Source organism: Companilactobacillus jidongensis, from assembly GCF_003946575.1.
Taxonomy (GTDB): Bacteria; Bacillota; Bacilli; order Lactobacillales; family Lactobacillaceae; genus Companilactobacillus; species Companilactobacillus jidongensis.
The window spans coordinates 1-57,671 of record NZ_RHOP01000009.1; the positions used below are offsets into that span (position 1 = coordinate 1).

A 57,671-nucleotide genomic window follows, 5' to 3' on the forward strand; every position below is an offset into this window, starting at 1 on the left:
TTCATTGATTTAGATGATTAACTATACCAATTTATAAGAATAGGTCGATACTGTTGCACTTGATTTGACAATTTGGGACTTATAAAATCCCATTAAATTTTCAAAAATACCTTGCAGATACATCCTTGAGAATTCCAATGGCGTATAACGATCATTATTGGTATAAATCGAGCCACTGGCCTGCAACAACATAACTTTATAATCGTCAGTCATCAAACCAACTGATCCAGTGGCAGTATATTTGAATGTTTCATGAGCTACTAGAACATTATCAATATAGTCCTTCATTTTTGACGTTACATTAAAATTATGAAGTGGTGAAACAATAACAATACGATGATGTTCTTTAAATTGATGGATTAAATTCTGATTGATTTGAAAGATTCGATTCTCTTCTTCACTCAAAGTTATATGTGCTGCCTGTTTTTCCCAAATGCCTAAGAGCTGTTCAGTCGTCAATTGTGGTATTTCCATATTATACAAATTAATCAAATCAACAGTTTGGTCTGGAAATTCTGTTTTAAACTTTTGTAAAAAAGCCTGTTGAAGCTTCATGGAATAATGTGCATCATTTCTAAAATCTGGTTGAGCGTTTATAATCAATGTTTTCATAATTAATGTCTTCTTTCCTAATCGATAAATATATTCTACAATCTAAAGGTGACAACACATGACACCTTTTGTTAAATTGGAGACAAATATTATGAATAAAGCCGAACGACTCAATCAAGAATTGATTTTTCTCAGTGATAAAAACTTTTTTCAGATTAATGACCTAGTGACTGAATTCCAAATATCCAAACGTACGGCTCTACGAGATATCAGTGAACTAGAAAATATGGGACTATCATTCTACACAGAAAACGGACGAAACGGTGGATATCATCTGATAAAAAAAGAATTACTTGTACCCATTATTTTCAACCTAGAAGAAGTTAGTGCCATATTCTTCGCCATTCAAGCACTAACCCTGTTATCAGCCACACCGTTTGAAAAATCCTACCAGCATATATACGATAAGTTATTTGCCACATTGCCCAAACCTCAACAAGAATATGTTGCCAAATTACAAGACAGTGTAAATTACTATCGTGTTCCTTCTATTACAACTCCAAACTTTTTGAATACAATTCTACAATCTATCGTCGATGAAAAAATCATCAGTATCACACAACAAGACATTCACCAGGAATTACAAGTTTTCAATCTACTCTACCGTAATGGAATTTGGTTTTGTGATGCTTTAGATATTAATACAAAAAAATGGGCGACATATCGTTGTGACAATTTTGAATCCTGTCAAATAAACAGTCTACCCAGGAAAATTTACACACATCTGGAGATGAAACAATTTAAACAAAATTATGAGAACAATTATCATAATATACAGTTTCAATGTGAACTAACTCCTTTGGGAAAGGAATTATTTCAAAAGAACAATTACCCCAATATGCATCTCAAAGAGGAACATGGCAAGTTCTTGATGTATGGAGGATATAACCAAGAAGAGTTTAATTATATGATCGAATATCTCATTACTCTTGGCAAAAACGTTAAAATTGATTATCCAAAAGAATTGCAAGAATCCTATTTAAACGAATTGAAAAGTATTATTGAAAGCTACTAACAATTACTTAGTTAGTAGCACTTCTTGATCTAAGAAGTGCATAATTAAAATATAATTTTAGGGAGATAAATTCATGCATCGGGAAATCAATATAGGTAATTCAAAAAATGGTATTCGTGTGGCTTATGAGCCATATTCAAAAAAATATCTATTTTTCAATAACGGGAAAATACCATATCTTGGAATAACTGCTATATCTATTAGTTCTTTGATCCTTCTGATTTTAGGAGTGTACATACCTTCCTCAAAGCTTTGGTACACTCCGTATCCATATTACGAACCAGGATTTTTATTTCTGAATTTTAATTATAGTTATCATAATCATTTTTCAATAATTGGACTATTCTCTCTTCTGAATTTTGCAGCGATCATACAATCTTTGATTTGGCATTATGCATTCAAGTTGAGTAGAAATAAATATCAAATAGATAAAAGTAAAATAAATGAAGTAGAAGAACTAGATTCTGCAAATTACGACTCTATCGTTAATTACCGATTAAAAACAATTAATGACCTTCAGAAATTTATAAGATTAGATGTCATTTTATTAATAATCATATATCTAGTCGGTCTGTTGATGTTTTATTTCACTTATACTGACAATGGAATATATACTTGGGATATGTTGTTTTTTGAACCATACTTTACAATATTTTTATTTGCGATAACATTTTCACTTTAGATAGAATCAATGCCTAGATTAAAATCATTGAAGACGTGGGCTCTCATACACAGTAATAAAAAAGGGAAAATCATTAGCCCATATAAATAATAAAGCAGTTACTGGATTTCATTCCAATAACTGCTTTTTTGGCATTATTATTTAAAAAATAGTTGGAACCAGTCCACCATCAACTCGTAGGGCTTCCCCTGAGAATGATGATGAATCCGGACTCGCTACAAATGCTGTGAAACGGCCAATTTCTTCTGGACGAATTAGACGTTGAATCTGTGAACGAGAACGATGATTTTTCATAAAATCCTTTTCCCACATGTCTTTGGGCAAATCACTATCTTGATACATATCATCAAGCATCTTCTGAACGCCCTCAGTCAGAGTTGATCCTGGCATGATAGTATTGACCGTTACATGACTAGCAACCGTCAACTTGGACAAACTCTTTGCCAACGATAGATTCATCGACTTAGTCATACTATATTGAGGCATTTCTCCAGATGGCATTATGGCCTCTTCACTTGCGATAAAGATGATACGACCGAAGTCTTGTTCAAGCATCTTTGGTAAATAAAACTTAGACAAAGCATTACCGGCTAGAACGTTGACATGAAAGAATCTCTCCCAAGTTTCATCGTCAATATCGTAATAATCCATGGGTTGAAAAATCCCCATATTATTGACCAAGATATCGACCTTTGGTACTTGATCAAATAAGTTTTGTCGATCAGTTTCGTTTGCCAAATCTGCTGCAACTCCAGATGGGTCTGTCTCAGGAAAATCATGCTTAATTTCTGTTACAACCGCATCAACCTCTGGTTGTTTTCTTCCATTAATAATGACATTAGTACCTTCGCGAGCCATTTCAATTTCAATCGCTTTACCAATACCCTTGGTTGAGCCGGTAACTAAGGCTACTTTATCTTTTAAGTGAAGATCCATGATAATTCCTCCTATTTAGAAATCAAATTCATCTGGATTGGGGCCAACACGCAAATCTTCGTTCATAGCATTAATTTGATCCATGTCCGATTGATCCAAAATAAAATCAAAGACGTCGGCATTACTTTACATACGTGCAGGGTGAACTGACTTAACAACGAGTAAAACATCCCTTTGAATATCCCCTTGAGCAACTGATTTACCGTGCTTCTTAGCAATAGTTTCCAATGTTGCATCCTTTAAAATTTTACCTTGCATTAATGGTGACCAGGCTTGAATCTTTATATCGTGTTTAGCCGCATAATCACGAACTTCAGCTTGAATCAACTTTGGATGTGATTCCACTTGATTCAAAACTGGTGTGACTGTGGCAAACTTAGCTAGTTCTTCTAAATGATGAACTTGGAAATTGCTGACACCAATCGCCTTAATTTTACCTTCTTTGTACAATTGTTCCAATGCCAAATATGAATCCTTGAAGGAATCATTACCCGGCCAGTGAATTAAATATAGATCAAGATAATCAAGACCCAGTTTTTGAAGACTGTCATTAGCAGCAGCAATAGTTTCATCATAAGTCAGATGATTATTCCAAATTTTTGAAGTTACAAATAAATCCTCACGTTGCAAATCATTTTCCTTTAGACCACGACTAATACCTTCGCCAGTACCCTTTTCGTTGTCGTAAACTTGGGCTGTGTCGATCAAACGATATCCTTGTTTGATACCATTGGCTACAATATCGGCAGTTTCCTCGTTAGGAATTTGGAATACACCCAAACCTAATCCGGGAATAGCTGTGCCATTGTTTAATTTGATACGATCATTTAATGAAGTAATCATAATACTCTCCTTGTTGTTGAATTCGTATTAATAATATAAACCGAATCGCACTACTTGGATAGTATGTACTTTTTTGTAATATAGGCACTTTGAAGTACCCGTGATACAAAAATATTCCTCTAAGTTATTTAACCTTAGAGGGATATTCGTAAAGATCTTATCTAATTAAACTTGTTTCGTAAGATAAATTTCAAACTCATTTACATTAACACCTAATATTTAGTTTTATCTATTTCAACTGATGAATTGACTCATATAAAAACTTTTGTAATGGAATATAACACGGCATGACCACTCAAATAAGTTCTGTCACCCTCATATCGACAGTATAAAATACCTGTACGTTCTGAGTCTTGGTACGCTACTATATCCTTCTTATCAAGTCTTTTGGCCCAATATGGAACAATATGACAGTGCCCACTTCCACAAACTGGGTCTTCTTGAATATCAAGTTTTGGAGCAAAGGAACGTGATACACAATCATATTTGTTTCCCCTGGCCGTCACATTCATCAATAATCCATCTAACTTGACCATACTATCAAAATTCAATTTCAAATTTGAAACAGTTGCTGGACTATCAACTACACACAACAGATCTCTACCCAAATAAGCTTCTTTAATCTGAGTACCAATACTATCCTCCATCTCCTCAGTTACTGGAACCTTCTTCAATTCGTAAGATGGAAAATTCATTTCATAAAGATCATTCTTCTTAGTAACAGCCAATTCGCCACTCATAGTTTCAAAAGTAATTTGATTCAATTCAATCTCATAATAATTCAAAAGAATAAATCCAGTTGCTAAAGTGGCATGTCCACACAAATCGATTTCTCCTCCAGGAGTGAACCATCTTAATTTATATTTTTTTCCGTTCTTAACAGTAAAAGCTGTCTCCGACAAATTATTTTCGATAGCAATCTTTTGCATTAATTCATCAGATGGCCATTTGTCCATAACAAATACTGCCGCAGGATTTCCTTTGAAAATTTCATCCGTAAATGCATCAACTATGTAACCCTTCATATTTTTCTACCCCGTTTTAACAATATTACAAATTAATTGATAATAAATTTTGGTATTTCTTCTTGATCGAGTAATATAACATTATCCGCAACAATATTTGCCATTGCATTACGCGCCTCAACTGTTGCATTTCCAATATGTGGTGTCAATATGACATTTTTGAGTTTGCTAAACTCATGATCAAATTCAGGTTCATTTTCATAAACATCAAGAGCTGCACCAGCAATTTCATTAGTTCTAAGTGCACCTAACAATGCATTTTCGTCAACAATGGGACCACGACCAACATTAATTAAAGAAGCCGTTCTTTTCATCTTTTTAAATACATTTTCACTAAATTGATGATGTGTTTGAGGAGTTAATGGTGCGTTAATACTGATATAATCACTGGTTTCAATCAATTCATCAAATGACTTATAAGTGACCTTTAAGGAACGTTCCTCAGGGTCAGTTAATTGATGGGGAGCAAAGTATGACACATTCATACCTAAAGCATTTGCCTTTCTTGCTAGTTCACTACCAATATTCCCCAAACCAACGATTCCCAGTTCTTTACCAGCAATTTCATTACCAAGAAAGTATAGTGGTGACCATCCTGGAAAACCAGATTGTCTCATTTGTTGATCACCTTCGACAATTCTATGACTCAAAGCTAATATCAAACCAATAGTTAATTCGCATACTGAATTCGTAGAAACCTTAGGAGTATTAGTTACTAGGATTCCCATAGACTTTGCATACTTAGTATCAATATTATTAAATCCAGCACCGAAGTTAGCAATCAATTTTAATTTTGGTGCAGCATCAATAATATCCTTGTCCACAATTGTAGAAAGTGTCGTTATCAAAAAATCTACGTTGGGAACATTCTCTAAAAGATCTTCATGTGAAATCAATTCATCTTCATCATAACTATTAATTTCTAAGTTATTTCTCTTTAATTTCTTAATTGCTACCTCTGGTAATTTGGCTGTTAAAAATACTTTTTTCATAAAATTTCCCTCCTGAACTTTGATATACTCAGTATAAGTTCAGGTAAGCATATGCACAATAATGCACTTTTTGGTTACCCTTAAAGGGAGGATACATCTTGACCGATTCAGTTAGAAATATAGTAATACAAAAACTTGCGGACGGTGACTACAGTTGCCCGAAAGAATTCACCCTAGCTATGTTTAGTGGTAAATGGAAAATAAATATTATCTATCACTTAGGACATGAAGGAACCTATTATTTTCACGAAATACAAACGTTATTACCCAATGCCTCACACAAGGAACTTGCAAAAAAATTAAAAGAATTGATTTCCGACGGTTTAATAAATAAGAATGTAGAAAATGATGGGCCTCATATAAAAGTAGCATATTCACTGACGGACTTAGGGAAATCATTACTGCCAATAATTAATGAAATGTATGATTGGGGAAAAAATCGTCTTCAAGAAATTCATATGGAAAATGTCAAATTTGGACTTGGCGAAATAAAGAAATGAGTTTATTCTTTGGTATTTTGATTATACTTTTGGCCGTTGTACCTGCACAAATATTATTTCAAAAGTTCTCGCGGTATATATCAAAAGATACTTCGATGTTTGATTTCTTCAGCTAAAGATAAAAAGAAATCCCATGACTTCATAATCGTTATCAAAAAAGAATAAGGCAAATACGCCCATTAATCCAGAATCGGATTAATGGGCGTATTTTTTTATGCGAAAAAATCATATTTCATCATATACTTATGCTTGTTTTGTAGGATAAATTGTAAACTCATTGACGTTAACGTCTTCAGGTTGATCAATTGCAAAGTTAACAACATTGGCAGCTGCCTCTGGGCTAATTCCAACCTGTTTATAGAATTCATCCATTCCCTTTTTGGTATTCTTATCTGTAATTGTATGCAGTAACTCAGTATTTATGGCAGCTGGATAAAGACTAACCGTTCTAATATTAGTACCTTCTTCTGCACTTTCCATACGAATAACTTCCATGAGATTACGAACGGCAAACTTAGTTGCCCCATAAACTCCAGCACCAGTGAAACTCTTGATTCCGGCAACCGATGAAGTTGTAATAATTTGTCCATGTTTTGGGGCCGTGAAGATTGGCATTACTGCTGCCACACCGTGCAAAACACCCTTCAAGTTAATATCAATCATTGAATCCCATTCATCAGTGTGTAATGCACTAATTGGTGACGAAGGCATAATTCCTGCATTGTTAAAAATAACATCCAATCCACCAAATTTTGTCTGTGCAAGTTTTACTAATTCATCGACATCAATCTGTTTTGTAACATCAGTCACTCTAGCCGAAAGTAATCCTGCACCAATATAATCAAAACCATTTTTAGTATTTGCTTGCCTGTCATCTTTATAAGCAAATTGTAATAACAGCATTGAAATTATTCCAATTGGTAAATTAATGAAAAATACCCAATGCCAAGATAATGCATCTACTAACCAGCCTCCAATTAATGGACCCACAACAGTGGACAAGGTATAGAATGCCGTTACCCATCCAAGTGCTCTTGCACGTTGTGCAGGATTGGGATATATATCTGCATAAATTATAAATGGAATTGAAACCATTCCACCAGCACCTATTCCCATCAACGCACGAGCAATTATTAATATAACCATGTTGGTTGATAAACCGCCTAGCATCGAGCTTAAAATGAACAACGCCACTGAAAATTGAAAAACACGTTTGTTTCCAAAAATCTCACCAACACGTCCCCAAAGAACTGTTGTAACAGCAGTTCCCAATAAGAACGCTGAACTAATACATCCTACCAGGCGAATACCATTCAAATCACTCATTATCGCTGGAAGTACTGTATTAACGATTGTGGAATCCAATCCACCCATAAAATTTGCAATTAATAATGCCACTGTAGCAATGGCCAAGTTTCTTTTAGACATTCCTTATCCTCTTAATACATATTTGCTTTTGAACGAACTATTAGCCATCCGTCATTAATTTTCACCAAATCTATTTGTGCCTCGATCGCCCAAGTATTACGAAAACCATAGATTCTAGCTTCTAGTAAATTACGCATAACTACATGAGCCTTTTCATCGATTAATGTAACCTCTAGTAATTCTTCTTTGGCACCAAAATATTCCATACGACCGTTTTTTATTTGTTCCAACCAATCGTCCTTTGATTGATGCTTACCATTGATATGAACAAAATCTGCATCAGGACTGATTATCGTACTTAACGATTTAATGTCCTTTGATAGCATGCCTTGCATCTGTTGCCGACAAACAAATTTAACTTGTTCTATTTCATTATTTTTAACTTGCATAAATTACCTCCTGGCCATAACTCCCTGACCACGAGATTCATTATGCAATGATTAGTATGCTGCAACAATGGGCAATGTTTTCAGAAAGGTGACATATGCCACGCTTATTAAAAAAGAGTGTAAAAAAAGACCATCAAGTCCAAAAAACTTGATGGTCTATCTTAATTTTATTACTTTGACAACTTCAAAAAGTTATTAACACTGCTAATTAACGTAACTGCAGATTGAACAACTTCCTCAATTGGAGCTTCTTTACCAGATGCTACCCACTGCTTATACACTTCCAAGCCAGTATTTTGAATAAACGTCATTAAAATATGTTGTTGCAAAGACGATAACTTATTAAACTCCGGTGAATTACTCCAAGTATGCTCCATAACTTGATCAATCATCTGTTGACGAATACCAACATAGGTTCCGCTACAAGTGATTTTCTCGTACGCTTCACTCTGACTTGCAGAATATTCAATAAAACTACGAACACTTTTTGCCAAATCCCGTGGATATATAAAGTTACCGACAACTGCCAGATAATCCTGTGAATAACGTGCTTGCATTTCCGCTAACAAATCATCTAAAGTCGGATAGTAACGATAAAAAGTCTTTTTATTAATTTGTGCTCGTTCCGCTAATTCTTTGACGGTTATTTTTTCGTAATTTTTTTCACAAATCAATCCTTCAAAGGCAGAATAAATACCATTAATTGTCTTCTGAACTCTTAGATCCTCATTACCAGTTATTTTCATAATAACTCCCTCTAGTTGAAGCTTTTCAGTTTAGCATATTATCTCATAAACATTAATTCTATTTGTTCGAATATTCAAGTTAATCATTAACAGATACGACAATAGTACTAGATTCAGAAAATTGTTTAACTAAAAAAGCTGCCATGGTAAATCAATTTTCCATGACAGCTTTTTCAGTGAATTCATTCTTATTCAATAAATTAAAGATTTTTTGTAAAGAAACTTTCAAACTTCTCAAATGGAATCTTATCCATCTGATCATACAAATCAACATGGTCCGCATTTGGTATAATCACTAATTCCTTGTGATCCTTAATTCGATTAAATGACTCTTCGGCCATATAACGTGAATGGGCTTTTTCTCCCGTCACAATCAAAACAGGACGTGGTGAAATTTCATCAATATGATCTTGTAGATGAAAATTAAAATAACCCCAAGGTGTTGTTGAAGTCCAACCACCTGTTGAATTAATAGAACGAGGATGGAATGCACGCACCTTATAGTAATTAAAAAAAGCGTTTGTGATTGGATCAGCATTTTTGGGTAGCTCATTAGGTAAAATAGCGACTTCAGTCATTGGCTCATTGTTATCATCAAACATCAATTCATGCGGTCCTACTGAATGAGTACCAGTCTCAGCATCATTCCAACGCTGCTCAGCTAAATAATCACGTTCAATATTACGTTGTTCAGTCGTCTTAGGAACAAACATTCCTTTCCACATAGAATCTGACATATCATACATAACTGATGTAGCCACAGCTTTAATTCTTGTATCAATTGATGCAGCAGTTAATGCATGTGAACCTAATCCACAAATGCCTAAAGCACCGATTCTATTACGGTCAACAAATTTTTGAATACCAATAAAATCAACGGCAGCGGAAAAATCTTCAACAAAAATGTCTGGTGAGGCAACATTTCTTACATCACCGGAACTTTCACCCGTGGTTGATTGATCAAAGGCCAAAGTTACGAATCCTCTCTCAGCCAATGCTTGAGCATACAGACCACTTGACTGCTCTTTGACAGCTCCAAAGGGTCCGGAAATCACAATAGCCGGATATGTCTTGTTATCGTCAAAATGCAATGGTAAATATAAATGCCCAGCTAAGGTAAAACCATAGCGATTTTTAAAACGAACATTTTGAACATCAATTTCTGGATCTATTTTAAAAATACGAGTATCGTTAGCTAATTTTGTCATAATTTTTTCCCTCCGTGGAGTTCGTCAGTATTTGAAACACATTTGGTGGAATAATTCTAATCTACCTAAGAGATATGTAATTGTTCCAAGGTACTCTATCTTTTTACATTATTTACTATACAATCTATTAAATGTAATGTTAAATACTAATCAAGTATGGTTTGGAATAACTTTTATGCATGACAGGGAGAGAAATAATGGACTTACAACTGCTTCAAAATTTTTTAATCGTTGCACAAGAAGAAAATATTACACATGCTGCTGAATTTCTCCACATTTCACAGCCTGCTCTTTCACGTCAAATCAAAACTATTGAAAATGAATTTGGCAAACAATTATTAATCAGAGAAAACAAACGAGTAACGTTAACCAAAGACGGAGTTTTACTTAGAAAAAGAGCTATTGAAATTAACAAACTTATTTCAAAAACCACTACGGAAATGGCCGAAAATAGCGATGAATTGACTGGGGATATTTTAATTGGTGTAAGTGAAACTGATGCGATTCGTTATATCAGCAGCGAGGCCAAAAAGATAAACAATCAACATCCCAAAATTACTTTAAAAATGAAAAATGGCAATAACAATTCAATTATTAACATGGTAAATAATGGTTTAGTTGATTTTGGCTTATATTTCGGACCTATTGATACAAACATTTATGATCATTTAACATTACAACAAATTAATCGTTTTGGAGTTCTAATGTCTAAAGATAACCCCTTAGCAAATAAATCATCGTTAACTCCTACTGACTTAAGACAACAACCACTGATACTTTATCAAGAGGCTCTAGATGACGGTTCACTAGCAGAATGGTTCCATCAAAGTAACGATGATTTGAATATAGTTGGAACATTTGATATGTATTTGAGTGCTAAAAAAATGGTTGAAGGTGATCTAGGAATGGCTCTAGTCTTAGATAATTTAGTTGACTATACAAGCAGCGACTATATTTGCCAATCTTTATCACCAGAGATTAAAATAGATGTCAATTTAATTTGGAAAAAGTACCAAATTTTTTCTGAACCTGCGCAATTATTTCTTGATTCTATAAGAAAGACACTAAAATTTGAGTAGCTGTTTGATTAGCCAATAATCGAGAGATTAATTTACGCGGGGATATTATTAGAAAAAATAGTCGTAAGAAATTTAAAATATTTCTTACGACTATTTTTTACACAACAATTAACTTTAATTTCTTTGTCCTAGAACATTTTATTTTAGATATTTATCCTTATCATCCAAAATCTTACGAACTTCATCGGTTGACTTAGCATCCATCATTGCATTTCTCAAGTCAGTTGCACCTAATTCTGGTCGGGCATATATCTTAAAGAATCGCTTGAGCGATGGAAAACGTGGAATATCATAGTGTGTTGAAAAATCATCAAATAAATTCAATTGCATTTGCAGCAAACTCAATAGTTCATTTAGAGAATGAGATTTTGGTTTTTTTTCAAACGTAAATGGATTGGCAAATACACCACGTCCAATCATAATACCATCCAGTCCGGGGTATTCCTGATACAGTTTCATACCAGCTTGATAATCGGCAATATCTCCATTGACTTGAATCAAAGTTTTAGGAGCAATCTTATCCCGCATTTTGAGTATGTCATCAATGACTTCCAGATGAGCTGGAACCTTACTCATTTCCATCTTACTTCGTAAATGAATTGTCAAAAGGTCAACATCTTGCTGCAACAAAAAAGGTATCCAATCTTTGAACTCATCAGCCTTACTGTATCCAAGACGAGTCTTAGCACTGACAGCTAGTCCTGAAGTCTTCGCAGCAGCAATAACATCTTGAGCCCATTGATGGTTACGGATCAAATCACTGCCACCATGATTCTTGATAACTGTACTATCCGGGCATCCCATATTGATATCAACGGCTTCAAATCTCTGTTTTTTCAATGCTTCTGCGGCTGTTCCGAAATCAGCTGCTTCATTACCCCAAAGTTGAACCACAGGACGAGTCTTTTCTCTCGAATCCATATAAAGCCGACCATGGATCGGAAACTTAGTATCAGGATCAGTTATAGCTTTAGCATAGACAAATTCACTAAAAAATGTGTCTGGTGCACATGCCTGAGTAATGACTTGGCGAAAGACTGTATTACTTACAGCCTCCATCGGTGCCATAGTGAAAAAAGGACGATGTTCTGATTTGGCTTGAGTTGAAATTTTTGACCAAAATGTTGATTCTGTCAAACTAGATTACCTCTTTAATTGTTGAAAGTTTCATATCATTAATATATTACTAGTTTATTTGAGAAGAATCTAATATTTAACTCTAATTTATCTATCCGATCTTACAACCCCAATAGAGAACAGCATCGCAATAATTGATAATACGGTAATCCACACCATCGACATATTATATGAAATGGTCGGATTGGTATATTGAGCTGTCAAGGCAACAACTACTGATAATCCAACTGACCCACCGATTTGATGGACTGCGTTCACAACGCCAGATGCTGAACCACTTAATTCAGGAGTTGTATGTGCGACACCAGCAACTGTCAATGTTCCCAGTGCCATACCTTGTCCAATACCTATAATCACCATTGGTAAGGCTATTGCCAGCCAATAACCTGTCTGAATTTTAATTATGGCGGCCAACAATGAACCAACAAACATCAAAACAATCCCACTAGATAGAATTGTTGAATTCTTCATTTTTACATTTCTTGTGACAAAACCGGCTGCTATAAACTGTGGAACTGTTTCAGGCAAAAATCCAAAGGCGGCTTGCACTGGCGTATATCCATAAACTCTTTGCATTGCCAAAGGTGTTAAGAAGAAATACGCCATTCCCACACCAATGAAAAAGAACCTTGTAAGATAAGCAAAGCTTCTCTCTGAATCTTTGAACAATACCAATGGCATGATTGGAGCATTAGTTCTATGCTCTTGAACTATAAATAATACTAACGAAACGATTGCTACAATCAATGCTGTCAATCTATAAGAGCTACCGTCAATACTATATACCAAGGCTGATACACCGAGTATTGAAAAGACAGTACCCAAGAAATCCAGCCTTTGATTATATGTCGTAGATGTTTTTAAATATTTGACCGACAACAATAGCATGATCAAACCAATTGGAACATTAATGAAGAAACCAACTCTCCATGATGAATATGTTGTAATCAAACCACCGATAACCAATCCAAAACTAGCTCCTAGTCCGCCAGTTGCTCCATAATAGGCAATTGCCTTAGTACGCATATTCTCTTGGTAACTATCCATCAGTAATGCCAACGTACTTGGAGCAAGAATTGATGAGCCGATACCTTGAATGGCACGCATAGCAATAATCATCGTGTCATTAACTGAAATCCCTACTAACAAAGAACTGATACTAAAAATTATCAATCCAATCTGAAAAAACTTTTTACGTCCAATAATATCTCCAGCTTTACCAGAGAACAATAAGAATCCTCCGAAGGTTAATGCATATGCATTAGTGATCCAAGCTAACGATTGAGTATTCAGTGATAAATCTTCTGCAATCTTAGCTGTACTAGTAAAGATAATCGAGTTATCCAGAACAATCATGAAATAACTCAACAATACAATTGGAAGAACCATTCCAAATTTTTGTTTTTGCATTTTATATTTCTCCATTCTATTTATGACCAGTGGTCACTTAATCAACGTTTGATACTATATTACCGTTCGTGTTTAAAGTCAATGACCATCGGTCAACTTTTTACTATAAATATGACCGCAAGTCATTGACTACCATAAATAAATGATTTATAGTACTTCTCGTGGTGATGAAAATGACAAAAAGAGAAATTGCTACTGCAGTAACTAGAGAAAATCTTATTGAAACTGCGGAAAGCTTATTACAACAAAAGGGATACGAAAAAATGTCCGTATCCGATATAACGAGAGCCAGCGGCGTTGCCAAAGGCACGTTCTATAATTACTTTAATAAAAAAGAAGATATTATCTTCGAATTGAATAAGCGTCATTTAACAGATCTGTCAGATAAAATCACGTATCTTTCACAAGAAGACCCAGTTGAAAGCATTCGCAATTATCTGAGTGAATTCTTACAGACCGTCGTTGATTCAACTGTCAATATGGCGCGACAATGGGTTCGATTTGTTGCCGCATCTTCCAATCAAGAGAAGTGGCAGTATGACAATGAATTATTAAAACGACTAATTCAAGAGTTGATCGACAATGGTAAATTAAAATCTAATACTCCGTTAGATGAATTATCATTATTATTAACTACTGAAATTTACGGAGTGATTTTCAGTTGGTGTATCTCTCCTGAAAATGTTGAACCAGTTGTGACGATTAATAAATTTTGTGACATGCAACTAAAATTATTATTGAAGCCTTACCTATAAGATTTTAATATTTAAAATGAATATGACTTTTAGTCACTTTTTTTTAAAAAAGTATTGCCTTAAAGTCAACATCAAGGTTTATGATAACCTCATAAATTAAAACAAAAGGAAGTAACAACAATGACAAATGTATTAATTATTGGAGCCACAGGTTCCGTTGGACAAACAACACGTAATTATTTTTTGGATAATACCAATGATAATTTAACGCTGATGTCACGTCACTCACAGCGATTAAATGCTAATGATAATCGTGAAAAAGCAATTCAAGGAGATGTGACTGACCAATCAATTCTAGGTGAAGTACTTAAAGGACAAGACGTCGTCTTCGCTGCATTAAGTGGTAATCTTGCGAAAATGGCAGATAGCATTGTTAAGGCAATGGACAATTCAGACGTTAAACGTCTCCTATTCATTACTTCGATGGGAATTTATGATGAGATTCCTGCATCAGTCGGTTCTGATGGAAATCTTTCATCCAATCCAATGTTGCAAACATATCGTAATGCCGCAGACATTATTGAAGCATCTGATCTAAATTACACCGTAATTCGTCCAGGTTGGTTCGACAATGGCAATGATACAAATTATGAAGTTACGCATAAAGGTGAACCATTCGGTGGACATGATGTTTCATTAAAGAGTATCGCCGACTTAGTAGTTAAACTATCACACGATCCAAAACTTGGTTCACATGACAGTTTAGGCATCAACAGAAAATAATATATATAGAAGGTAATTAATATGAAATTATTAATTTTAGCAGCAAACGGACAAATTGCTCGTATTGTTGAAGATAGAATTTTAACTGAAAATGAATTCCGAAATGTTGACTTAACGTTAGGACTACGTAATAGTGCTCGCTTATCTAACTTGGCTGATAACTCTCGAGTTAAGGTAATTGAAACAGATCTTGAAAATGCCGAGTCAGTCAACAAAGCAGTTGTCGGACAAGATATGGTCTTCGTTGCGGTAGTTGACCACGATGACGATAACAAAATGACTAAAAATGTTATTAATGCTATGAAAGAAAATAACGTTGATCGCGTTATCTTCACAAATATTCTTGGTATCTACAATGAAGTCCCTGGTGAATTCGGCCGTTGGAACCAAGCACAAGTATCAAGCGGTGAACAGGCTGCCATCGAATCTGACAAGTTATTGTCAGAATCAGGTTTGAAATACACAACACTTCGTCTGCCTTGGTTAAATGATCGTGATGAAGTTAAGTATGTCGTGACAACTAGGGATGAACAATATAATGGCGTTTCTGGTTCACGTCAAAGTGTCGCCGATGTTGTCTTACACATCGTAAAAGATACAAATTACGGTGCCAATGACAGTTTGGGTATGGCTGATCCTGATACGCAAGGTTTGGACCGTCCAGTATATTAAAAATTAAAAATCCAATCGACAAATATTCGATTGGATTTTTAATTATTAATAGAATTTCATTCTCAACTAAGCTAAACTCTTTAGTTAGAAACGCAAAAGAGGTTTTATCTTATGAGTAAGTTCTCAATTTTAATAACACTATTCGCCGCTCTAGCGACCCCACTAATAATGGCGCGCTTCAGAATAACCAGAATTCCAGGAACTGTTGCTGAAATAATTATGGGAATTATTATTGGCAAAACTGGATTCAATCTAATCCAACCAAACTCTACTTTGACTTACTTAGCTAATTTAGGTGTCATCATGTTGATTTTTTTAGGTGGGATGGAAATCGATTTTTCCTTATTTGAGAAAAAACCTAAAGGAGCTGAAAAATCTCCTTTAGGTTTGGCATTCGGTAGCTTTATGTCGGTGCTGATAATGTCAATAATCCTAAGTGTGGCACTATATTACAGTGGATTATTCAACAATATTATTTTGGCAACGATCTTGGTCAGCACAATTGCACTTGGTGTCATTATTTCATTATTAACAGAAGTAAACTTACTGGAAAATGAATACGGTCAGACGATGCTATTAATTGCGGCTATGGGAGAATTCATCCCCCTTGTTGCATTAACAATTTATTCAGCTATCCAACAAAAAAATTATTTTTCTGCATTTCTACTACCAGTTATTTTCATAGTTGCTATCTGGTTACTAAGGCGATTCAAGCGCGTTTATGCGTTCTTCGACAACATCGACAAAGCGACTACACAACTCGATATTCGACTGGCATTCTTCTTGATATTCACTTTGGTTACAGTTGCTCAACAGATCGGTGCTGAAAGTATCTTGGGAGCCTTCTTAGCTGGTGTGGTCATGAAATTACTCAATCCGAAAAAAGATACCCAAGAAAAACTCAGTTCCATGGCATATGGCTTTTTCGTCCCTATCTTCTTTATCGTTACAGGAGTCAACTTGAACTTAAGAACAATGTTCAAGGATCAAAATGCACTACTGCTGATTCCAATCTTCTTCATTGCCTTCATCTTGGCAAAGTCAATTATCTTCTTTGTCTTAAGACACAAGTTTGGCAATAAGCATTCATTCGGAGCTGCAATCTTAATGTCTACAACCATCACATTAGTATTACCCATCTTACAAGTTGGTCAAAATTTAAAAATCATTAATGAAGCTCAGAATGGCGCTATTACCTTAGCAGCTATTATTACCTGTATCGTCTGCCCAATGATTTTCAATAAAATATTGAGTTCTGACGAACCAGAACTTAAAGAAGCTTGAAGACTTCAATTGAAGTCTAAATCATGATATTATGTATCTGGAGGTGTAGTGCTATGACTGTTACATCATTAAGATTTAAAGACGATCAATATAAACAAGTTAAGAACTTAGCAAAATTCTATGGTATCTCAGTAACTGAATTTATGAGACAAACCGTACTTGAAAAAGTCAACGATGAGAATGATTATCAAGATGCTATGAAGAACCTTAAAGAAAGCCATGGCGAAACCGTTAATCGTACAGAAATACTTAAAAGATTAAACTTGAAATGAATAAATATACTTGGGAATTCGCAAAAAAAGCTGATAAAGAATTTAGCAAACTAGATAAGCAAGTTCAAATTAGAATTATAAAATGGTTAGACATGCATATCGAATCTTCTAACAATCCACGTGTTTGGGGAAAGGCATTAGAAGGCGACTTAGGAACACTTTGGAGATACCGTATTGGAAAATATCGATTAATAGCAGATATACATGACGATAAATTCGTAGTTGTAATCCTAAAATCTTCCAAAAGAAATGATATTTATAAAAATTAAAAAGAATGCAGAAATCATCCAAAATGGTTTCTACATTCTTTTTAATTTTCTATATGTGAAGCCAAAACCTTAACAAAATCAGCCAATTCAACTTCATTCGCTTCAGTGAATCTATCTAACGATGGTGAATCAATATCTAACACACCGATTTTTTTACCATCCTTAGTGATTGGAACAACTATTTCAGAATTACTAGCACTATCACACGCAATATGTCCAGGAAATTCATGGACGTTAGCGATACGATGGATGCTTTGATCTTTGTATGCTGTACCAACGACACCGGCTCCTATTTTGATATGCATACAGGCGACTTTACCTTGAAATGGTCCAAGGTCTAATTCGTCTGTCTCATCGTTGTACAAGTAAAAACCTGACCAGTTTAAATCCTCATAAGTATCATTTATCAAAGCACTGGCATTAGCTAAATTAGTTATCAAATTTGTTTCATGATATAATAGCGCATCTAATTGTTGATTCATAAGTGATGTTTCTGACATCTGAAATCCTCCTAATAATAAATATCAATTACTATGGTTTTCTGATCATATTGCGATTGATCAAATAACGCGTGACTATTCCTCGAATATCAAATTGAGCAATCAACGTGGCCATAATGATCAGACTCCCACCTATCACTAAATGTTGTGTCAATGGTTCAACGTGGAATACGACTGAAACTATATTGGCGAATAGTGACTCGGTCATTAACACCAATCCAGCCGTAACAGTGTCAGTGTATTTTTGACTAGTAACTTGAATCACTTGAGCTGCAAATGTCGCCACAATGCCCAGATAAATCACCGGTCCAATGGCGGCTCCCCAATTAATCTGTGGTAATTTACTATAATCAATTGTGAATGAATACAATATCCCACAAATTGCTTGAACAAATCCTAATTGAAATGCCAGAATCTGTGGACGAGCATTTTTAGTTGCATATCCATAATAAGTCATCTGCAAAGCATAAAATATTGCACTTAATACGGTCAAAAAATCTCCCATATGAAATTGCAGACCAGTCGAAATAATTCCCGTCAAAAATACCATTCCAAATATACATAATACAATAGATAGGTAAATTTTTAGTGGTGGAACTCTTTTGAAGAACAACCAAGCGATAAATGGTAATAAAATAACGTAAATCGAAGTTATAAACGAGCTATTACTTGGCGTCGTGTATTCCAGTCCCGTGGACTGCAGTTGCACAACAACAAAATTGAATATTGCACAGACAGCTCCAATCTTGAATTCTTTCCAGGTCATTGTTTTGACTACTCTTCGAAAAAAAATATAAACCAACGCTGCGGAGATTAATCCACGTAACGTATTAATAACTGACGGCGGCATATGACCCACAATCGCCATTTTGATAAATGTGTAACTAGTTCCCCACATGAAAGCAACCAGCAATAGATTTCTATTAGCTCGTGATTGCACCATCAAATCACCTGTTTCAATAAGTAATGTGATAATGTTAGCTTTTGTCAGGCTTTAGCGCAATAAAAAAAATTATATTTTTTCAGAAACTTTTACTATTGTTCGACCAAGATGTCTTCCCTGCTTTAATTGATCCAAAACCTGCGGAACTTCTTCAAGAATTACTTCATTGTATTTCAGGTTGTCAAAAATATGCCAATCATTAATAAATCGATTCCAAATTGCTGATCGAGATTCGATTGGATATTTTACCGAATCAATTCCAAACAAGTTAATGCCTCGAAGAATAAATGGCAAGACAGTGGTATCCAATTTAATTCCGGCAGCATTACCACACATAGTCATGCTTCCACCATAAGAAATCTGCGGTATTAATTCAGCTGCAACATACCCACCAACAGTATCGATAACAAAATCAAAACTCGACTTCTTCAGTGGTTTACCATCCGTTTTAATATCCTCAGGTCTAACAATCTTATTAGCGCCTAATTCCTTAGCAAGTTCAACTTGATAGTCTTTTCTTACCAAGGCATTAATATTATCAAATCCCATCACAGATAAGATTTGAACTGCAATACTACCAACTCCACCAGTTGATCCTGTTATCAGAACTTCAGGACGGTTGCTTACAGACATACCATTATCCAAAAGTTTGACAATCGCTAAAGCTGCAGTAAAACCGGCGGTCCCAAGCATCATTGCTTGTTTGCATGACATATTTTCCGGTAGCTTGACAATCCATTCTTCTGAAACTCTAACGTACTCAGACAAACCACCAGTGTGGGACATACCAAGATCAAATCCAGTAATTAACACCTTATCCCCAGACTTAAATTTACTATCAGCTGATGAGACAATAACACCACTAAGATCAATACCAGGAATCATCGGATAGTTACGAATAACTCCCCCGTGATTTTGAACTGCCAGCATGTCTTTGTAATTGAGTGAACTGTACATAACTTTTATAACTACATCACCTGAGGACAAATCATCCATGGTAATCTTTTTTACGCCATATTCAATTTGATCATTAAGCTTATCTACCACAATTGCTTTGAACTTGTCCATCATGACACCTCTAATTATATTTAATCTAAGAATATCATTAAATAACAAAAACATCAGAAATCCTTCCCGAGGATAACTGATGTTTTATTTAGTTTGTTTTTTTAAAACAACTGATTATTATTGATTAAACAACTTCAACAGTAGCTGAAGTTACACCGTATGAAGGAATTGATGCATTAGGCATAGCAACATCCAATTGTTGTGGATTGCTGTATGCAAATGTTCCTGTATCATTAACTGTTCTGTACATTACTGTACCGTCAGCTAGTGTAATCTTCAATTGTGTTCCCTTAGGGAATACTGAAAGGTTAGCAGCAACGCCACCATAACCCATGCTTGAACCTAATACAGCTGGATCATAGAAACTGATCTTGAATGTACCATATGATGTACCTGTTGTACTAGTACTTTGAGTTTGTGTAGCTGATTGTGTTGTAGCAGCTGGTGCTTGTGTTGCTTGAGTTTGTGTTTGTGTTGCTGTTGTGTCAACTGTACTTTCTTGTGTTGTTGTATCTGTTGTTGCAGCAGCATTAGCTGTAGCTGATGGAAGATAAACTGTTTCTCCTGGGAAAATCAAATCGAATCCACCGACTTCACGGCCATTAGCTTGCTCTAGTTCTGCAATTGTAATTCCATTATTAGCAGCAATACTCTTGTAAGTATCTCCTGCTTCAATTGTCACGCGAGTGCTGTCTACGGTGATCGCAGCTTCAGCAGTCTTTGCAGTTGCTCCCATTGCAGTTAGGGCTGTAGCACTTAATAGTGCAATAGATAATACTTTTTTCATAAATTAAAAACATCCTCATATTTTTTTTAGCTCTCAACGCTATGAGTGATACTATAACAGGCTTATGTTACATAAAAACTTAAATAGTATTACAAAAACTACCTTTTATGTAACATTGGTAACACAATTGCAACAATCAATAAGTAAAAACCTATCGTATCAATAAACACAGAGTACGCAAAATTTCAGAAAAATATTTATAATTTACAAGGTTTTTTGAAATTATTTTATATAAAATTACTACAAAAAGCAAAAAAGCCTATTTTATAGGCTTTTAACTTAATTCTATCTTATGAAAAATATTTCAACAATTCAAAACTCATTCTGATGAGTTCAAATGAATGTTGATTTTGTAATTTTTTCAAGGATAATCGGTTATTGTTTATTTTTCTCAATTCGTTAAGATCCTGAAATGCCTTAGCGACCAAGTTATATTCAAATAATTCAGACTTGAAATACGTTTCATAATGTTTGTCCTGTTCTACGAATGGTGGAGTATATGGTTTCTCCAATAACTTATCAAAGAAACTACTATCAAATTGCTTCCAATCATCACCTGGATAATCGAGGACCAAATCGGCCAACTTTGAACTCTGGGTGGCAATGAATGCCGTCATCAAGATCCAACTCAACTTCTGAGATATTTGCATTTTTTTGGCTAAAGCTGTTGCCAGGTAAATTTCGAATGAATACTTTGTGTCCTTGACGCCGTACTTCATTTCCAAATCATCAATTAACGTAAAGGCATTATCCAAATAAACATCTCCGCAAGTCTTTTCATTCATGAACTGATCCATAGTCTGCTGATCATAAATACTCAGCTTGCCAATATCAATCAAATCATCTAGGGATGTTTTAGCATCCCCCTTCAGACTGATGAGAACTCCCTGACTATCAAGTTTCAATGTCTGAATTATTTCACGACTACTCTTAGTCCATGGCTGAATCAGTGAATCATTCTTCATTACTGAATAGTAAGTTACATTAGACATTTTCTTTTTGGTTTTCAAGTTCCTTTTCAAATTTTGCTAAATGTTCATCATATGTATCGATCTTCATTGAGATTCGATCGTAAGTATTCTGCATATCATCAAGTTTTGACTTAATAAGTGCTTGTTGCTCTTCAAGAATCTCTTTACGACGAGCAACGGTCGAATCTCCTTTACCAAACAACGAAATATATTCAGCTAATGATTCAACTGACATGCCAGACATACGCATGCACTTAGAAAAATTGATCCAATTCTCATCTTCCTGAGTAAAATCACGATAACCGACACTATTGCGATGAACTGGTGGAATCAATCCTACTTTTTCGTAGTATCTAATTGTGGCTTCACTTAGTTCATATTTTTTTGCAACTTCTTTTATATTCATTTGTACACCTCTTTGGTTTAAGCTCGACTGATACCCAAGCTTTCATTTACATACAACGTTGGCTCGTTAATAATCCGAGTAGATAAATCAGCAACACTTCTTCTGGAAACATTTCTTCCTACAAAAGTTTCACCTTTAAATGTGATTTGATAATTCAAGTCAGTATTATTGTCATACCAACTTGGGCGAATAACGGTCGAATCCAAATCAGATTCTTCTACTATATCAGCCGCCTTACGATATGGAATCAAAACTGATTCTACATTATCACTGTCACCATCAGAATTTACTTCATTGTAAATTCCCATTGAACTGATCAAGATAACACGTTTTACCTCATTGTTGTGCATTGCATCGACGACGTTTTGTGTAATCAGTGGCAATTCACCAGTAACACTGATGAAGACAACATCTTGATTCTCAACTGCAACATTCAAATCATCCATCTTAGTGGCATCACCAGCAATGACTGTTTCACGCGACTCATCAATATCTCCTAAACGACTAGGATCTCTAACAAATAATGTTAAATGATTCTCACTTGAACTTAACAAGTCTCTTCTAACAACTGAACCAATTGAACCACTTGCACCAATCAATAATATGTTTTCCATTTAAATCACCTCATGCTTCCTTCTCTTTTTCCACTCTCTAACACGAGTTACAAAAGCCAGATTCCTGTGCCTGCTACAGATAGTGAGGTTACCAACCTCGTTGGCAACTTCACTATCTTAGGCAGTGCTCAGAATCTACCGGTTTTTTCCACTCTCTAAATATTAATATAAACCTTAAACCATACTTTAACGCAAGATATTTATATATTAAATTTTTTATTCCTAAAACTCTTGCCCTCAAGTCCACTCGAAGGTCTATTATGAAGTCGTATTTATGGGAGGACACACACATGAAATCAATCGTTATTTATTTTTCCGAATCTGGAAATACCAAAAAAGCAGCACAGTTCATTGCCCAAGAAACTCATTCAGATATAGATGAACTAAAACCTACCAAACCATACCCTGACAATTACGATCGACTTGTAGAAGTATCAGGTGATGAAATAGATAATAATATCCATCCTGCAATTGACAAGGATTTTAACTTTTCTGATTATAATGTGATTTATTTAGGTTATCCGACTTGGTACCATCAAACACCAATGATCATCAATAGTTTCTTCGATACTTATGACCTGTCTAACAAGACAATTATTCCATTCACAACCACTTACAGTAGTGAATTTGACGAAAGTAAACCATTTATCGAAAAAATATCCGCTACTAGAAATGTGAAACTAGCAACAGGGTTCCGTGCTAACTCAGATACCGAGATCAAAAAGTATTTAACTAAATAGCCAACAATGTGAAATTAATCACCCTTTCATAATCTTATTGGTTTAAAATATAAATATAGCTAATAAAGGAGCAGATCATGACTAACGTTTTAATTTTGGGAACGAAAGTAAAAGATAATTCTGGCATTTATAATTTATTCGATAGCCAAGCGCGAACTACTATTATAGGAAGAAACTTCTCTGACCGAAATATTCTAGATCAAGCTATGGAGAATCAAGATATGGTAATAGTTACTGTGGATGAGACTTCCAATATTGATTTAGTTCCAACGATTGTGGAATCAATGAAGATTTATCATGTTCATGATATTGTTTTGATCGATAACTTAGCCAACGAAAATTCACGGGTAGAAAATATTTCTACTGCGCTCTTAAAATTATCAGGATTGAATTATAAAATTTTGGATCCAATTGATTGATACTCTGTTCCGAATTAAAAGGAGGAATTACTTTGAAGTCTATTGTTATTTATTTTTCAACAACCGGAAACACCAAAACCGCCGCTGAATCTATTGCTAAGAAAACCGGCTCTGACATAGAAGAGCTAAAGGCAGTACAGAACTGGCCAACCAACTTTGATGACTTAGCAGCCTTGGCACAGAAACAACGTGATAGCAATGTACATCCAGAAATATCTAGTCAGATCAATTTGGATAACTACGACAAAATATACTTAGGTTATCCGACTTGGTATGAACAGCCACCTATGATCATCAACAGTTTCTTCGATAAGTTTGATCTTGAGAACAAAACAGTTGTGCCTTTCTCTACCAGTGGTTCAAGTACCTTTGAAATTACCGTTCCTTATGTCTATACCATGGTTAAAAATAAAAATATCAAACTAGATGATGGCTTCAGAGCTAATTCTGAAGATGAAATTACTAGTGGATTGAAATAAGAGTACTACAAAAAATGATGTGCAAAATTGCACATCATTTTTGTTTGTTTTGAAATTCAGCAATACATTTATACTCTGGTTCTAACGCCCTAGTAACTCTTTGCCATATTGGAAATAATTCCTGATAGACTTTGACATTTTTTTCGTTAGGATGGTATATATCCGTGGTTCCAACCATATCTTTGACTACCGATAGATTTTTAATATATCCTAAAGCACACATGCCCAACACAGCTGCGCCAAGACATGAACTTTCGAAACTTTCTGGAATAGTCACATCTTGGTCAAAAATATCAGCCAACATTTGACGCCACAATGCAGATCTGGCAAAGCCACCAGTGGCTTGAATTCTCGTCGGTTTACCAGTTATTTTTTCTATTAAACACATTACAGAATACAAATTAAAGACAATTCCTTCCAACGCCGATCTCACCATGTCAGATTTAGTATGCTGCCGCGTTAAACCAAAGAATGAGCCACGAGCATAGGCATTCCAAATTGGTGCCCGCTCTCCACCCAGATAAGGTTGGAATAACAATCCATTAGAACCAGCAGGCACGTGACTCGCTATTTTAGTTAAGTCATCATAGCTGACTTTTGCATCAAATAACTGATCACGAATCCAACGAAAAACAATTCCGCCATTGTTGACAGGACCGCCAACTACCCACTTATTTTTAGTTAACGCATAACAAAATAGTTTTCCATCTGGATCAATAACAGGCTTGTTAACTACTACTCGAACAGCTCCACTAGTTCCGATCGTCACAGCAACTACTCTCGGGTCAATCGCATCAACACCCAAATTTGAGAGAACACCATCACTTGCGCCAAAAATAAAAGAAACATCAGATTTGATATTAAGTAGTTTACCGTATTTTTGGTTGATACCACTGATACTAGCAGTCGTATTAACAACGTCAGGTAAACGTGTTTCTTCTATATTAAGTAGTTTCAAAACTGTAGGCTCCCATTGAAGATCAAAAATATTAAACATCCCTGTAGCTGAAGCAATCGAGTAATCAATTTTGTATACTCCAAATAATCTGAAGAAAATATATGACTTGATATCGATAAATTTCTTAGTCTGAGCGAATAAATCAGGACGATCATTTTTTAACCATAACATCTTAGACAATGGCGCCATTGGATGAATTGGTGTACCAGTCTTGGCATAGATTTTGGCACCCAAATCGGTAGCATTCAGTTTATCGGTATAATTAACCGCACGATTATCTGCCCACGTTATGGCTCTGGTTAGGGGATGATCATTCTCGTCCATCAAAATCAAACTGTGCATGGCAGTTGAAAAAGACACACCGCCTAATTTGCTAGCGTCAATACCATTCAGCACTTGCTTTAACACATTCAGTACTGCTTGAAAGATTTCTTCTGGGTCTTCTTCCGCCATACCTGGTTCAGTTTGAATTAGTTGATAACCCACGTCTGCATGTGAAATAATCGTACCTTGCAGATCATATAAAACACATTTAGTACTTGTAGTTCCAATATCTATGCCAATTATATATTTCACTATTAATCTCCGTATTTATATCAACGTAATATTATTATTTCTTCCACAAAAAATTAATTAATAACTTATCGACCGTTTTGTTCTCGTGTAATTTGCTGTGCTGAGCCTGTGGACCAGAAATCTTCTTCTCACGATATGACTTAGCACGTTCCGATACCAAATACTTTAATGACTTGGACGAAGCATTACTAACTGATCCATCAGAATGTGTCCCATCACCTTTATCACCATAAATATTTAATATATCCACTTGCTTATCAGGATAGATTTCTCGTAGTTTTAATAATTGTTTATAATCCGAATCCATTTTTTGGGGTTTACCATTGCTAGCAAGTTTCATCCTATTAGGCTCATCATTCATTCCTAATATTCCGTTGTAATGTCCTGCAATATCAACTTGTTTGATTATCTTAGGAAGTGATTTATCCTTACCATAATTCAACATATAATAAGCAATCGTCATATTTCCCATCGAATGTCCCACAACATTGAATTTCTTGATGTTATATTTTTTTTGGAGCAAAACTACTACTCGTTTCATCCAGCGAGCATCCTTTGAATAATTGCCATTCTTATTATCCAAATAATTTACTTCAACAATTGGATTCTGTGCATTCTTATTTATTTTACCATTCAATGTCACTTTTCCCTTAGAACTAACATCTGCACGAATTATAGTATCAGTTACACCATGAGATTTTGCATAATTAGCCATTTGTTCCTCAGAATGATAGCTTCCACCCCAACCATGAAAAAATAACGTTGGCACTGATGAATTTATGTAATCATTATTATTAGATTTTTTATTTAAACTTCCATATCCAATTACACCAAGTACTAAAATTATAATAACTATTGAAATGATTCTTTTTAATGTTTTACTCAAAACCCTTATTTTCCCCTTTTGCATATTACTTATAATATATTTTAATACTATTAAATCACTTTAGAGTAAAATTAAACAAAGCCGCAAATTGCAAGAACAAGTTAGCCACTTTTTAAAATACTGATTCCAAGGAATTTTCAGTTATTGGAGTTAGGCAGATTGTGTTTATTTCATTGCATTCTTTATTGAAGAGCTCAGTCGGTGTTTGATAACCGACAATCTTACGAGGCAGGTTGTTCAGTTTTTTAGCAGTTTGAGCAACCTCCGCAGGAGTTGCTTCGTCAAGAGATATTCCTTTAGGAAAGTCCCTTCGAACCATGCGATTGTGAACCTCGTTAATTCCACGTTCACTTGAAGTAAACGGATGTGTAAAGTAAACAGGAGCGATTGAATCCATTACTGATGTTAGGGTACTGAATTCAGGACCATTATCAGCAGTAATGGACTTGATTACTGATCCGTATTCATCAAAAATTGACATATGATTTCTCCTAATTTTTTTATTTTAAACTTCTTGTCCAGTAGGACGAATAACCATCTCATTAACGGCCATATTTGCTGGTGTATCAATGACAAAAGCTACAGCTTGAGCAATCTCTTCCGGTTGTAAAGCCATCATTTCAGCACCAGGTTGTTTCATAGCTGACTCAAGGCCCTCACGAACTTCATTATTATTAATTGATTTGAACGGCTCAGTGTTAACTGATCCGGGGGCAATAATCGTCGTCTTAATATTATTAGCATGCTCTTCTTGACGTAGGCCTTCCATAATCGCACGGATTGCATACTTAGTTCCTGAATAAGCTGCGTAACCAGGTAAAACTTCGTACCCTAAAACTGATGAAGTGGTAATGATATGACCACTCTTTTGTTTCTTCATGACAGGTAAAGCTGCGGCAATTCCATTCAGAACACCTTTGACATTAATATCCAACATATTTTGCCATTCATTATGTGCCAATTGATCCAAATTATTGACCGGCATAATTCCGGCATTGTTGAATAACACATCAACACGTCCATAAGCTGCAACAGTGTAGGCGATTACTTTCTCAACTTCCTCAGACTTAGTTACATCCGCTTTAAAGGCTTTAATTTCAGCGTCAGGATTCTGTTTTTGGATTTCTTCCAAACGATCCAATCTACGCGCTGCAATGCTTAATTTTGCACCTTTACTGGCTAACAAACGTACTGTAGCAGCACCAATTCCACTTGATGCTCCCATAATTACAACTACTTTATCTTTTAAATTCATAAAATTACTCCTTAATTGTTTTAATGATACGGGCTGGCACTCCACCAACCACGGTATTGGCAGGAACATTTTTGGTCACAACTGCACCTGCCGCTACGATAGCATTTTCACCAATAATCGTTCCTGGCGTGACGGTAACATTAGCGCCTAGCCAAGCATTATCATGAATATAGACCGGTTTAAAGCTCAAATGGCGTCTATCGTCAGGATTAGTACGATGATTAACAGATGTAATCGTAGTATTAGGTCCTATCAAAACATTGTCGCCAATATAAATTCCACCGAGATCAACAAACATTGAACAATTACTGATATAAACATTCTTACCGATATGGATATTTTGACCAAAGTCGGTATAAAACGGCAATCTAATTTCTGTAGTCTCATCAATCTTTTCATTGGTGATTTCACTGACGAATTCACGAATTTCTGGTTGCGTATGTGGCGAATCATTCAATTGTTGCACTAAAATTTGATTGCGACGATTGACCTTTTCAATTTGTTCATAGGCCTCTGTACCTACATCCATTTCTGATTTCATCTTAAGTACCTCTCTGATTGAATTCAGTATACAAAAAGATTATTATAATGTTAAATACTTATCATGAATCAATAACCATACCTTTTAATTATAATAGGAGCATATCAATGGATGTAAGAGTTTTACGTTACTTTATCGCCATCGCTCAAGAACAAAATATTTCTCGAGCTGCCAGTTTATTACACATTTCCCAGCCAGCTTTATCACGACAAATTGCTGATTTGGAAACTAATCTCGGTACGCAATTATTTATTCGAGGTAAGCGTCAGATTCAATTGACTCAAGACGGTTACTACCTATTAGAACGCGCCCAAGAAATTGTTGGTTTGGTGGATAAAACTACCTACAATTTGCAAAAACAAGACGTTGTCAGTGGAACTTTAGATATTGGAGCCGGTGAAAGTATTGCGATTCAGTGTGTCATGGATACCGTTCACGACATTATTCATAAATATCCCGAGATTCACGTCAACTTTACCAGTGGCGATTACACAATTATTGAATCCGCTCTTGATAGTGGGATTTTGGAATTCGGCATCATTATGGGCCATCACGAGTTAGGCAATTACAATACCTTGGAGTTACCAGATAAAAATCGTTGGGGTATTTTGATGCGCAAAGATGAACAATTGTCCACGCAAAAATTCATCCAACCAAGTGATTTGATTGGACGACCTTTACTAGTTTCTCATCAAATTAAACAACATCGTGACTTCAAAAATTGGAGCCAAGGTCTATTCGACCAGTTCAACTTCATAGGTACTTATAATTTGATTTTCAATGCTAGTTTATTAGTCAAAACTGGCGCCGGTATAGCACTAACATATGAAAATCTAGTTGATATCTCATCCGACAGTGACCTAACTTTTCTACCATTGTCACCGGAACTGACCGATCCGAATACTCTGATTTGGAGTAAGAAACGGACTTTACCCGATGTGGATCAGTTATTCCTAAAGACTCTTAAAGAAAAAATTGGAGAACCATCAAAATGAAAATTTACTTTGCAGCCTCAATTCGTGGCGGACGTGACGATGTTAAAATTTACAAGCAGTTGATTGATTTTCTCAAACAAGACAATCAAGTTTTGACAGAACATATTGGGGATTATTCTTTATCAGTAGCTCGCAAATTGCAAGAACAAGTTAGCCACTTTTTAAAATACTGATTCCAAGGGATTTTCAGTTATTGGAGTTAGGCAGATTGTGTTTATTTCATTGCATTCTTTATTGAAGAGCTCAGTCGGTGTTTGATAACCGACAATCTTACAAGGCAGGTTGTTCAGTTTTTTAGCAGTTTGAGCAACCTCCGCAGGAGTTGCTTCGTCAAGAGATGTTCCTTTAGGAAAGTCCCTTCGAACCATGCGATTGTGAACCTCGTTAGTTCCACGTTCACTTGAAGTAAACGGATGTGTAAAGTAAACAGGAGCGATTGAATCCATTACTGATGTTAGGGTACTGAATTCAGGACCATTATCAGCAGTAATGGACTTGATTACTGATCCGTATTCATCAATAATTTGATTCATTGTATAAGCTACTGAATCAGCGTCTCTACCATCAATTAGACGAATGATTTGGAAACGCGTCTTGCGTTCAATCATGGTCAAGATAACACTCTCCTGACCATTCCGAAGACCAACGATAGTATCAATTTCAAAGTGGCCAAACTCATTCCGTGTTTCCACTTCAATGGGCCTATCCTCAATACTTAGACCCAAAACATGTTTGTTTATTCGAACCACACGTTTTGGCAATTTACGAGACATTTTACTTATCAAGTCAATATTTCTAACCTCTAGTAATTGGGCATCAATGTACTTATAAAGTGTTTGGGTACAGACCATCTCGTCAGGTTCAAACAGGCCTGATGTTTTCGCACGGCCGAAGGCAGCGTCCAGTGACGAACCATCATCTTTAAAATGCCTCACGAAATAAGCAATGAACTCAAGAACTTGTGGCATCTTAATAGGTCTATGACACGCTTTACGTCTATCGACGTAGCGAGCTTGCGCTGCCTCAGGTATGTATTCGTCGTGATACTTAGTTATACCGTTGATTTTTTTGACTTGTCTGATTTCACCGCGCTTCAGTTCATTATTGATTGTTTGTGGACAAACACTTAGAATTTTCGCAATTTTGCGATTGGAATGTCCGAGTTGATGTAACGAGGCGATTTTCCCGCGCTCAATTTCAGTTAAATGGTGACCCTTAATTATATTTATGGTAATCTGTTCTTGCACCAAGGCGAAAACCTCTTTCATTGTTAGTGTCAGAACTCCAATGATACCTGATTTTTTCGTCTTGGTATTTTTTTATTCAATTTTTTTCAAGTGGCTAACTTGATTATAAAATTTGCCTTCAACTAATAGAATCAAGTGTGGCTATCGGTACAGATTTAGTGCGTCAATTGTTCATAACCAACTTAAAGGTCGATCAAGGTTCTTTCGATTTTAACAAACAATTTGCATCAATGTGTGTAGATTTAATTTCCAAAGCACAATTCTCAAATCAAATAAGAAATAAGCAAGATCCAAGGGAATTGTTTATAGCATCATCCTTTTTATTTACAGGGTATGAAGTATTTTGGGCAATAAAAAATGATGATAAAAATACTATTCAAAGTGTTATTGCTTCAATTGAAGTTATTTTTGATGTAAAACCAGAGTTTAAAAAATACGATAAATGTATTTTTAATACTATGATTTTCCCAACTAAATAAAAAGCTAAGTGTTCGCCATTCAGACGAACACTTAGCTTTTTAATTTTACAAACTCAAAATATACTTATGCAAAACAGCAACTGCTTTCCACAAAATATCTTCATCAATATCAAATCTACCATTATGCAGTGGATAACTCTTTTCATTTTTAGATTCAGCGGTAAATACAAAAAAGATACCTCGGGCATAATTGAAATAATCTGCCGCACTGTCACCAGACAAGTATTCACTAGAAACCAATCTTGATTCATTGCCGAATACTTCATCCCCAGAGCGTAATCCAATATCAACTAAATCTGCATCACTAACAATCGGTGGTATCGGTGGGTCAGTAATCTCCACTTCAATCTGTGCTCTCGTATTACTCTGAACTTTATCAATACCATCTAATAACAAGTCACGTAACTTTTTATAATCTGAAATTTTGATAGCTCGCAGTGTTCCATCCAACAATGTTTCATCTGCAATAACATTAGAAGCACTGCCACCATTGATTTTTCCAACACCCAATATAAAAGGCGAATTCGAAGAATATTCATGTTTAACTTTATTCATCAAATTCAAAATCTGACCTGCGACATCGATTGTATCGACACCATTATCAGGCAAAGCCCAATGACTCGAAACACCGGATATTTTTATCTTTATAGCACCAATGGCCGCTGACGATGCCCCTTTATTCAATTCCATCCCTAGCGGTGCATCGTTAGCAAAATGAAGCATCGTAAAATAATCAACATCGGGATGCTTCATTACTCCACCATTAATCATAATTTCAGTCCCTTTGCCATTTTCCTCGGCCGGCTGGAAAAATACTTTTACATTATTGTGTAATAGATTCTTATTCTCAACACACATTTTAGCTGTAACCAATACGGTTGCCATTATTGCATCATGTCCACAGGCATGCATCACTCCAGGATTTTGAGACTTCCAAGCAAAATCATTCTGTTCTTGTACTGCAATGGCATCCATTTCTGCACGCAAGGCAATAGTCTTACAATTAGGAATATTGGCCCAGATCATCGCAACGATACCAAATTCACCGACTCTGGTAGTTTCTAATCCCAAGTCATTCAGATAATTCTCAACAAATATTGACGTCTCCCTTTCATGCAAACTTAATTCTGGGTGACTATGCAATTGTCTTCTCAAACTAACTACTTCATTTTGAAATGCTTGATAATTTATTTTTGACAATATTTTTCTCCGTTTCAAACGAATTTATTCAACCTTGATGCCAAATAATCCAATCAATGTTGCGGCTTGATACTGATTCACAACCAATCCCCGTGCTAATTCGGGACTAATGATAATCGTCTCAAATTCTGATTCTTTGAAATCAAAACCTTTTAATTTGGTCTCACTGAAGTTAGCCTCAGTTAAAATTGATCCGGCAAATGAAATATTTTTCTTAACCTTCAAAGCTTGGAAAAAGCTACCATTCAAATCACAATTGATAAAGCTTATTTTTTCAAAACGACTCTCGGTAAAATTAACGTATGGCATTTTACAATCATGGAAATCTGTATTCTTGAAATACGCATTGTTAAAGTCAGCACCAGATAATTGCATACTACTTATCTTGCAGTTATACCAATTACTCTGACTAAAATCACTACCCGCCAGTTGACTATGATGCCATTCAACATTACCAAAGCTGACACGACTGAAATCAGTCTGTTCAAAATCACAGTGGTCGAATGTCACATCGGTATAATTCAATGAATCACCATACGACGTGAAATGACAATTTTTATAATAATAGCCATCTTCAATTTCACTCATATGTAAAGTTTTATCTGTTATTTTTTCGATTGGTTCGGTCATTTATGTTCACTCCAGTGGAAATCAATATACTATATAATATACAGTTTTATGACAACATAAAAAAGCTTATATCCAGACAAGGATTTAAGCTTTTGTTTTTGACTTAACCTTTATTAACAGCTGGTTCACGGCTACCAAGTCTTACCTTACCAACTTCATGAACGCTCTCTTCCAAATCTTGTTCCTTAAATCCGAACAAGTAAGTACATGTGAACGATACGACCAGAGCGGCGGCAGATGCAATTAAGTAACCTGTGAAACTTCCATCAATTCCTTTAGGATTGATGAATGATGCAAATCCGATAAGTGAACCCGCGAAGCCCCACATATCAACATGTAATAATCCTGTCAGCAATCCACCGACAGCACCACCAATGTTAGCTGTCCAGAAGATACGACCGTATTTCAAATTAATACCATACATGGCTGGCTCTGTAATTCCTGAGAAAGCTGAAATCGTAGCAGCACCAGCAATTTGTTTCATGCCAATATTTTTCTTAGTCTTGAGGAAAACTGCCATAACAGCGGCACCTTGGGCAACCATTGTTGCGGAGATAATGGCATTTAATGCACTGTGTCCTGTTGTAGCAATTTGATTGGCAACCACTGGAATAACGGCCCAATGTAATCCAAAGATAACCAAACATTGATAGAACGCTCCAATAATTAAACCTGATAATGCTGGACTGAACTTGAGCAGTGCGACGATTCCCATTGCTAGATAGGAACTTAATAATGTAATAACTGGTCCAACGATAACCAAGATAATCGCACTGACTACGAATACTTCAACTAATGGACTAACAATCATTCTAACCGTTGCAGCGATATGCTTCTTCAACCAAGGTTCAACGATTGATGCTAGCCAAGCAGCAGCAATCATTGGAAAAATCGAGTAAGTATAATTAGCCACATGAATCGGAATACCGAAGAAATCAGCGTTCATGTTCATTTGAACTGAACTAGTCTTTGAAGCTAATTGTACTAATGTCGGATACGCCAGAACCCCACCAATAACCCCGACAATTATTTGGTTAGCGCCCAATCTCTTAGCAGCAGTGAAACCTACCAATATTGGGAGGAAGTAGAAGACCGAATCTCCCATTGCATTGACTATCATATAGGTAGAACTAGTATCCGAAAGCCATTTAGCTGACACAATCAATGATAATAGTCCCTTGAGAATACCTGCTGCAGCTAGTAATCCAATAATTGGCATCATACTGGCGGTAATAACGCCAATTAATGAACTGAAATAATATTTTGTTTTAGGCCAGACACCTTTGGGTGCTGGTTCTTTTTTTGCCTTAGCTTCATTATCATTTGTACCAATTCCTGGTCCTAAATGATCAATAACTGCATCGAAGACATCTTCAACGGCTGGTCCGATGACAACCTGATATTGTCCACCGGCTTTGGCTATATCTAGAACACCATTGAGATTTCTGATTACATCATCATTAGCCTTAGATTCATCTTTCAAATAAAAACGTACACGCGTAATACAATGAATAACATTATCAACGTTACTTGCACCACCGACATTCTTGATAATGTCTTTTGCAAGTTCATCAAAATCGACTTTCTTCTTATTAGAAGTGTCAGGTATTTCTTTTTCGCCTTTAGCAAATGTACTAACAGTAGCTGCATCATCACCACCATCAATATTACCAACATGGACGTTTATTTCTTTGAGAATCTCTGCTGTATTAGTTATCGCAACGATGACATCTGTTGTCTTACCAGCCTTCTCAATCATGGAAACATCCATTGTCGCCAGTTGTTGACCAGCTTTAACTGTGTCACCTTCTTTAACAAATACATCAAACGGTTCACCATTCATCTCAACCGTATCGACCCCCATGTGGACTAATACTTCTAGTCCATCATCAGTATCGATACCGATTGCGTGCTTTGTACTTGCGACTAATATTATTTTCCCCGCAACTGGGGAAACAATACTACTGCCACTCGGCACAACTCCAAACCCATCACCCATCGCCTTTTCAGAGAACATAGGATCGTGAACATCTTTGATCTTCACGAGAACTCCGCTGACTGGGGAGAGCATGTTTATAGTGTTTTTCATAGTAGGACACCCTCCTAGCTCATATTTGTAAAAAACGGCAGATAAGTTGTAATCAAGAAGTTTTGTCTTATCCACCGTTTTTATTTACATGTATAAGATACTACGTTTGCAACATGTTTAAACATCATATTTGGATAAATATTTTTATGAAAACTGTACCATTTGTTTAAACAAATAAGAATATAATATCAATAAGATTATATGTGTTTAAACATGTATAAATATTTTATTGGAGGGTAATCATGACACCATTATATTTAACCGTCACTGATAAACATATTAAGTATTCATATGAAGATCAAAATACCACTGCGACTATTCAACAAGACTACAATATTAATCCTAAGCTTCCATTAACTGACAACTTCGTCAACTTCAAATCCAAACTGCCAGAATATTTTGACGTAATAGTTGTTCTCAATCCGATTGACGTTGAAATGAAAGATACTATCGTCAGTTGTAAGAATCAACCAATCGATATCGGATTATATATGGAGAATCTTTTTCGCATTCCAACTGTCGGAATTCATCAAGTTGCCAAACTAGGCTTAAAACAAGCCGCTTCGATCGAAGCCGAATATGCTGGTTGGCACCTGGACTACTACGGCTATGAAGATGGAAAAGCACAATATTCTCAAGAGGCCATGCAGACATTAGGAAACGGATATTTTGGATTACGTGGTGCCTATGTAGAATCCAAAGCCGACAAAAACAACTATCCCGGTACTTATGTAGCTGGTGTCTATAACCAACTAACAACTAGTATTAATAGTAAAGATATCGTCAATGAAGACTTAGTAAATCTTCCGAATGCCCAATACATAACCTTCAGTATCGATGATGCCGAGAAATTCAAACTCAACGGTAACGAATTGGAAAATATTTATCGTTCACTCGATATGAGAACTGGCTTACTGACGACAACCATGTTGTTACAACTCAAAAACGGTAAGCGTCTCAAAGTTGTCAGTCGTAAGGTTGCTGACATGAAAAACTATCATAGTTACTCATTGCAATACACTGTTCAACCACTAAACTTCTCTGGTGAAATGAAGATACACACTGAGATCGATGGACAAGTCGTTAATGCCAACGTTGAACGTTATAAGAATCTTGATAACCACCATTTGATCACTGACAAAACTCTAAATGATGACAATACTGCCATTCTGCTGGCTCACACGCGTCATTCAGATATCAATATTGCAGTAGGTTCAAAACTAGATTCCCCTAACATAGGTGATTTAAACATCCACACCGACAAGGCACACGACAAAGTTGCTCAATCAGTAAAATTCGAAGTTGTTGAAGGTAATTCCTATACCCTTGAAAAAACTGTCAGTGTTTATACTTCATTAGAAACAAAAGGTGATTTAGTTGAAGCTGTTAAATCACATTCATATCACAAAACCTTTGCTGATGCCGTCAATAATTCAATGGAATGCTGGCAAGATATTTGGAGCAATGAATATTTAGAAATCGATGGCGATATTACCTCTCAAAAACTGCTACATCTGAATGCCTTTCACGCCACCGTTTCGGCTCAACAAAATGTCAATCAAGATCTTGATGTTTCAGTTGGAGCCCGTGGATTACATGGCGAGGCCTATCGTGGGCATGTCTTCTGGGACGAATTATTTATTTTGCCATATTACAATCTCCATTATCCTGACCTAACTAAGTCACTCTTAATGTATCGTTATAATCGTCTTGGTGCTGCCAAAGAATATGCTAAATCAACTGGTAATGACGGGGCTATGTTCCCTTGGCAAAGTGGAATGACTGGAGATGAACAATCGCAGGTAATGCATTTGAATCCTATCACTAACCAATGGGACCCCGATAATTCTCGTAAGCAACGACATGTTTCACTATCGATTGCTTATAATATCTGGAATTACTACAGCATGACAAATGACGAAGACTTCATTCGTGATTATGGACTAGAAATGCTATTGAATATCACTAAGTTCTGGATCAGTATGACTGATTATAATAAGGAAACTGGTAAATATTCTATCTCTAATGTCATGGGACCAGATGAATTTCATGAAGGCTATCCTGAGAAAGAAGACAGTGGTCTGACTAACAACGCGTATACAAACATCATGACTAGCTGGGTCTTCAAAAAAGTTGAATACTTCTCAACTCATGAGTCACAGGAGATTCTCGATGATAATTATAAACGTGCTGATTTTTCCAAAGAAGACTTAGCGAAGACAAAGAAAATCAGACACAACCTCGAACTTGAATTTAATAAGGACAATATCCTCGCTCAATTCGATGGTTACTTCGATCTCAAACCAATTGATTTCGACTATTATCGGCGTCAATATGGAGATATATCCAGAATGGACCGTATCCTCAAAGCTGAAGGAGATAATCCCGATGACTACCAAGTAGCTAAGCAAGCCGATTCGTTAATGGCACTATACGCTTTGAGAGAACCAACTTTTTTTCACATAATGTCTGATTTGGGTTATGACATTCCAGACAAGCATGATTTCATAACAAAAAATATTGAATACTATCTAAGTCGAACAACTCACGGATCTACCCTCTCTAGAATTGTTTACGCAATGTTAGCACTCAAGGTCAACAACAATGATCTTGCCTGGGAACTCTTCTCTCAAGCACTAACCTCAGATTATTACGACATCCAGGGAGGAACGACGGCTGAAGGAATTCACTTAGGTGTCATGGGCGCAACTCTTAATGTCGTTACTTGCTTCTTTGCCGGCATTGATTATCGTGGACCTGAACTAGAAATCGACCCACATGTTCCTGATGCTTGGCAGAGTATCAAGTTCAATATGTCATTCAAAGGAACTCGCTTCTATTTCACCGTCACCCACGACCAGGTACGTGTCATCCCTGATGATGACATCGTCGTAGTTTTCAAAGGTAACAAGATTCAATTAGATGCTCACAAAGAAAAAATGTTAAATTATTAAAACAAATTTATTGAATAACCGTCACAAAAGTATATGATAGAATGACTGTGATTACTTTTGAGGGGGTTATTTTTTGTGACTGATTTAACAACTGGAAGGCCTATCAAAGTTATCTTTCTATACACAATTCCTTTGTTATTAGGTAACTTCTTCCAACAATTTTATAATTTTATCGACACTTTGATCGTTGGTAAAACCATCAGTGTCAATGCTCTAGCCAGTGTTGGTGCCACTGGTGGCTTAACTAGTTTGGTCATTGGTTTTGCAATGGGCATGACGAGTGGTTTGACAATTCTTACTGCTAGACGTTACGGTGCTGGCGATGAAAGAGGTGTGACCAAGAGTTTTGCATCCGGTATCTTGATCTCGCTATTCATCACGGTTATCTTCACCGCTGTGGCCATGTTAATAGCTTATCCATTACTGGTAATTATGCAGACGCCAAAAGTTCTTTTGCATAATGCCTTTGTATTTTTGGAAATAATCTTTGCCGGAATTTTTGCCTTTGTCGGATTTGATTTCTTAGGCAATACCATGCGAGCACTTGGAAATTCCCGTGTACCACTGTTCTTTTTGATGGTAAGTACTGTTCTGAATATTCTTTTAGAATTAGTATTTATTCTCTACTTACACATGGGAGTTGCTGGAGCTGGTTTAGCAACCGTCTTAGCACAAACGATCACGATGGTTATTCTGTGGTTCTATATTAGAAAAAAAATTCCGTACTTAGTAATTGGTTTTTCGGACTTTAAAATTGATAAAGATGAACTGAAAGAATTACTGAGAATGAGTTTGCCAATGGGATTCCAATCATCAATAATTGCTATCGGCTCAATCATTCTACAATTCATGCTCAATACGTTGGGCGCTCAAGCAGTCGCTGCTTATACTGTCGCAGGTAGAGTTGAACAAATTGCTACTTTACCAGCAATGAGTTTTGGGATTGCCTTAGTCAATTACACTGCTCAGAACCTTGGAGCTAAGCACTATTCAAGAATTTTGGAGGGTGTAAAAAAAGGCCTGATCATGTCAATTACCTCAAGTGTTATTATTGGAGCGCTATTAGTCTTATTTGGTCGAAATATTTCGCACTTGTTTATGAATGGTCCAGAAACACACGTCTTGAACTTGATTCAAATTTACTACTGGTTCAACGGTACCATGTACTTCATGCTCTCGATCCTGTTCATCGTCAGATACACTCTACAAGGATTGGGTAACCAAAAAGCACCGACTATTGCCGGTGTAGCGGAACTACTAATGAGAATTTTTGCCAGTGTCGTCATGATTCGCTTCTTCGGATTCTACGGTGCTGCAATGGCTAGTCCTTTGGCTTGGATCGGTTCAGTCTTAGTTCTAGTAAGTACTTGGAAAATCGAACTAAATCGTCTTAGAAAACTCCAAGATGAATCAGAACAAATCAAAAATGTAACAGATTAAAAAGAACTTTATTAACTGATTTTTTAAGTTAATAAGGTTCTTTTTATTTAATAATCAATTACTAAATATTTTTATAAATGGAATGTTTAAGAATCACATAAGCAAATTTTAGATTGATCCCCTTAGCTATTTCACATTGTAAAATTCTTATATAACTGTAGGAGGTTATATATTATGAGAAGAAACGGATTATTGATCAGTGCTACCATGGCTGTTTTGATTGCTCCAACAATGCTTGGCGGATTAGCATTAGACGCAACGACAGTTCACGCTGATTCAAAAATGATTGGTACTGTCAGACGTGACGGTGGAAAACTTGTTAACGAAAATGGTGTCTTGATCCCAGGTCGTACCCTTAGCAACTTCACCTCTTGGAGATTAGGTACTCTAAAAAATATCAACGGTGTTGACTATTACCAGGTTGCCACTAATGAATGGATCAAAGCTGCTTCAGTTGAAATAAATGATGCTACCGCAAACTATTCTGTCAACGATGGATTAGTTAAGACACCCGGATATGTCGGTACAATTAGACGCAATGGTGGTTCAACAGTTAATGATAACGGTGAATATACTGGAAATCACTTAGGTAATTTCACTTCATGGAAACTGGACGCAAAGAAAGAAATGCGTGGTACGATTTATTATCGAGTTGCGACTAATCAATGGATTGCCGCAGCATCAATGGACATTGCTACGAACAATTCGGGAATCACGCATACTCCTGGATTCATTGGAACCATCTTCCATGGTGGTACTCTTTCATACACTGATAACGGTCAAATTACCAACAATGCCTTTGGAAATTACACATCTTGGAAACTCGATGCTAAAAAAATCATGAATGGTCAAATATTTTATCGTGTTGCAACTAATCAATGGATTGAAGAAAGCGCCATGTCAGTTGCTGACGCTAACGGTCATATCATAAATCAATCACAAACCGACAAAGACACAAATAATATCAATAACTGGGATCCGTATGAAGCTCAATCGATGGGCCTAAGAGACTATTACGACAGTAGTACTAATACTTACGTTCACAATCCATATGGTGCAGGATCAATGTTTACGATTTACAAAGTTGTTAAAAATATCAATGGTAAGTACTTCTTCTTGATTGATCAAAACAACAAATGGTTACCATCTGATGATTTTGACAACATACCTCAACGTGTCTTTAATTCAGCTGAGTATGAACCTTACTTTGCCACTTCTGTTAAATAAGCATCAGTATACAATTAGTAAACATTTTTTCAAAATATACAGTCAGTATATTTTGAAAAAATATAATCAATAAAAAATAACAATGTGACAGTCAATTATCATTTTAATGACGGTTATCATCTTCGATCGTTAGTATACAAAAATGCTATGCATCAGTATTTACACTACTTAATAGACACATTCATATTAATATATGAATGTGTCTATTTTATTAACAAATATTTTTATTTTTATGTAATGAATAAGTTGATTTTATCGATTTAGCTAATTATTTCTTTCACAATGTGAGTTTATACATTCAACAAATCATTTATAATTTTTATTATCATAAATCGAGGAGAGAAGTTATGAAGATAAACAATAAAATTACTATTATAGGTATATCCCTTTTTTCAACTATGGCTTTGCTGAACTCACAGGCTATTAGTGTTAAATCAGACAACAACAATGATAACAATTCAACATTGGTTACATCCAAAGATGATTCTTCAATTACAAAGGTTCCATTAATATTGAAATCAGACGTGGGTAGTGACAATAAGGTATACGCACCTGAAGACACTCCAACTGAGTTAACTGGTGAATTTAATATTAGTAGTGATATTACTGAAGATGATCTACCTAACAGTTTAAAAGAAATACCTGGCTACACTCTAAATTACATCAGTGATTCGAAAATAGATCTTGATGAGGATGGCAATGTCAAACCAATTGTAATCAATTACACCGCCAATAAAGATACACCATATACAATTACTTATATTGATAAAAACACTGGTGAAACAATTGGAACACATCATGCTAAAACAGGACTAATGGGAACTCAGTTTAATTACAGTCTAGATGTACTTACTGATGATGAAATTGCTCCAAATTTTAACGTATCAGAGTATCACACTGATAGTATCGAACCTAAAAACACTTTAACTCAATATGATCAATCATTTACCGCATATGTAATCGATACAGAGCCAATAACGGCCACATTCATACAAACCAATAGCTCAGGTGAATTACTATATCCGACTACAACAATAGTAAACTATCCAACAAATATCATGGGCGACACCATAGTCATCGACAGTAATACTTTGTCAATACCTGACGATCTTAGTATTGACTGGGAAAAATCATTGTACACCGGAACACATGACGGACAAGGCGGCAGTTTAGGATTTGAATTTTTATTAAACAATGTACAGTCAACTGAAGATTTAGATGAGTCGTGTAATTTTATAGATTTATTTAACACACTTGCTTTCAGCATAGATTCAGGTTCTTACGAACCAATGGACATGACTTTTAACATCGTTTACAAGACCACAAAAAACACCATCAGCTATCAAACTTCCGACGGAACTGAAGTTGGAACTGGTTCAGCCGAAGACGGATTAGGACATACAATTTCCAATGACATAATTTCATCACAACTACCAAAAGAATACAGACTGGTAGACGACAGTACCGAATATACTATTACCGATTCAACCGACCCAATTATTGTGCTAGTTCAAAAAGATCAAAATTCAGGTGGATCAGGTAATGGTTCAGGATCTGGCTCAGGTTCAAATAACGGTGGCGATACCGATACAGGTTCGGAAGACAGTATTGAAAATATTGATAATACCATAAGCACCTACCCCGGTTCAGCACCGATAACTCTATATGACAATGATGGCAATGAACTCGATCAAGCTGTGGCACCAGGTTCGGATTGGTATACTGACCAAAAGAAAACCGTTGGCGATAATATATTCTATCGTGTATCAACTAATACATGGGTCAATGCTAGTGATGCTTACATTTATTATGCCAATAAGGCGACTGTAAGGACTTACTCTGATTCAAACAAATCACTAACAACGGCTGATAATAAGACCGTAAATCGTGGAATCAAATCGGGAACAGATTGGTATAGTAATCGTTATGCATATTTCAACAATGAAAAACACTATCAAGTAGCGACAAACGAATGGGTTCATTCAGATGATATCTATGAATATCAATCAGCTTCTTCTAAAATTACTACAAATAAAGCAACAGAAACTTACGATGATCTAGGTAATAACATTAACACAATTGCAAATGCTTCAAGTTATTACACCGACAGAGTGGCTACCATCAACGGGGTACAAATGTACCGCATAGCCACAAATGAATGGGTTCCTGTCTCAGACGTAAACTAAATAAAGAACATGAAAAAGCAAGTTTAATCTAAAAGAGTCACACATTTACTAATTAAATGTGTGACTCTTATTTTTTATTTCATATATGATTGAATCTTATCCATGACTGAGTTCCAAACCAATTTTTCATTTTCCAATGAATAATAACGTTCACTAGGCTTTTGTTCTTTTGAATTACCAAAAAATTTACCAGAAACTCCCTCAACATCTGGCGATGTGGCAAGATATATATCGGTCGATGCACCCTGCTCAGGTGTTGAAGCAAAATATGCGGCTAATTTAGTTCCAGCAATTTTATAAACCAAGTTAATCCAAAATCCTTTGTCGCCTGATTGACCAAAGGCTGTCGCAACCATTCCTGGATGAGATACATTGATCGTCACATTATTGATCCCACGACTTTGTAAAATTCTTGATTGACGGCGAGCTATCCAAATCATGTATAGTTTTGAAATATTATATTTACGTTGACCGCCATAATTTCCTGTTAAATTAAGATCACCCATATCTGGTCTCCCAGACATTCTATGCGCAGCAGAAGAAGTGTAGATTACACGTGCAGAAGCACTCTTTTTCAAAGAATCCATTAATAGATCCGTCAATAATAATGGTGAATAGACATTTAATGTCAATGTATTATCAACCCCATCTGAATTTTGTCCACTGTCATTACTTAATACTGCACCCGCATTATTAACTAATACATCCAAGTGATCATAACGTTTCTTAAATGCCTCGGCCATATTCTTAATATCTTCAAACGAGAATAAATCAGCTAGTAAGTATTCAATATCATTGTTTCCTGTAATTTGTTTAATTTCCTCAACAACGTGCTGAGTTTTTACTTCATTGCGACCATGAATAATGACCTTCATACCATTTTTTGCCAAGCCTATTGCAACATGCTTACCTATTCCACCAGTTGCTCCTGTGATTAATGCAATTTTTTTCATCTTTATCTCTCCTTCAATAATAAAAGAATGTTCGTTCTAAAATAATTCAATTTAAAAGCACTCGATTATCGAGTGCTATGCTTTAATGGCATCCCAACACATTTTAAAAACCACATCAAAATCAACATTAGTCATAGATGATTCTTTATAAATTTGTGCTATTGGATACATGCAAAAACTAATCAACAAATTTGCATCTGTCTTCTTCAAAATTCCTTCTGAAATTCCTTTTTCGAACACATCATATACTGGTTTACCCCGTTTAGCTAAATCCTTTCGAACCGATAATGGTGTCATCACAGGTGAGGTGCCAGCTTGTTCCAAAAAATTAAAGTAGTCATTATTATCTTGAATAAAGGACAAAATATTTTGACAGAATTTCATAATCATCTTTTTTACCGGTTGATCACTGGTCAAATTATTTGAACAAGCAATCAACATTGCTTGCTTGACTTCAGAATAAACTTTCTGGAACATATCCTCCTTATTCTCATAGTAAATATAGAGTGTCGATGCGGAAACACCGGCAGACTTTGCTATTTTTGACATAGACACACTGACAAAACCAACTTCGTTAATTTGTTGGATTATTGCCTTTTGAATTGCTTCTTTTTTTTGTTCATCTTTCATTCTCATAAGTTTATAATGAATGCTCATTCTTTTATTGTCAACTGTTTTATTTCTTAAACATAAAAATAGCCGATCTCACGATCGGTTATTTCTGTATCATTATTGAATTTTAACTGCATCTGCACGGACGAATTCATCAGTAGCAACACGATAATATTCAACGCCATCAATATTCACAGTTCTATCTGTTTTATAGACCCCGTTTGTTGGTAAATTATCTACTAAAAGATTTCCATGTTCATCGTACAAATTAGTTTGTTGAGTAGTATCGACCAAAGTTTCATCGTACTCATATTCATAAACTTGATCAGCACTAACGAACTCATTAGTTGCCACTCGGTAATACTTTGAACCATTAATAATTGCCGTTCTGTCAGATTTCCAATCGGTTCCAGACTTCAAGGCTCGATTCAAAGTTTTCCCTTCAGCATTTAATAAAATACCGTCGATGCTTTGATATACACGCACATATGACTTGTCAGCTGCATAGATGTATACATCATCTGCCTTGACCCACTGATTAGCGCCAACACGATAGTATGTTACACCATCAAGTACTAATTTCTTGTCATTCTTCCAACCCGTATCTGGTGCTAATGTTTTACCATCCAAAACATTACCATCCGTATCATACAATTGTGCAGCTGGCTGATCCTTGAATGTAGAAACAGTTTGATCGACTGAGGTTACCACGCCAGCATCAGTATTAGTATCAGTTCCTGAGCCTGATCCAGAACCTGAGCCACCAGTATTCGTCTCAGGTTTATAAACAGCTGTAATTGAAACAAGATGTGTGGGATCAGGAGTCCTAGGGAAGGCATACCCGATCCATCCCGCAATGTCCTCTGATAAGTCTTGCAATGTTGCACCAGATGATACGTATAATTGGTTATATTTTGCCACATCACTGTTAATCAAATCGGTTAAGCTAATATTATTAATTTCATTATACGTAGGATCATCAGTATCAATACCAAATAGATCGGCTAATCCCGTAATTGTTGTTTTGTCAGGATTCAATTCTCTATTGGCTTCGAAGTTACTCATTGTTACTTTATTGTCACTGGTATCTGTATAACTTGGATTTGGAGCATTCAATAACGATTCAATTTCTGAAGTTTTAATAACTTTCCCATTTTCTTCTTCTTCGGTTATATCGACATAAGCTGGATCAATTGCGGGAACTATTACTTGTACAATTGGCGTCTTACCAGCTGAATATTCGGGAGTAATCACGCTATTGTGGATGTCGTCAAGGGCATCCCCAACACTAACAAATCCAGGCATTGGTTTAAATTGATTCCCCCAATTTGTTGTTATTATTACTGCCTTACCCTCAACACCTGTGACCAAACTACCACTTGTATCAATCTGACTATCATTTGCATTTTTTGCATTATACATTAAGTCAATTTGAAACGTTACCATGTGTTTTTTATTCAAGATCCAAGTTGTACTAGTTCCATTTGTTCCATCGTACAAATTTTCTAAGTCTGAACTAGAAAGCCATCTGCTGGAATCGGATTCATCTATCCAGCCATTTGCACCCAAAGCCGCTCCATCAGTATCAGTCCCTACCCATGCGTCACCTATAGATGAACCTTTTATTGCGTCATCGTTATTCAACGTAATTGACTCCAATCCAACAGTACCATTCAACATGAAATGCGCACCCATACTAGTCAAATATGGTACAGCCGAACGCATATTGGTATGAGTCAAATCCAAACTGCTTAGGCTTGAACAACTCATAAACATTTCCGAAAAGTTGTTTACATTAGTAGTATTCAATCCTGATAAATCAACGCCAGTAAGTGCACTACAACGTACGAACATGTCTTGTATGTCAGATACGTTGGGAACTGTGAAACCACCCATAGTAATGGTTGCTAGCTTTGCATCATTGGCAAACATGTATTGCAGATCAGTCGGTGAATCGACTGTTGTTTTGAAATTTGAAATGTCAATATTAGTTAAACTGGTACAATTATTAAACATATATGAGTAATTAGTAACATTAGAGGTATCCAGATTATTTAAACCAGTAATGGTTGTTAGGTTAGTAAAACCATTGAATAGATTCTTCAAGCTTGACCCTGCAGTTACTTTATCCGCAAAATCAACTTTTGTCGTGGTGTCTTTGTATGCAGCAAGTGGACTGTTACCTGATGCATCTGATTCCAGTGTGCCACCACTAATTGTCAATATTCCATTGTTTGAAGTAATGTTAGCTGCTTGTGCACTTGCGTTTTCCGTAACAGGACTAACGAGAGATGCAGTTTGTGATGGTGTACTGTCATTTTCATTTTGTCCAGCTGTTGATGCGACAGGAGTCTGAACACTTCTTTGTGTTTGAACTCCTTGTGTCATTGTGTCAGCTGGTTTTGTATCAGAACTATCATTTTCAACTGAAGAATTACTATTATTCAAATTTTTAGTATCTGAGCCACTCGTTGACCCTTGAGGTTGTGTTTGAGTGTCCGTGTTTGTCTGATTCTGTGACTGAGTTTTTGCGGTGTCATCAGTATTATCTGGATCCCCGCTATCATCAGTCTTAGAGTCAGCAACTAATGCTTGCTGTGAATTATCGGTGATACTTGCTTTGACTGTTGTCAAATTAGTCGCACCAAAAAGTAATGCCCCACCTACAATAGATAGCGTAGATGCAACCACCCAATTTTTGCCTGACTTATAAAGTTTCTTGCGAATAACTGCGTTAGGACTTCTTTTTAATTGTAAAAATCTCATATTATTCACGTCCCCTTTTTGTATCTATTGTATATCAATCTAATGTAAAAATGAGTACCGTTTTCATAATTATGGCATATATTTTAAACAATAAAAAATGATATCTGCAGACTTCATAATCGCAAATATCATTTTTTAATTTTATAATCTCTTGGCACATTCATAGATAGCATCTTCACTAGCGGCTGCTTTGCCGACTAGATTCAAGAATGCATGTGACATACCGCCATAGCGGATATATGTGGCATCACAACCTGCCATGCCTAATTTTTCAATGAATGCTTCATCTTGCAAACGGAATGGATCATATTCACCCGTCAATACTGTAACTTTCTTAAAGAGCGATGCATCACAGAACATTGGTGAAACTATCGGTGCATTAAGATTTATATCTTGTTCAGGTAAATATAACTCCGTCATTTTTTTGTCCAATTGCTTGAAGACTTCGTAACTTGCATGCAGCACATCACGTTGTTCATCAATAATTGGAATACGTGAATCATCCCATAGTCCGCCTTCAAGATCTGAACCATGAATTATTGTTGGGTAGAATAGTAGCTGACTGGATATATCACATATCCCCATATAATGACTTAGCTGACTCAATCCCAATGCCATGGAACCCCCGGCGGAATCCCCTGCAAGTGTAATATCATGTTTTGTTTTTACAACCAACGATAATACTGAGAGGCAATCCCAGAGTCCAAACGGATATGGATTTTCTGGAGCCAATCCATAATCAACTGTGTAAATAGTGCCATTGAATCTCGTTGCCAAAAGTCTCAGCGGAATTAATGAATCTTCTGCACTACCACCATAATATGCGCCACCATGGATGTATATAAGTGCACGATTATTATCTTCACAGCCCTTCTTATATATTCTCAGATAGCGGACCTTACGTCCCAATTCATACGAATAACGAGAATCTACACAGATATTTGGATATTGCATCTCAGGAATCGGTGCTGGTTCTGTACCTGCACGAAGTACTGTCAAGTCATTGGATAATACTGGATTATCAACAATTCCCTTCAAGTCATTCCATGTATTGGTCTCATACGAGTGAGCATCTACACGATCCTTAATGACCATATTTACATCCTCTAAGCGCGGAACTTCGACTGGTTCAACACGTTTAAGACGATTCAATTCTGTCAAATAATTACTTGTGATCATAATGTCCTCCCTAATAATTTATTAATTATGCTTCAGCAACTTTTGCGTGATCCTTTTTTGCTTTTGCTTCAGCCATTTCTTTCTTTTCGTTCAAGTTATAGAACACGAGAATTATCATAATCAATACGGCTAATATAATTGGAAGCCAGACAAAGTTAATATCGATAGCCAATTGAGCTTTGGCAGCTTGTGTCTTAGCTGTAGACTGAAAACCTCCCCACGTTAAGATCCAACCTGATAGAGCACCACCAATACCCATACCAATCTTAGCTCCAACAACAGGAACTGATGATAAGAATCCTGGTTCTTCAATGTGCAAATGTGTTCTTGCATACTCAACCGTGTCCGCAATCATAACAAAGGCGATTGTGAAGACTGAACCCATGGCAATCATGGTAATACCATTACCGATGAATAATAGTGGTAGGTTCTGTGATTTTTGACCGAGAGGCATGAGAATCTCACCAATAATGAAGACAACTAGTGATACATCCATAACATCACGGTTCTTGAATTTCTTTGAAAGGATCGGAGCAAGCAAGTTACCAGGTACAGCAAAGATCGTCATACCTAAGAACAAACCAACAATTGCTGGGCTCTTATAAACATAGTTAATGTAGAAAACACCTGAGGCCATTCTTACTACCCAGAATGTTTGGATACAGATAAAACTCAATGTGAGAATTACCCAAGGACGATTCTTAAAGGCACCTTTGAATGATTCTTTGACTGATAAATGTCCTTTAATCTCCTCTTGGCCATCTTCGTCACTAATATCTCTTTCTCTTAAATTCAAGAATGCAAGGAAGAAACATGCAGCGATTACTAATCCAACAACAGCGCCCCAAATCGCGAAACCTGTTTGTTGATTCTTACCACCAAAAAAACTAACCATTGGTAGTGTGACAGCACCGATAACAGCTGTACCAGTATTTGTCAGAACCATTCTGGCAGATGCTAGATTAGCACGCTCGTCGGCATCATTTGTTAAACTTGGCAAGATAGCAGTAATAGGTGTATTAGATCCTGAATAAATCAAACTGAATATTGTATATATAACACTGATCCAGATCATTTGAATAGTCTTATTGCCACCAAATGATGGATTGAAGAATAATAGAAATGCAAGAATTCCTAATGGAATACCAAACCATAGGAAGTATGGTCTTGCCTTACCATATTTAGAATGAGTATGATCAATTAAAAAACCGAAGAACATTCCATCGAAGGCATCAACGAAACGAACTAACAAGAATAATGTTCCGACAAATGCAGCTGATATTCCGAGAACAGTCGTGTAATAAAATAATAGATACAAACCGACCATTTGCCAGATTAAATTTCCAGCCATATCAGTCATTCCATAGAATATACGTTGTTTCCATAGCTGTAACTTGTTCATAGTATTTCCTCCTTCTGATAGACAAGATATTGATAATTTATTTTTTGATTATCAATATCTTGATATCTTTTTCATCTATATTATATATCCTGTTTAAACAAATGCAAAACAAAAAGCGTAATTATTTTTTACAAAAGTTGAGTTTTTGTTGATATAACAGCGTTTACACAAATATTTTAGTAAACAAATAATTTGCTTTGAACTATACAGAAAGTAAATATGACTGAAGAATTGGTTAATCAAACTTTCTTCACAATTAATTAATACTTATTACTTATTTATTCAATAATTTTTTCATACTTCAGCACTACTATATATACATAATCAAATACGAAAGATATTTGGTTATCCTCCCCCGTAACACAAAAATTATTTTTGATACCAGTAAGGATTGATGTCAATGAAGATGAATTTAAAATAGTAAACCCCAGTGGAATAGCTGTCCACTGGGGTTCTTTGTTTATTCAAAAATAAATTTGTCCATTGCCTTAGAGATGCCATCATTTACATTAGAATCAGTTATATAATCTGCATGTTCTTTGGCCTGATTCGTACCATTCTTCATACATATGGCCGTTCCAGCATAATCAAACATGGCAATATCATTTCTCTCATCACCAAACGCCATAACTTCACTGGCCAATATATTTAGGTGTTCCGCCAAGCTGCGTAGTCCGGTCCCTTTATTAGCTCTTTTGTTCATGACAGCTAAGAAAACTGTCCCTTCTCTAATGACACTGAATTGTTCACCCAAATCACTTATAACAACTGGTTCATCTATATTCAAATCTTCTTGTTCACCTACAAAATCAAATTTAGCAGCAGTAAAATCGTCCGGCAGATCTTTAGGATCTCTTACAAAGATCCCGGCGTGATTTTCCCATGCTTGAAGTACCGCCACACGGCTAATATCATGATTACCAGTATAAACGTTGCTGTCCGGATCTAACGAATAATATTGAATACCATTTTTATCAGCATAATTAACCAATCGACGATATTCACTTTTGTTTATTAGATGTTTAGTTATCGTTCGTCCAGCAACAGATTCCACGATTGCACCATTGTACGTTACAACATATTGATCATCACCCGATATACCCAGTTCATTCAAATACTCACTTACCCCGGCCAACGGTCGACCAGTACACATAACAATCTTTATTCCCATTGATAAAGCACGTTTGACAGCAGCCTTACTAGATTTCAAAATCATTTTATTAGAGTCCAACAAGGTATTATCCATATCAAATGCGATTAATTTAATACTCATTTACTATCCCTCTTTATTCAGAATTGTCTGTATATAATTGGCAACTCCATCTTCATCCTCTAATTTTCAAAATATTTTTGTTTTTCAAGTTTCCAAGCTTTTTTATCATTTTCATTTATCTCACGTAGCACGCGACAGGGATTACCAACCGCAATAACATTATCAGGAATATCCTTGGTAACCACTGAACCAGAACCAATGACAACATTGCTTCCAATAGTAATACCTGGATTGACGATAACACCGCCACCAATCCAAACATCATCCCCAATTACAATAGGTTTGCCATACTCATAAGCCTCATTCCGAATGACTGCATCGATCGGGTGTCCGGCGGTATACAGTCCGACTCGTGGACCAAACATGACGTTTTTACCAATTGTAATTGTTGCAATATCGAGAAAAATACAATCGTAATTAGCGTAAAAATCTTCACCAATTGTTGTGTGTATTCCGTAATCAGTATGAAATGGTGGTTCGAAGTACACATTATCGCCAGTATTGCCAAACAACTTTTTCAGCAAGTCATGACGAATGTCGCTGTCATCTTCAGTTGTCTGATTATATAGCCGAGTTATGCTTTTAGCACGATGTGAGTCCTTAGCCAACTCTGAATCACTGGCGATATAGAGATCTCCAGCCAACATTTTTTCTTTTTGTGAGCGCATATTATTTTTACCTTTCAAATTTGTAAATCGTTTACAATTTAAATTGTATCATTTGTAGGTAAAGAAAAAACACCCACAATGTGAGTGTTAAATTAACTAATCAACTAAGCTGTCAGGCATCATTCCTGTTAAGAAATCCCAAGTACCATTACTAATCTGATAAGTATCTTGATCCATTCTTGATAACTTATGATTAACCAACTCTTCATGACCAGCGAAGACTTTACCAACAAAATGTGGTTCGAGTAACATTTGAATACCAACGCCAATTAATTCAGCATTATCCAGCACGCCCTCAGCTTGTTCTTTGCCTTGAACGCCACCGATACCGATCAATGGGATGCGTCCGTTGATTTGATCATGAACATAAGCAAGAACCGACTTATCCTTGTAATCATCACTGACAGAGACACGTTTATAGTCATTTTCAGATAAGTGTAAGTAATCCAATGGTTTATCAGCTAATTTATCAACTAAGTACATCGTATCTGACATACGAATGCCGGGATTCTCGTATTCCTCAGGTGAGAATCTATATCCAACGATGAAGTCTTTAACATCAGACTTATCAACAACATCTAATACTCCATCTACGAGTTCATCAATGAAGTGATAGCGTTTCTCCAGACTCCCACCCCACTCGTCATCACGACGATTAGAATGTGGTGAGAAAAATTGTTGGATAATATAAGTATTAGCACCGTGTAATTCAACACCGTCAAATCCAGCTTCAATCGCACGTTGGGTTGCCTTCTTAAAGTTTTCAATCAACTCTTTAACCTCGGCAGATTCCATTGCACGTGGGGTTTCAGCACCCGGACGCTCTGCGGCAACTGCACTTGCCGAAACTGGTTGAACGCCATGAAGAACACCAGAGTCAGTCATCCGGCCAGCATGGAAGATTTGAAGAATTGCTTTTGTTCCATTTTTCTTGATTCCAGCAGCTAACTTAGCAAGTCCAGGAATGAATTTATCGTCAGCAACACTAAGTTCACCGTCCCAGCCCTTACCATTATCTTGAACATTAGCGGCACCCGTAATGATCGCACCAATTTCTCCAGCTCGTGAACTATAATAACTCACTTCATCATTTGTAACTGTTCCATCGAAAAAACTCATCTTGGTTGTCATTGGAGACATCATAAAACGATTCTTCAACGTCAAACCACGTCTAAATGTTAATGAGTCTGTCATTTTTGTCATTGATAATTACCTTCTTTTATTTAAATCGGATATAGTTGCATGCACATGCATATAATATATTAAAGAAATACGTAATGCAAATATTTTTTGCTACAATTCCTTTTTTAACACACCAGCAACCTTTGATGCATATTCCTTCAAAGTGTTCTCACCCTTTGCCGTTAAATGAATATACACTCCACGTTTATCCTTATCACAGATACTACGTTCGATAACACCGCATTCTTTAGCTTCCAGTCTCGCAATCAATCGTGACATTGCGCTTTGACTGAGTCCAACTAACTCTTGTAATTTTTGAAGTCTTAACTTCTTGTTTTCTTCTTGATTCAAAAAATACAAAACATAAAATTCATTTAAAGCTAATGATTCATTCGCACCGGATAACTCATGCTCCAATGAATTCTCAATTTGCTTTTGCTTTCGAACAAATTCAAACCAACGTTCGATTATCTCATTATTCAAGATTTCACTCCCTATCACTTCAAGAATACATTATGATATTAAAAAAGTGCCACCGTCAAGTGACACCCCTCAATAATATTAATCTTTAACTAATAATGATGTAAATGCACCAAGTAATAGTGAAATTGCCATAAAAATAAAGGCATTTGCAAAACTACCACCTGATTGTTGAACAATGCTACCGATTAACATTGGCGCGATGAATCCACCCAGTGTTCCACCAGTACCAACAATCCCTGAAGCTGAGCCAATGATTTCTTCAGGAAAAATATTCTGTGGCCATGAAGCAGTTGCGGCAAAAGTGGAAACAATAAACATTCCACTAATGGCAACACTGATGATAGCAACAATCAGTGTCTTGGCCAAGATCAAACCAACAATACCTAAGACAGCAATGATCGCACTAACAATAATAAATTGCTTTTGCTTACCAGCCCATACTCTGGTCAAAATAATACCTGTACCTAGACTACCAATGATTTGCATTATAGCGCTAACTGCCATAATGGCACCAGCCTGGGCAACTGTTAAATGGAAAGTGTCGGTCAAGTAACTTGGCATCCATGACATGGCGCCATAGGTAACAATGTTTTCAAGAAGAAGAATAACAAAAATCAAAATAACACTACGATTTTTAATTGTTTGACTAAATGGCATTTTCTTTTGAATTTTAACTTCATTTTTCACTTCGCCAGCATCATTAGGTAACATGAACAAGACACATAGAAAGGCCACTAGGAACAATGTTCCCAACATATAATAACCAGATCGCCAATTTGCAGAAATAACGTTAGCACCTAATGTATAAGCCAAAATTCCACCAATACCAGTTGTGGTCAAAATTCCAGACTGGGCAAGAACTCTCTTAGTTGGATCAAAGTTTTCTGCGATAGCCTTAGAAGTTGAAGGCGGATAACCTCCATGACCTAATCCTGCCAAAAATCTTATGGCAATAAATAATAATAAGCTGCTGACAAATCCAAACAAATATGAAGTTACAGCAATACTTGCTAATGAAATAAGCAAGATTTTTTTAGCTCCGACTTTATCAGCTAACCATCCTCCAGGAATTTGCATACATGAATAAGCTAAGAAGAAAGCACTCATGATGAAACCCGTCTGAGTCGTGGTCAAGCTGAAGTCTTTTGCAATTGGAATAACAGCGGTTGAAATCATCGTTTTATCCATGTAGACCATCGTATAACCAATCATCAATGCCGTAATAACTTTAATATTTTTTCCCGACATCTTAGATTTAGTAGTTTCTTTTCCCATAACGTCACCGCCCTTCAAACAATTTTATTTTCAAAGAATAGTGTCTAGATCACCTAAACACTGGTTTACTGTTACGATACAGCACATCGTCGACATCTTCAAGAACATTGGCATATCTTGCCGCAGCGAAGAAGTAATCTGACAAACGATTGATAAATTTTAAAACTTCTCCATTGATCGATTCATCTTGCATCAAGTCGACAATTTCCCGTTCAGCACGGCGAGTAACTGTTCGAGCAACATGTAGATAGGATGCGGAAACAGATCCACCAGGCAAAATAAACTTTTTAACTTGTGGTGCGGCAGCCATATACTTATCAATTTTTTTCTCCAACCAATCGACTGTCTCATCATTTTTGAAGATATATTCATGCTTAGCGTCATCTTCCGGAGTAGCCAAGTCGGTACCACAATCAAATAATAATTGCTGAATCTCCTGTAACTCATCCTTTAACTCGGTTGTTTTGTCAGTCAAACTAGCCGCAACCAAACCAACTAATGAGTTGAGTTCATCAACTGTACCATAAGCATTGATACGTTTGTCAGACTTGTACAAAACGTCGTTGCCGATAATACGAGTCTGCCCTTTGTCACCTGTTCTTGTATAAATTCTCATTAGTTACTCCTTTGTGATAAATAAATTATATTTTTTTTTGTAGTTATTGAATATTTTAATCCAACGCTTACCCACTAACAATAACAAAACAGCAGTAAATATTGCGTGGATCAAATCAAAATAAAAACTGCCGGCAATCGAGATGCCCACACTCTTCCAAGTTATTGGATCAACAAAACCAATAATATAGTAGATATCCATGATCCACCCCATAATGAATCCGGACGCGAAGCCCCAGATTGTCAGTATCCAACGTGGTATTTGTTTATTTGACATCAATCCTGATACTAGTCCGATAACTCCTAAAGCAAACATCTGCCACGGTGTCCATGCTCCCTGTCCAAAATACATATTAGAGGTTAGAGCAATTATAGTTCCCATCAAAAATCCCGTTTCAGGTCCACTAACAATAGCTCCCATTATCAAAATAAATAATTCCGGCTTAGCGGAAGGAAGTGCGGCGAATAAAACACGTCCTCCAACTGCCAAAGCACAAATAATCGCAATAAAAACAATTTCTCGTGAGTTCTTACTTGAATGTTCGAATTTTACAAAATAGATGCCAATCGTCAACGCCAACAAAATAAACGAGAACAATAAATAATTTTTACTTCCAAAAACTGCCATCAAAATTAAAACAACAATTGAAATGGCAATTAACAAAATGGATTTTTTGTTCAAAAATGTCCCTCCTTCAGCTATCGATAATTACTAGTTTAATTTAAATTACGTGATAATTCTTAGTTTTTTTTAAAAAAACTCTTAAAAATGGTAATTGTACTGTCAAGTATGTATAATATTTGTAAACGATGACATTACTAATAAAATGGTAATTATATCGAATTTTAATATATAATTATGCAATTATTTGCACAAAGGGGTGTATTTTATGCAAGATAGCTTAACTTTACAATTATTAGGTGAATTTATTGGGACATTAGTCTTAATTTTACTTGGTGACGGTGTTGTTGCAGCTGTAAGTTTGAAGAAATCAAAGGCTGAGGGTGCTGGTTGGATAGCCATTGCTCTTGGTTGGGGTCTCGCGGTTACTCTTGGTGTCTACTGTTCTGGATTCTTAAGTCCTGCTCACCTTAACCCAGCAGTTACATTAGGAATGGCCATTGCTGGATTATTCCCATGGTCATCAGTAATACCTTATATCATTGCTCAAACATTGGGTGGTATTGTTGGGGCTGCACTGGTCTGGATCAACTACTATCCACATTGGGCAGAAACAAAAGATCCAGATGCAATTCGTGGCGTATTCGCGACCGGTCCCGCTATCAGAAATTATCCAATGAACTTTATTAGTGAATTTATTGGTACTTTTGTACTAGTCTTTGCCTTATTAGCATTCACACGTGGTAAGTTTACTGATGGATTGAATCCAATGGTCGTCGGTGTTCTAATTACATCTATTGGTTTCTCACTTGGTGGTACAACAGGTTATGCTATTAACCCCGCCAGAGATTTGGGACCAAGAATTGCTCACCAGATCCTACCTATCGCTAACAAAGGTGATTCCGACTGGGCTTATAGCTGGGTTCCTATCTTAGGACCAATGGCTGGTGGTGCTGTTGGTGCATTAGTTTATCTATTGATTCCTTAAAAATAAAAGCTATAGGATAATTTTATTATTTGTCCTATAGCTTTTTTAAATTATTCCAAGTCAAAGCATCTGGGAAGCTGTCCCTA

Annotated in this window: 60 protein-coding genes and 1 pseudogene (1 of these 61 running past the window's edge); 21 read left to right on the forward strand and 40 right to left on the reverse strand. The window is 36.0% G+C overall.

Going from position 1 to position 57,671, the window contains the following annotated elements; translation table 11 throughout:
• Positions 1-21 precede the first annotated feature (21 nt).
• The gene (locus tag EKM68_RS06940; RefSeq protein WP_404810800.1) at positions 22-615 is read right to left on the reverse strand and encodes an FMN-dependent NADH-azoreductase; all 594 of its coding nucleotides are present in this window, start codon (positions 613-615) and stop codon (positions 22-24) included.
• Between the two features lie 88 nt (positions 616-703).
• Here EKM68_RS06940 and EKM68_RS06945 point away from each other — a divergent pair, with 88 nt between their 5' ends.
• A complete protein-coding gene (locus EKM68_RS06945) occupies positions 704-1,627 on the forward strand; it encodes a helix-turn-helix transcriptional regulator (RefSeq protein ID WP_125589193.1) in 924 nt (307 codons plus the stop codon).
• 73 nt (positions 1,628-1,700) lie between these two features.
• Complete coding sequence (locus tag EKM68_RS06950; RefSeq protein ID WP_125589194.1) at positions 1,701-2,309, forward strand: hypothetical protein; 609 nt, start codon at positions 1,701-1,703, stop codon at positions 2,307-2,309.
• A 141-nt stretch (positions 2,310-2,450) separates the two neighbouring features.
• Here the strand turns inward: EKM68_RS06950 and EKM68_RS06955 are convergent, their stop codons facing one another.
• The 4 genes and pseudogenes from EKM68_RS06955 to EKM68_RS06970 form a co-directional block, all read right to left on the reverse strand.
• Positions 2,451-3,245 (reverse strand): SDR family NAD(P)-dependent oxidoreductase, encoded by a 795-nt coding sequence (locus EKM68_RS06955; RefSeq protein ID WP_125589196.1) that lies wholly within the window; start codon positions 3,243-3,245, stop codon positions 2,451-2,453.
• 15 nt (positions 3,246-3,260) lie between these two features.
• Positions 3,261-4,088, reverse strand: a pseudogene (locus EKM68_RS06960) (aldo/keto reductase).
• A 251-nt stretch (positions 4,089-4,339) separates the two neighbouring features.
• Entirely contained in the window at positions 4,340-5,113 is a 774-nt protein-coding gene (locus EKM68_RS06965) for a PhzF family phenazine biosynthesis protein (protein WP_125589199.1), read from the reverse strand.
• A 32-nt stretch (positions 5,114-5,145) separates the two neighbouring features.
• Positions 5,146-6,105, reverse strand: a complete 960-nt coding sequence (locus tag EKM68_RS06970; RefSeq protein ID WP_125589201.1) for a 2-hydroxyacid dehydrogenase family protein — start codon at positions 6,103-6,105, stop codon at positions 5,146-5,148.
• A 98-nt stretch (positions 6,106-6,203) separates the two neighbouring features.
• Here EKM68_RS06970 and EKM68_RS06975 point away from each other — a divergent pair, with 98 nt between their 5' ends.
• Positions 6,204-6,605, forward strand: a complete 402-nt coding sequence (locus EKM68_RS06975; protein ID WP_125589204.1) for a winged helix-turn-helix transcriptional regulator — start codon at positions 6,204-6,206, stop codon at positions 6,603-6,605.
• A gap of 243 nt (positions 6,606-6,848) precedes the next feature.
• On the opposite strand, the gene EKM68_RS13850 is transcribed toward EKM68_RS06975, so the two are convergent.
• The 4 genes from EKM68_RS13850 to EKM68_RS06995 all read right to left on the reverse strand — a co-directional run bounded on the left by EKM68_RS13850 (position 6,849) and on the right by EKM68_RS06995 (position 10,376).
• Positions 6,849-8,033, reverse strand: coding sequence for an MFS transporter (locus EKM68_RS13850; RefSeq protein ID WP_404810799.1), 1,185 nt, complete (start codon positions 8,031-8,033; stop codon positions 6,849-6,851).
• Between the two features lie 11 nt (positions 8,034-8,044).
• Positions 8,045-8,422 (reverse strand): nuclear transport factor 2 family protein, encoded by a 378-nt coding sequence (locus EKM68_RS06985; protein ID WP_125589206.1) that lies wholly within the window; start codon positions 8,420-8,422, stop codon positions 8,045-8,047.
• A 170-nt stretch (positions 8,423-8,592) separates the two neighbouring features.
• Positions 8,593-9,168, reverse strand: coding sequence for a TetR/AcrR family transcriptional regulator (locus EKM68_RS06990; RefSeq protein WP_125589208.1), 576 nt, complete (start codon positions 9,166-9,168; stop codon positions 8,593-8,595).
• A 200-nt stretch (positions 9,169-9,368) separates the two neighbouring features.
• Entirely contained in the window at positions 9,369-10,376 is a 1,008-nt protein-coding gene (locus EKM68_RS06995; protein ID WP_125589210.1) for an alpha/beta hydrolase, read from the reverse strand.
• 197 nt (positions 10,377-10,573) lie between these two features.
• Here EKM68_RS06995 and EKM68_RS07000 point away from each other — a divergent pair, with 197 nt between their 5' ends.
• The gene (locus tag EKM68_RS07000; protein ID WP_164509378.1) at positions 10,574-11,455 is read left to right on the forward strand and encodes a LysR family transcriptional regulator; all 882 of its coding nucleotides are present in this window, start codon (positions 10,574-10,576) and stop codon (positions 11,453-11,455) included.
• Positions 11,456-11,593: 138 nt separating this feature from the next.
• Here EKM68_RS07000 and EKM68_RS07005 read toward each other — a convergent pair whose 3' ends face one another.
• Entirely contained in the window at positions 11,594-12,592 is a 999-nt protein-coding gene (locus tag EKM68_RS07005) for a tRNA dihydrouridine synthase (protein WP_125589214.1), read from the reverse strand.
• An 87-nt stretch (positions 12,593-12,679) separates the two neighbouring features.
• Positions 12,680-14,002 (reverse strand): MFS transporter, encoded by a 1,323-nt coding sequence (locus tag EKM68_RS07010; protein ID WP_125589216.1) that lies wholly within the window; start codon positions 14,000-14,002, stop codon positions 12,680-12,682.
• 173 nt (positions 14,003-14,175) lie between these two features.
• Here EKM68_RS07010 and EKM68_RS07015 point away from each other — a divergent pair, with 173 nt between their 5' ends.
• From EKM68_RS07015 to EKM68_RS07040, 6 genes are all read left to right on the forward strand, one after another.
• Entirely contained in the window at positions 14,176-14,757 is a 582-nt protein-coding gene (locus tag EKM68_RS07015; RefSeq protein ID WP_164509379.1) for a TetR/AcrR family transcriptional regulator, read from the forward strand.
• Positions 14,758-14,877: 120 nt separating this feature from the next.
• Positions 14,878-15,480, forward strand: coding sequence for an NAD(P)H-binding protein (locus EKM68_RS07020; RefSeq protein WP_125589220.1), 603 nt, complete (start codon positions 14,878-14,880; stop codon positions 15,478-15,480).
• Positions 15,481-15,501: 21 nt separating this feature from the next.
• Positions 15,502-16,152 (forward strand): NAD(P)H-binding protein, encoded by a 651-nt coding sequence (locus tag EKM68_RS07025; RefSeq protein WP_125589222.1) that lies wholly within the window; start codon positions 15,502-15,504, stop codon positions 16,150-16,152.
• Positions 16,153-16,263: 111 nt separating this feature from the next.
• Entirely contained in the window at positions 16,264-17,436 is a 1,173-nt protein-coding gene (locus tag EKM68_RS07030) for a cation:proton antiporter (RefSeq protein ID WP_125589224.1), read from the forward strand.
• A 53-nt stretch (positions 17,437-17,489) separates the two neighbouring features.
• Entirely contained in the window at positions 17,490-17,708 is a 219-nt protein-coding gene (gene relB / locus EKM68_RS07035) for a type II toxin-antitoxin system RelB family antitoxin (RefSeq protein ID WP_125589225.1), read from the forward strand.
• Entirely contained in the window at positions 17,705-17,977 is a 273-nt protein-coding gene (locus EKM68_RS07040) for a type II toxin-antitoxin system RelE family toxin (protein WP_125589226.1), read from the forward strand. Before relB ends, EKM68_RS07040 begins: the two co-directional genes overlap by 4 nt.
• A gap of 41 nt (positions 17,978-18,018) precedes the next feature.
• Here EKM68_RS07040 and EKM68_RS07045 read toward each other — a convergent pair whose 3' ends face one another.
• From EKM68_RS07045 to EKM68_RS07075, 7 genes are all read right to left on the reverse strand, one after another.
• Positions 18,019-18,477, reverse strand: a complete 459-nt coding sequence (locus tag EKM68_RS07045; protein ID WP_125589228.1) for a GAF domain-containing protein — start codon at positions 18,475-18,477, stop codon at positions 18,019-18,021.
• Positions 18,478-18,508: 31 nt separating this feature from the next.
• Positions 18,509-19,420 carry a DMT family transporter gene (locus tag EKM68_RS07050; protein ID WP_164509380.1) on the reverse strand — a complete coding sequence of 304 codons (912 nt, stop codon included), beginning with the start codon at positions 19,418-19,420 and terminating at the stop codon, positions 18,509-18,511.
• A gap of 69 nt (positions 19,421-19,489) precedes the next feature.
• Positions 19,490-20,542 (reverse strand): YhdH/YhfP family quinone oxidoreductase, encoded by a 1,053-nt coding sequence (locus EKM68_RS07055; protein ID WP_318530724.1) that lies wholly within the window; start codon positions 20,540-20,542, stop codon positions 19,490-19,492.
• Positions 20,543-20,612: 70 nt separating this feature from the next.
• Complete coding sequence (locus tag EKM68_RS07060; protein WP_125589232.1) at positions 20,613-21,275, reverse strand: LysM peptidoglycan-binding domain-containing protein; 663 nt, start codon at positions 21,273-21,275, stop codon at positions 20,613-20,615.
• A 290-nt stretch (positions 21,276-21,565) separates the two neighbouring features.
• Positions 21,566-22,267 carry a hypothetical protein gene (locus EKM68_RS07065; RefSeq protein WP_125589234.1) on the reverse strand — a complete coding sequence of 234 codons (702 nt, stop codon included), beginning with the start codon at positions 22,265-22,267 and terminating at the stop codon, positions 21,566-21,568.
• On the reverse strand, positions 22,260-22,652 hold the full coding sequence (locus tag EKM68_RS07070) for a MerR family transcriptional regulator (RefSeq protein WP_125589236.1): 393 nt from the start codon (positions 22,650-22,652) through the stop codon (positions 22,260-22,262). The genes EKM68_RS07065 and EKM68_RS07070 overlap by 8 nt, the downstream gene beginning before the upstream one ends.
• Positions 22,653-22,669: 17 nt before the next feature.
• Positions 22,670-23,266, reverse strand: coding sequence for an NAD(P)H-binding protein (locus EKM68_RS07075; protein WP_125589238.1), 597 nt, complete (start codon positions 23,264-23,266; stop codon positions 22,670-22,672).
• 290 nt (positions 23,267-23,556) lie between these two features.
• Here EKM68_RS07075 and EKM68_RS07080 point away from each other — a divergent pair, with 290 nt between their 5' ends.
• The 3 genes from EKM68_RS07080 (at position 23,557) to EKM68_RS07090 (ending at position 24,904) form a co-directional block, all read left to right on the forward strand.
• Complete coding sequence (locus tag EKM68_RS07080) at positions 23,557-24,006, forward strand: flavodoxin (protein ID WP_164509381.1); 450 nt, start codon at positions 23,557-23,559, stop codon at positions 24,004-24,006.
• A 77-nt stretch (positions 24,007-24,083) separates the two neighbouring features.
• A complete protein-coding gene (locus tag EKM68_RS07085) occupies positions 24,084-24,425 on the forward strand; it encodes a Rossmann-fold NAD(P)-binding domain-containing protein (protein ID WP_125589242.1) in 342 nt (113 codons plus the stop codon).
• A gap of 32 nt (positions 24,426-24,457) precedes the next feature.
• A complete protein-coding gene (locus tag EKM68_RS07090) occupies positions 24,458-24,904 on the forward strand; it encodes a flavodoxin (RefSeq protein WP_164509382.1) in 447 nt (148 codons plus the stop codon).
• A 34-nt stretch (positions 24,905-24,938) separates the two neighbouring features.
• Here the strand turns inward: EKM68_RS07090 and gntK are convergent, their stop codons facing one another.
• The 5 genes from gntK to EKM68_RS07115 form a co-directional block, all read right to left on the reverse strand.
• Positions 24,939-26,438: a gluconokinase gene (gntK, locus tag EKM68_RS07095; protein ID WP_125589246.1), complete on the reverse strand. Its 1,500-nt coding sequence runs from the start codon at positions 26,436-26,438 to the stop codon at positions 24,939-24,941.
• Between the two features lie 34 nt (positions 26,439-26,472).
• Positions 26,473-27,348, reverse strand: a complete 876-nt coding sequence (locus tag EKM68_RS07100) for an alpha/beta fold hydrolase (protein WP_125589248.1) — start codon at positions 27,346-27,348, stop codon at positions 26,473-26,475.
• An 88-nt stretch (positions 27,349-27,436) separates the two neighbouring features.
• A complete protein-coding gene (locus EKM68_RS07105; RefSeq protein ID WP_263853645.1) occupies positions 27,437-27,820 on the reverse strand; it encodes an IS30 family transposase in 384 nt (127 codons plus the stop codon).
• Positions 27,821-27,829: 9 nt separating this feature from the next.
• Complete coding sequence (locus tag EKM68_RS07110) at positions 27,830-28,579, reverse strand: SDR family oxidoreductase (RefSeq protein WP_125589253.1); 750 nt, start codon at positions 28,577-28,579, stop codon at positions 27,830-27,832.
• A 4-nt stretch (positions 28,580-28,583) separates the two neighbouring features.
• Complete coding sequence (locus EKM68_RS07115) at positions 28,584-29,120, reverse strand: DapH/DapD/GlmU-related protein (RefSeq protein WP_125589255.1); 537 nt, start codon at positions 29,118-29,120, stop codon at positions 28,584-28,586.
• A 107-nt stretch (positions 29,121-29,227) separates the two neighbouring features.
• Here EKM68_RS07115 and EKM68_RS07120 point away from each other — a divergent pair, with 107 nt between their 5' ends.
• Together EKM68_RS07120 and EKM68_RS07125 are read left to right on the forward strand one after the other, a co-directional pair.
• A complete protein-coding gene (locus tag EKM68_RS07120) occupies positions 29,228-30,115 on the forward strand; it encodes a LysR family transcriptional regulator (RefSeq protein WP_125589257.1) in 888 nt (295 codons plus the stop codon).
• Positions 30,112-30,288: a hypothetical protein gene (locus tag EKM68_RS07125; RefSeq protein WP_191987376.1), complete on the forward strand. Its 177-nt coding sequence runs from the start codon at positions 30,112-30,114 to the stop codon at positions 30,286-30,288. Before EKM68_RS07120 ends, EKM68_RS07125 begins: the two co-directional genes overlap by 4 nt.
• Here EKM68_RS07125 and EKM68_RS07130 read toward each other — a convergent pair.
• A complete protein-coding gene (locus EKM68_RS07130; protein WP_164509383.1) occupies positions 30,277-31,383 on the reverse strand; it encodes an IS30 family transposase in 1,107 nt (368 codons plus the stop codon). The genes EKM68_RS07125 and EKM68_RS07130 overlap by 12 nt on opposite strands.
• A gap of 116 nt (positions 31,384-31,499) precedes the next feature.
• Here EKM68_RS07130 and EKM68_RS07135 point away from each other — a divergent pair, with 116 nt between their 5' ends.
• Entirely contained in the window at positions 31,500-31,841 is a 342-nt protein-coding gene (locus EKM68_RS07135) for a hypothetical protein (protein WP_125589259.1), read from the forward strand.
• A 45-nt stretch (positions 31,842-31,886) separates the two neighbouring features.
• Here EKM68_RS07135 and EKM68_RS07140 read toward each other — a convergent pair whose 3' ends face one another.
• From EKM68_RS07140 to EKM68_RS07150, 3 genes are all read right to left on the reverse strand, one after another.
• The gene (locus EKM68_RS07140) at positions 31,887-33,041 is read right to left on the reverse strand and encodes a M20 metallopeptidase family protein (RefSeq protein WP_164509384.1); all 1,155 of its coding nucleotides are present in this window, start codon (positions 33,039-33,041) and stop codon (positions 31,887-31,889) included.
• A 24-nt stretch (positions 33,042-33,065) separates the two neighbouring features.
• A complete protein-coding gene (locus EKM68_RS07145; protein WP_125589263.1) occupies positions 33,066-33,671 on the reverse strand; it encodes a pentapeptide repeat-containing protein in 606 nt (201 codons plus the stop codon).
• Between the two features lie 103 nt (positions 33,672-33,774).
• The gene (locus EKM68_RS07150; protein ID WP_125589266.1) at positions 33,775-35,760 is read right to left on the reverse strand and encodes a glucose PTS transporter subunit IIA; all 1,986 of its coding nucleotides are present in this window, start codon (positions 35,758-35,760) and stop codon (positions 33,775-33,777) included.
• Positions 35,761-36,002: 242 nt separating this feature from the next.
• Between EKM68_RS07150 and EKM68_RS07155 the strand changes: the two genes are divergently transcribed.
• The 4 genes from EKM68_RS07155 (at position 36,003) to EKM68_RS07170 (ending at position 43,567) form a co-directional block, all read left to right on the forward strand.
• On the forward strand, positions 36,003-38,714 hold the full coding sequence (locus EKM68_RS07155; protein ID WP_125589268.1) for a glycoside hydrolase family 65 protein: 2,712 nt from the start codon (positions 36,003-36,005) through the stop codon (positions 38,712-38,714).
• A 75-nt stretch (positions 38,715-38,789) separates the two neighbouring features.
• On the forward strand, positions 38,790-40,154 hold the full coding sequence (locus tag EKM68_RS07160) for an MATE family efflux transporter (RefSeq protein WP_125589270.1): 1,365 nt from the start codon (positions 38,790-38,792) through the stop codon (positions 40,152-40,154).
• A 174-nt stretch (positions 40,155-40,328) separates the two neighbouring features.
• Positions 40,329-41,381 (forward strand): SLAP domain-containing protein, encoded by a 1,053-nt coding sequence (locus EKM68_RS07165; RefSeq protein WP_125589272.1) that lies wholly within the window; start codon positions 40,329-40,331, stop codon positions 41,379-41,381.
• 347 nt (positions 41,382-41,728) lie between these two features.
• Positions 41,729-43,567, forward strand: coding sequence for a hypothetical protein (locus tag EKM68_RS07170; RefSeq protein WP_125589274.1), 1,839 nt, complete (start codon positions 41,729-41,731; stop codon positions 43,565-43,567).
• Positions 43,568-43,641: 74 nt separating this feature from the next.
• Here the strand turns inward: EKM68_RS07170 and EKM68_RS07175 are convergent, their stop codons facing one another.
• The 12 genes from EKM68_RS07175 to EKM68_RS07230 all read right to left on the reverse strand — a co-directional run bounded on the left by EKM68_RS07175 (position 43,642) and on the right by EKM68_RS07230 (position 56,657).
• Complete coding sequence (locus tag EKM68_RS07175; RefSeq protein WP_125589276.1) at positions 43,642-44,520, reverse strand: SDR family NAD(P)-dependent oxidoreductase; 879 nt, start codon at positions 44,518-44,520, stop codon at positions 43,642-43,644.
• A 75-nt stretch (positions 44,521-44,595) separates the two neighbouring features.
• A complete protein-coding gene (locus EKM68_RS07180) occupies positions 44,596-45,150 on the reverse strand; it encodes a TetR/AcrR family transcriptional regulator (protein ID WP_164509385.1) in 555 nt (184 codons plus the stop codon).
• Positions 45,151-45,249: 99 nt separating this feature from the next.
• The gene (locus EKM68_RS07185; RefSeq protein ID WP_125589280.1) at positions 45,250-47,898 is read right to left on the reverse strand and encodes a BspA family leucine-rich repeat surface protein; all 2,649 of its coding nucleotides are present in this window, start codon (positions 47,896-47,898) and stop codon (positions 45,250-45,252) included.
• Between the two features lie 141 nt (positions 47,899-48,039).
• A complete protein-coding gene (locus EKM68_RS07190; protein ID WP_125589282.1) occupies positions 48,040-49,077 on the reverse strand; it encodes an alpha/beta hydrolase fold domain-containing protein in 1,038 nt (345 codons plus the stop codon).
• 25 nt (positions 49,078-49,102) lie between these two features.
• The gene (locus EKM68_RS07195) at positions 49,103-50,479 is read right to left on the reverse strand and encodes an MFS transporter (protein ID WP_125589284.1); all 1,377 of its coding nucleotides are present in this window, start codon (positions 50,477-50,479) and stop codon (positions 49,103-49,105) included.
• 460 nt (positions 50,480-50,939) lie between these two features.
• The gene (locus EKM68_RS07200) at positions 50,940-51,752 is read right to left on the reverse strand and encodes a Cof-type HAD-IIB family hydrolase (protein WP_125589286.1); all 813 of its coding nucleotides are present in this window, start codon (positions 51,750-51,752) and stop codon (positions 50,940-50,942) included.
• 59 nt (positions 51,753-51,811) lie between these two features.
• A complete protein-coding gene (locus tag EKM68_RS07205; protein WP_125589358.1) occupies positions 51,812-52,420 on the reverse strand; it encodes a sugar O-acetyltransferase in 609 nt (202 codons plus the stop codon).
• A gap of 96 nt (positions 52,421-52,516) precedes the next feature.
• A complete protein-coding gene (locus EKM68_RS07210) occupies positions 52,517-53,623 on the reverse strand; it encodes an NADH-dependent flavin oxidoreductase (protein WP_125589288.1) in 1,107 nt (368 codons plus the stop codon).
• 90 nt (positions 53,624-53,713) lie between these two features.
• Entirely contained in the window at positions 53,714-54,085 is a 372-nt protein-coding gene (locus EKM68_RS07215; protein ID WP_225422976.1) for a MarR family winged helix-turn-helix transcriptional regulator, read from the reverse strand.
• A gap of 78 nt (positions 54,086-54,163) precedes the next feature.
• On the reverse strand, positions 54,164-55,360 hold the full coding sequence (locus EKM68_RS07220) for an MFS transporter (RefSeq protein ID WP_125589290.1): 1,197 nt from the start codon (positions 55,358-55,360) through the stop codon (positions 54,164-54,166).
• A 49-nt stretch (positions 55,361-55,409) separates the two neighbouring features.
• A complete protein-coding gene (locus EKM68_RS07225; protein ID WP_125589292.1) occupies positions 55,410-55,976 on the reverse strand; it encodes a cob(I)yrinic acid a,c-diamide adenosyltransferase in 567 nt (188 codons plus the stop codon).
• A 3-nt stretch (positions 55,977-55,979) separates the two neighbouring features.
• Complete coding sequence (locus EKM68_RS07230; protein ID WP_125589294.1) at positions 55,980-56,657, reverse strand: ECF transporter S component; 678 nt, start codon at positions 56,655-56,657, stop codon at positions 55,980-55,982.
• Between the two features lie 208 nt (positions 56,658-56,865).
• On the opposite strand from EKM68_RS07230, the gene EKM68_RS07235 reads away from it, so the two are divergent.
• On the forward strand, positions 56,866-57,585 hold the full coding sequence (locus tag EKM68_RS07235) for an MIP/aquaporin family protein (RefSeq protein WP_125589296.1): 720 nt from the start codon (positions 56,866-56,868) through the stop codon (positions 57,583-57,585).
• 34 nt (positions 57,586-57,619) lie between these two features.
• On the opposite strand, the gene EKM68_RS07240 is transcribed toward EKM68_RS07235, so the two are convergent.
• On the reverse strand, positions 57,620-57,671 hold the end of the coding sequence (locus EKM68_RS07240; protein WP_125589298.1) for an ATP-binding cassette domain-containing protein. The gene runs 1,553 nt beyond the window's last position; 52 of the gene's 1,605 nt are visible here — the last part of the coding sequence; the start codon falls outside the window, past its right edge — the gene reads right to left on this strand; its stop codon occupies positions 57,620-57,622.

Excerpts from the sequence above, each read along its gene's own strand:
- EKM68_RS06945 (WP_125589193.1), top strand. The coding sequence starts at position 704 with ATGAATAAAGCCGAACGACTCAATCAAGAATTGATTTTTCTCAGTGAT.
- EKM68_RS06950 (WP_125589194.1), top strand. The coding sequence starts at position 1,701 with ATGCATCGGGAAATCAATATAGGTAATTCAAAAAATGGTATTCGTGTG.
- EKM68_RS06955 (WP_125589196.1), bottom strand. The coding sequence starts at position 3,245 with ATGGATCTTCACTTAAAAGATAAAGTAGCCTTAGTTACCGGCTCAACC.
- EKM68_RS06965 (WP_125589199.1), bottom strand. The coding sequence starts at position 5,113 with ATGAAGGGTTACATAGTTGATGCATTTACGGATGAAATTTTCAAAGGA.
- EKM68_RS06970 (WP_125589201.1), bottom strand. The coding sequence starts at position 6,105 with ATGAAAAAAGTATTTTTAACAGCCAAATTACCAGAGGTAGCAATTAAG.
- EKM68_RS13850 (WP_404810799.1), bottom strand. The coding sequence starts at position 8,033 with ATGTCTAAAAGAAACTTGGCCATTGCTACAGTGGCATTATTAATTGCA.
- EKM68_RS06985 (WP_125589206.1), bottom strand. The coding sequence starts at position 8,422 with ATGCAAGTTAAAAATAATGAAATAGAACAAGTTAAATTTGTTTGTCGG.
- EKM68_RS06990 (WP_125589208.1), bottom strand. The coding sequence starts at position 9,168 with ATGAAAATAACTGGTAATGAGGATCTAAGAGTTCAGAAGACAATTAAT.
- EKM68_RS06995 (WP_125589210.1), bottom strand. The coding sequence starts at position 10,376 with ATGACAAAATTAGCTAACGATACTCGTATTTTTAAAATAGATCCAGAA.
- EKM68_RS07000 (WP_164509378.1), top strand. The coding sequence starts at position 10,574 with ATGGACTTACAACTGCTTCAAAATTTTTTAATCGTTGCACAAGAAGAA.
- EKM68_RS07010 (WP_125589216.1), bottom strand. The coding sequence starts at position 14,002 with ATGCAAAAACAAAAATTTGGAATGGTTCTTCCAATTGTATTGTTGAGT.
- EKM68_RS07015 (WP_164509379.1), top strand. The coding sequence starts at position 14,176 with ATGACAAAAAGAGAAATTGCTACTGCAGTAACTAGAGAAAATCTTATT.
- EKM68_RS07020 (WP_125589220.1), top strand. The coding sequence starts at position 14,878 with ATGACAAATGTATTAATTATTGGAGCCACAGGTTCCGTTGGACAAACA.
- EKM68_RS07025 (WP_125589222.1), top strand. The coding sequence starts at position 15,502 with ATGAAATTATTAATTTTAGCAGCAAACGGACAAATTGCTCGTATTGTT.
- EKM68_RS07030 (WP_125589224.1), top strand. The coding sequence starts at position 16,264 with ATGAGTAAGTTCTCAATTTTAATAACACTATTCGCCGCTCTAGCGACC.
- relB (WP_125589225.1), top strand. The coding sequence starts at position 17,490 with ATGACTGTTACATCATTAAGATTTAAAGACGATCAATATAAACAAGTT.
- EKM68_RS07040 (WP_125589226.1), top strand. The coding sequence starts at position 17,705 with ATGAATAAATATACTTGGGAATTCGCAAAAAAAGCTGATAAAGAATTT.
- EKM68_RS07045 (WP_125589228.1), bottom strand. The coding sequence starts at position 18,477 with ATGTCAGAAACATCACTTATGAATCAACAATTAGATGCGCTATTATAT.
- EKM68_RS07050 (WP_164509380.1), bottom strand. The coding sequence starts at position 19,420 with ATGGTGCAATCACGAGCTAATAGAAATCTATTGCTGGTTGCTTTCATG.
- EKM68_RS07055 (WP_318530724.1), bottom strand. The coding sequence starts at position 20,542 with ATGTTTTTGTTATTTAATGATATTCTTAGATTAAATATAATTAGAGGT.
- EKM68_RS07060 (WP_125589232.1), bottom strand. The coding sequence starts at position 21,275 with ATGAAAAAAGTATTATCTATTGCACTATTAAGTGCTACAGCCCTAACT.
- EKM68_RS07065 (WP_125589234.1), bottom strand. The coding sequence starts at position 22,267 with ATGTCTAATGTAACTTACTATTCAGTAATGAAGAATGATTCACTGATT.
- EKM68_RS07070 (WP_125589236.1), bottom strand. The coding sequence starts at position 22,652 with ATGAATATAAAAGAAGTTGCAAAAAAATATGAACTAAGTGAAGCCACA.
- EKM68_RS07075 (WP_125589238.1), bottom strand. The coding sequence starts at position 23,266 with ATGGAAAACATATTATTGATTGGTGCAAGTGGTTCAATTGGTTCAGTT.
- EKM68_RS07080 (WP_164509381.1), top strand. The coding sequence starts at position 23,557 with ATGAAATCAATCGTTATTTATTTTTCCGAATCTGGAAATACCAAAAAA.
- EKM68_RS07085 (WP_125589242.1), top strand. The coding sequence starts at position 24,084 with ATGACTAACGTTTTAATTTTGGGAACGAAAGTAAAAGATAATTCTGGC.
- EKM68_RS07100 (WP_125589248.1), bottom strand. The coding sequence starts at position 27,348 with ATGCAAAAGGGGAAAATAAGGGTTTTGAGTAAAACATTAAAAAGAATC.
- EKM68_RS07110 (WP_125589253.1), bottom strand. The coding sequence starts at position 28,579 with ATGAATTTAAAAGATAAAGTAGTTGTAATTATGGGAGCATCAAGTGGA.
- EKM68_RS07115 (WP_125589255.1), bottom strand. The coding sequence starts at position 29,120 with ATGAAATCAGAAATGGATGTAGGTACAGAGGCCTATGAACAAATTGAA.
- EKM68_RS07120 (WP_125589257.1), top strand. The coding sequence starts at position 29,228 with ATGGATGTAAGAGTTTTACGTTACTTTATCGCCATCGCTCAAGAACAA.
- EKM68_RS07125 (WP_191987376.1), top strand. The coding sequence starts at position 30,112 with ATGAAAATTTACTTTGCAGCCTCAATTCGTGGCGGACGTGACGATGTT.
- EKM68_RS07130 (WP_164509383.1), bottom strand. The coding sequence starts at position 31,383 with ATGAAAGAGGTTTTCGCCTTGGTGCAAGAACAGATTACCATAAATATA.
- EKM68_RS07145 (WP_125589263.1), bottom strand. The coding sequence starts at position 33,671 with ATGACCGAACCAATCGAAAAAATAACAGATAAAACTTTACATATGAGT.
- EKM68_RS07150 (WP_125589266.1), bottom strand. The coding sequence starts at position 35,760 with ATGAAAAACACTATAAACATGCTCTCCCCAGTCAGCGGAGTTCTCGTG.
- EKM68_RS07155 (WP_125589268.1), top strand. The coding sequence starts at position 36,003 with ATGACACCATTATATTTAACCGTCACTGATAAACATATTAAGTATTCA.
- EKM68_RS07165 (WP_125589272.1), top strand. The coding sequence starts at position 40,329 with ATGAGAAGAAACGGATTATTGATCAGTGCTACCATGGCTGTTTTGATT.
- EKM68_RS07170 (WP_125589274.1), top strand. The coding sequence starts at position 41,729 with ATGAAGATAAACAATAAAATTACTATTATAGGTATATCCCTTTTTTCA.
- EKM68_RS07175 (WP_125589276.1), bottom strand. The coding sequence starts at position 44,520 with ATGAAAAAAATTGCATTAATCACAGGAGCAACTGGTGGAATAGGTAAG.
- EKM68_RS07180 (WP_164509385.1), bottom strand. The coding sequence starts at position 45,150 with ATGAAAGATGAACAAAAAAAAGAAGCAATTCAAAAGGCAATAATCCAA.
- EKM68_RS07185 (WP_125589280.1), bottom strand. The coding sequence starts at position 47,898 with ATGAGATTTTTACAATTAAAAAGAAGTCCTAACGCAGTTATTCGCAAG.
- EKM68_RS07190 (WP_125589282.1), bottom strand. The coding sequence starts at position 49,077 with ATGATCACAAGTAATTATTTGACAGAATTGAATCGTCTTAAACGTGTT.
- EKM68_RS07195 (WP_125589284.1), bottom strand. The coding sequence starts at position 50,479 with ATGAACAAGTTACAGCTATGGAAACAACGTATATTCTATGGAATGACT.
- EKM68_RS07200 (WP_125589286.1), bottom strand. The coding sequence starts at position 51,752 with ATGAGTATTAAATTAATCGCATTTGATATGGATAATACCTTGTTGGAC.
- EKM68_RS07205 (WP_125589358.1), bottom strand. The coding sequence starts at position 52,420 with ATGCGCTCACAAAAAGAAAAAATGTTGGCTGGAGATCTCTATATCGCC.
- EKM68_RS07210 (WP_125589288.1), bottom strand. The coding sequence starts at position 53,623 with ATGACAAAAATGACAGACTCATTAACATTTAGACGTGGTTTGACGTTG.
- EKM68_RS07220 (WP_125589290.1), bottom strand. The coding sequence starts at position 55,360 with ATGGGAAAAGAAACTACTAAATCTAAGATGTCGGGAAAAAATATTAAA.
- EKM68_RS07225 (WP_125589292.1), bottom strand. The coding sequence starts at position 55,976 with ATGAGAATTTATACAAGAACAGGTGACAAAGGGCAGACTCGTATTATC.
- EKM68_RS07235 (WP_125589296.1), top strand. The coding sequence starts at position 56,866 with ATGCAAGATAGCTTAACTTTACAATTATTAGGTGAATTTATTGGGACA.